55 protein-coding genes (2 of these 55 cut by a window edge) are annotated in these 56,426 nt (G+C 60.9%); 32 read left to right on the top strand and 23 right to left on the bottom strand.

Annotated features, from left to right (window positions below; genetic code table 11):
- Positions 1–1,276 carry the 5' portion of a heavy metal translocating P-type ATPase gene (locus ACN2XU_RS19280; RefSeq protein WP_092465195.1) on the bottom strand. It extends 1,079 nt beyond the left edge of the window, so only the first 1,276 of its 2,355 coding nucleotides appear in the window; it begins with the start codon at positions 1,274–1,276; its stop codon lies beyond the left edge, outside the window.
- A gap of 182 nt (positions 1,277–1,458) precedes the next feature.
- Between ACN2XU_RS19280 and ACN2XU_RS19275 the strand changes: the two genes are divergently transcribed.
- A complete protein-coding gene (locus ACN2XU_RS19275) occupies positions 1,459–1,743 on the top strand; it encodes a hypothetical protein (RefSeq protein WP_092465194.1) in 285 nt (94 codons plus the stop codon).
- A 48-nt stretch (positions 1,744–1,791) separates the two neighbouring features.
- Here the strand turns inward: ACN2XU_RS19275 and ACN2XU_RS19270 are convergent, their stop codons facing one another.
- The gene (locus ACN2XU_RS19270; protein ID WP_092465193.1) at positions 1,792–2,454 is read right to left on the bottom strand and encodes a L,D-transpeptidase; all 663 of its coding nucleotides are present in this window, start codon (positions 2,452–2,454) and stop codon (positions 1,792–1,794) included.
- A 103-nt stretch (positions 2,455–2,557) separates the two neighbouring features.
- On the opposite strand from ACN2XU_RS19270, the gene ACN2XU_RS19265 reads away from it, so the two are divergent.
- Positions 2,558–2,752, top strand: a complete 195-nt coding sequence (locus ACN2XU_RS19265) for a hypothetical protein (protein ID WP_123618725.1) — start codon at positions 2,558–2,560, stop codon at positions 2,750–2,752.
- 280 nt (positions 2,753–3,032) lie between these two features.
- On the opposite strand, the gene ACN2XU_RS19260 is transcribed toward ACN2XU_RS19265, so the two are convergent.
- Complete coding sequence (locus tag ACN2XU_RS19260; protein WP_092465192.1) at positions 3,033–4,112, bottom strand: hypothetical protein; 1,080 nt, start codon at positions 4,110–4,112, stop codon at positions 3,033–3,035.
- A gap of 226 nt (positions 4,113–4,338) precedes the next feature.
- Between ACN2XU_RS19260 and ACN2XU_RS19255 the strand changes: the two genes are divergently transcribed.
- The 4 genes from ACN2XU_RS19255 (at position 4,339) to repC (ending at position 9,050) form a co-directional block, all read left to right on the top strand.
- A complete protein-coding gene (locus ACN2XU_RS19255) occupies positions 4,339–5,247 on the top strand; it encodes a recombinase family protein (RefSeq protein WP_024099421.1) in 909 nt (302 codons plus the stop codon).
- A gap of 341 nt (positions 5,248–5,588) precedes the next feature.
- Positions 5,589–6,788, top strand: coding sequence for a plasmid partitioning protein RepA (gene repA / locus ACN2XU_RS19250; RefSeq protein ID WP_024099294.1), 1,200 nt, complete (start codon positions 5,589–5,591; stop codon positions 6,786–6,788).
- Positions 6,788–7,756 carry a plasmid partitioning protein RepB gene (gene repB, locus ACN2XU_RS19245; protein ID WP_024099295.1) on the top strand — a complete coding sequence of 323 codons (969 nt, stop codon included), beginning with the start codon at positions 6,788–6,790 and terminating at the stop codon, positions 7,754–7,756. Before repA ends, repB begins: the two co-directional genes overlap by 1 nt.
- Positions 7,757–7,994: 238 nt before the next feature.
- Positions 7,995–9,050, top strand: a complete 1,056-nt coding sequence (gene repC, locus ACN2XU_RS19240) for a plasmid replication protein RepC (protein ID WP_024099296.1) — start codon at positions 7,995–7,997, stop codon at positions 9,048–9,050.
- Positions 9,051–9,262: 212 nt separating this feature from the next.
- Here the strand turns inward: repC and ACN2XU_RS19235 are convergent, their stop codons facing one another.
- The gene (locus ACN2XU_RS19235) at positions 9,263–10,465 is read right to left on the bottom strand and encodes a Fic family protein (RefSeq protein WP_024099297.1); all 1,203 of its coding nucleotides are present in this window, start codon (positions 10,463–10,465) and stop codon (positions 9,263–9,265) included.
- A gap of 292 nt (positions 10,466–10,757) precedes the next feature.
- Between ACN2XU_RS19235 and ACN2XU_RS19230 the strand changes: the two genes are divergently transcribed.
- From ACN2XU_RS19230 to ACN2XU_RS19160, 15 genes are all read left to right on the top strand, one after another.
- The gene (locus ACN2XU_RS19230; RefSeq protein WP_024099298.1) at positions 10,758–11,228 is read left to right on the top strand and encodes a hypothetical protein; all 471 of its coding nucleotides are present in this window, start codon (positions 10,758–10,760) and stop codon (positions 11,226–11,228) included.
- 40 nt (positions 11,229–11,268) lie between these two features.
- Positions 11,269–12,210: an ArdC family protein gene (locus tag ACN2XU_RS19225; protein WP_096705139.1), complete on the top strand. Its 942-nt coding sequence runs from the start codon at positions 11,269–11,271 to the stop codon at positions 12,208–12,210.
- A gap of 23 nt (positions 12,211–12,233) precedes the next feature.
- Positions 12,234–12,443, top strand: a complete 210-nt coding sequence (locus tag ACN2XU_RS19220) for a DUF6330 family protein (protein ID WP_040182663.1) — start codon at positions 12,234–12,236, stop codon at positions 12,441–12,443.
- Positions 12,444–12,529: 86 nt separating this feature from the next.
- Positions 12,530–12,919 carry a DUF3768 domain-containing protein gene (locus tag ACN2XU_RS19215; RefSeq protein ID WP_024099302.1) on the top strand — a complete coding sequence of 130 codons (390 nt, stop codon included), beginning with the start codon at positions 12,530–12,532 and terminating at the stop codon, positions 12,917–12,919.
- 156 nt (positions 12,920–13,075) lie between these two features.
- Positions 13,076–15,058 carry a ParB/RepB/Spo0J family partition protein gene (locus ACN2XU_RS19210; protein WP_024099303.1) on the top strand — a complete coding sequence of 661 codons (1,983 nt, stop codon included), beginning with the start codon at positions 13,076–13,078 and terminating at the stop codon, positions 15,056–15,058.
- 72 nt (positions 15,059–15,130) lie between these two features.
- Positions 15,131–15,724, top strand: coding sequence for a hypothetical protein (locus ACN2XU_RS19205; RefSeq protein ID WP_024099304.1), 594 nt, complete (start codon positions 15,131–15,133; stop codon positions 15,722–15,724).
- On the top strand, positions 15,724–16,377 hold the full coding sequence (locus ACN2XU_RS19200; protein ID WP_419411992.1) for a DUF6927 domain-containing protein: 654 nt from the start codon (positions 15,724–15,726) through the stop codon (positions 16,375–16,377). The genes ACN2XU_RS19205 and ACN2XU_RS19200 overlap by 1 nt, the downstream gene beginning before the upstream one ends.
- Before the next feature lie 124 nt (positions 16,378–16,501).
- Positions 16,502–16,828 carry a type II toxin-antitoxin system PrlF family antitoxin gene (locus ACN2XU_RS19195; protein WP_005668772.1) on the top strand — a complete coding sequence of 109 codons (327 nt, stop codon included), beginning with the start codon at positions 16,502–16,504 and terminating at the stop codon, positions 16,826–16,828.
- Positions 16,825–17,343, top strand: a complete 519-nt coding sequence (locus ACN2XU_RS19190) for a type II toxin-antitoxin system YhaV family toxin (protein ID WP_024099306.1) — start codon at positions 16,825–16,827, stop codon at positions 17,341–17,343. Before ACN2XU_RS19195 ends, ACN2XU_RS19190 begins: the two co-directional genes overlap by 4 nt.
- 94 nt (positions 17,344–17,437) lie before the next feature.
- Positions 17,438–17,602 carry a hypothetical protein gene (locus ACN2XU_RS19185; RefSeq protein WP_009819683.1) on the top strand — a complete coding sequence of 55 codons (165 nt, stop codon included), beginning with the start codon at positions 17,438–17,440 and terminating at the stop codon, positions 17,600–17,602.
- Positions 17,592–17,744 (top strand): hypothetical protein, encoded by a 153-nt coding sequence (locus ACN2XU_RS19180; RefSeq protein ID WP_024099307.1) that lies wholly within the window; start codon positions 17,592–17,594, stop codon positions 17,742–17,744. The genes ACN2XU_RS19185 and ACN2XU_RS19180 overlap by 11 nt, the downstream gene beginning before the upstream one ends.
- A 102-nt stretch (positions 17,745–17,846) precedes the next feature.
- Positions 17,847–22,115, top strand: coding sequence for a strawberry notch-like NTP hydrolase domain-containing protein (locus ACN2XU_RS19175; RefSeq protein WP_419411991.1), 4,269 nt, complete (start codon positions 17,847–17,849; stop codon positions 22,113–22,115).
- Positions 22,116–22,133: 18 nt separating this feature from the next.
- Positions 22,134–22,439: a hypothetical protein gene (locus ACN2XU_RS19170; RefSeq protein ID WP_024099309.1), complete on the top strand. Its 306-nt coding sequence runs from the start codon at positions 22,134–22,136 to the stop codon at positions 22,437–22,439.
- A 124-nt stretch (positions 22,440–22,563) separates the two neighbouring features.
- Positions 22,564–23,292: a DUF736 family protein gene (locus ACN2XU_RS19165; protein ID WP_024099310.1), complete on the top strand. Its 729-nt coding sequence runs from the start codon at positions 22,564–22,566 to the stop codon at positions 23,290–23,292.
- Between the two features lie 285 nt (positions 23,293–23,577).
- Positions 23,578–23,985 (top strand): hypothetical protein, encoded by a 408-nt coding sequence (locus ACN2XU_RS19160; protein ID WP_040104417.1) that lies wholly within the window; start codon positions 23,578–23,580, stop codon positions 23,983–23,985.
- 159 nt (positions 23,986–24,144) lie between these two features.
- Here the strand turns inward: ACN2XU_RS19160 and ACN2XU_RS19155 are convergent, their stop codons facing one another.
- The 4 genes from ACN2XU_RS19155 to ACN2XU_RS19140 all read right to left on the bottom strand — a co-directional run bounded on the left by ACN2XU_RS19155 (position 24,145) and on the right by ACN2XU_RS19140 (position 32,864).
- Positions 24,145–27,549, bottom strand: coding sequence for an AAA family ATPase (locus ACN2XU_RS19155; protein WP_024099312.1), 3,405 nt, complete (start codon positions 27,547–27,549; stop codon positions 24,145–24,147).
- A complete protein-coding gene (locus ACN2XU_RS19150; protein WP_096873515.1) occupies positions 27,546–28,724 on the bottom strand; it encodes a metallophosphoesterase family protein in 1,179 nt (392 codons plus the stop codon). Before ACN2XU_RS19150 ends, ACN2XU_RS19155 begins: the two co-directional genes overlap by 4 nt.
- Positions 28,725–28,791: 67 nt before the next feature.
- Positions 28,792–30,636 (bottom strand): UvrD-helicase domain-containing protein, encoded by a 1,845-nt coding sequence (locus ACN2XU_RS19145; protein WP_419411990.1) that lies wholly within the window; start codon positions 30,634–30,636, stop codon positions 28,792–28,794.
- Positions 30,633–32,864, bottom strand: coding sequence for an ATP-dependent nuclease (locus tag ACN2XU_RS19140; protein WP_024099315.1), 2,232 nt, complete (start codon positions 32,862–32,864; stop codon positions 30,633–30,635). The genes ACN2XU_RS19145 and ACN2XU_RS19140 overlap by 4 nt, the downstream gene beginning before the upstream one ends.
- A 775-nt stretch (positions 32,865–33,639) precedes the next feature.
- Here ACN2XU_RS19140 and ACN2XU_RS19135 point away from each other — a divergent pair.
- The 5 genes from ACN2XU_RS19135 (at position 33,640) to ACN2XU_RS19115 (ending at position 40,803) form a co-directional block, all read left to right on the top strand.
- On the top strand, positions 33,640–34,569 hold the full coding sequence (locus ACN2XU_RS19135; RefSeq protein ID WP_419411989.1) for a DUF2493 domain-containing protein: 930 nt from the start codon (positions 33,640–33,642) through the stop codon (positions 34,567–34,569).
- A gap of 539 nt (positions 34,570–35,108) precedes the next feature.
- The gene (locus tag ACN2XU_RS19130; protein WP_007120662.1) at positions 35,109–35,315 is read left to right on the top strand and encodes a hypothetical protein; all 207 of its coding nucleotides are present in this window, start codon (positions 35,109–35,111) and stop codon (positions 35,313–35,315) included.
- A gap of 562 nt (positions 35,316–35,877) precedes the next feature.
- A complete protein-coding gene (locus ACN2XU_RS19125; protein WP_096708177.1) occupies positions 35,878–36,471 on the top strand; it encodes a helix-turn-helix domain-containing protein in 594 nt (197 codons plus the stop codon).
- Positions 36,458–38,791 (top strand): relaxase/mobilization nuclease domain-containing protein, encoded by a 2,334-nt coding sequence (locus ACN2XU_RS19120; protein ID WP_096873516.1) that lies wholly within the window; start codon positions 36,458–36,460, stop codon positions 38,789–38,791. The genes ACN2XU_RS19125 and ACN2XU_RS19120 overlap by 14 nt, the downstream gene beginning before the upstream one ends.
- An 8-nt stretch (positions 38,792–38,799) precedes the next feature.
- A complete protein-coding gene (locus ACN2XU_RS19115) occupies positions 38,800–40,803 on the top strand; it encodes a type IV secretory system conjugative DNA transfer family protein (RefSeq protein WP_096873517.1) in 2,004 nt (667 codons plus the stop codon).
- A gap of 92 nt (positions 40,804–40,895) precedes the next feature.
- On the opposite strand, the gene ACN2XU_RS19110 is transcribed toward ACN2XU_RS19115, so the two are convergent.
- Positions 40,896–41,330, bottom strand: coding sequence for a MerR family transcriptional regulator (locus ACN2XU_RS19110; RefSeq protein WP_024099322.1), 435 nt, complete (start codon positions 41,328–41,330; stop codon positions 40,896–40,898).
- Positions 41,331–41,403: 73 nt separating this feature from the next.
- Between ACN2XU_RS19110 and ACN2XU_RS19105 the strand changes: the two genes are divergently transcribed.
- Genes ACN2XU_RS19105 through ACN2XU_RS19080 form a run of 6 tightly spaced genes read left to right on the top strand, consistent with a single transcriptional unit; the run spans position 41,404 to position 45,521 of the window.
- Entirely contained in the window at positions 41,404–41,802 is a 399-nt protein-coding gene (locus ACN2XU_RS19105) for a mercuric transporter MerT family protein (protein ID WP_024099323.1), read from the top strand.
- A 14-nt stretch (positions 41,803–41,816) separates the two neighbouring features.
- Positions 41,817–42,113, top strand: a complete 297-nt coding sequence (locus tag ACN2XU_RS19100; RefSeq protein ID WP_024099324.1) for a heavy-metal-associated domain-containing protein — start codon at positions 41,817–41,819, stop codon at positions 42,111–42,113.
- A 32-nt stretch (positions 42,114–42,145) separates the two neighbouring features.
- On the top strand, positions 42,146–42,337 hold the full coding sequence (gene merF / locus ACN2XU_RS19095) for a mercury resistance system transport protein MerF (protein WP_081731463.1): 192 nt from the start codon (positions 42,146–42,148) through the stop codon (positions 42,335–42,337).
- Positions 42,338–42,349: 12 nt separating this feature from the next.
- On the top strand, positions 42,350–43,762 hold the full coding sequence (merA, locus tag ACN2XU_RS19090; protein WP_024099326.1) for a mercury(II) reductase: 1,413 nt from the start codon (positions 42,350–42,352) through the stop codon (positions 43,760–43,762).
- A 4-nt stretch (positions 43,763–43,766) separates the two neighbouring features.
- On the top strand, positions 43,767–44,129 hold the full coding sequence (locus ACN2XU_RS19085; protein ID WP_027238612.1) for a hypothetical protein: 363 nt from the start codon (positions 43,767–43,769) through the stop codon (positions 44,127–44,129).
- A 45-nt stretch (positions 44,130–44,174) separates the two neighbouring features.
- Positions 44,175–45,521, top strand: coding sequence for a dihydrolipoyl dehydrogenase family protein (locus ACN2XU_RS19080; RefSeq protein ID WP_024099328.1), 1,347 nt, complete (start codon positions 44,175–44,177; stop codon positions 45,519–45,521).
- 95 nt (positions 45,522–45,616) lie between these two features.
- Here the strand turns inward: ACN2XU_RS19080 and ACN2XU_RS19075 are convergent, their stop codons facing one another.
- The 14 genes in view from ACN2XU_RS19075 to ACN2XU_RS19010 are tightly spaced (at most 17 nt apart) and all read right to left on the bottom strand, a layout consistent with a single transcriptional unit that may run on beyond the window.
- Positions 45,617–46,693: a TrbL/VirB6 family protein gene (locus ACN2XU_RS19075; protein ID WP_024099329.1), complete on the bottom strand. Its 1,077-nt coding sequence runs from the start codon at positions 46,691–46,693 to the stop codon at positions 45,617–45,619.
- Positions 46,694–46,705: 12 nt separating this feature from the next.
- On the bottom strand, positions 46,706–47,119 hold the full coding sequence (locus ACN2XU_RS19070) for a hypothetical protein (RefSeq protein WP_024099330.1): 414 nt from the start codon (positions 47,117–47,119) through the stop codon (positions 46,706–46,708).
- Positions 47,116–47,310, bottom strand: coding sequence for a DUF4177 domain-containing protein (locus tag ACN2XU_RS19065; protein ID WP_024099331.1), 195 nt, complete (start codon positions 47,308–47,310; stop codon positions 47,116–47,118). The genes ACN2XU_RS19070 and ACN2XU_RS19065 overlap by 4 nt, the downstream gene beginning before the upstream one ends.
- Positions 47,307–48,293 (bottom strand): ATPase, T2SS/T4P/T4SS family, encoded by a 987-nt coding sequence (locus ACN2XU_RS19060; protein WP_024099332.1) that lies wholly within the window; start codon positions 48,291–48,293, stop codon positions 47,307–47,309. Before ACN2XU_RS19060 ends, ACN2XU_RS19065 begins: the two co-directional genes overlap by 4 nt.
- 4 nt (positions 48,294–48,297) lie before the next feature.
- Positions 48,298–49,677, bottom strand: coding sequence for a TraB/TrbI/VirB10 family type IV secretion system protein (locus ACN2XU_RS19055; protein WP_024099333.1), 1,380 nt, complete (start codon positions 49,675–49,677; stop codon positions 48,298–48,300).
- Positions 49,674–50,372, bottom strand: a complete 699-nt coding sequence (locus ACN2XU_RS19050; protein WP_024099334.1) for a TrbG/VirB9 family P-type conjugative transfer protein — start codon at positions 50,370–50,372, stop codon at positions 49,674–49,676. The genes ACN2XU_RS19055 and ACN2XU_RS19050 overlap by 4 nt, the downstream gene beginning before the upstream one ends.
- Before the next feature lie 2 nt (positions 50,373–50,374).
- Entirely contained in the window at positions 50,375–51,028 is a 654-nt protein-coding gene (locus ACN2XU_RS19045) for a VirB8 family type IV secretion system protein (protein ID WP_024099335.1), read from the bottom strand.
- Positions 51,029–51,045: 17 nt separating this feature from the next.
- Positions 51,046–51,855 (bottom strand): type IV secretion system protein, encoded by an 810-nt coding sequence (locus tag ACN2XU_RS19040; RefSeq protein ID WP_040104422.1) that lies wholly within the window; start codon positions 51,853–51,855, stop codon positions 51,046–51,048.
- Complete coding sequence (locus ACN2XU_RS19035) at positions 51,855–53,009, bottom strand: lytic transglycosylase domain-containing protein (protein WP_024099337.1); 1,155 nt, start codon at positions 53,007–53,009, stop codon at positions 51,855–51,857. Before ACN2XU_RS19035 ends, ACN2XU_RS19040 begins: the two co-directional genes overlap by 1 nt.
- Positions 52,999–53,166: a hypothetical protein gene (locus ACN2XU_RS19030; protein ID WP_024099338.1), complete on the bottom strand. Its 168-nt coding sequence runs from the start codon at positions 53,164–53,166 to the stop codon at positions 52,999–53,001. Before ACN2XU_RS19030 ends, ACN2XU_RS19035 begins: the two co-directional genes overlap by 11 nt.
- A complete protein-coding gene (locus ACN2XU_RS19025) occupies positions 53,163–55,538 on the bottom strand; it encodes a VirB4 family type IV secretion/conjugal transfer ATPase (protein ID WP_040182600.1) in 2,376 nt (791 codons plus the stop codon). The genes ACN2XU_RS19030 and ACN2XU_RS19025 overlap by 4 nt, the downstream gene beginning before the upstream one ends.
- Positions 55,528–55,806 carry a VirB3 family type IV secretion system protein gene (locus ACN2XU_RS19020; protein ID WP_027238604.1) on the bottom strand — a complete coding sequence of 93 codons (279 nt, stop codon included), beginning with the start codon at positions 55,804–55,806 and terminating at the stop codon, positions 55,528–55,530. The genes ACN2XU_RS19025 and ACN2XU_RS19020 overlap by 11 nt, the downstream gene beginning before the upstream one ends.
- On the bottom strand, positions 55,799–56,092 hold the full coding sequence (locus ACN2XU_RS19015; RefSeq protein WP_009503803.1) for a TrbC/VirB2 family protein: 294 nt from the start codon (positions 56,090–56,092) through the stop codon (positions 55,799–55,801). Before ACN2XU_RS19015 ends, ACN2XU_RS19020 begins: the two co-directional genes overlap by 8 nt.
- Positions 56,089–56,426 carry the 3' portion of a lytic transglycosylase domain-containing protein gene (locus ACN2XU_RS19010; protein WP_027238603.1) on the bottom strand. Its footprint extends 277 nt past the window's final position, so the window shows 338 of its 615 coding nt (coding positions 278–615); its start codon lies off the right edge, out of view; the stop codon is at positions 56,089–56,091. Before ACN2XU_RS19010 ends, ACN2XU_RS19015 begins: the two co-directional genes overlap by 4 nt.

The raw sequence follows: 56,426 nt of genomic DNA, 5'->3' as shown, positions 1-56,426 counted from the left end.
GCGCTGCGACGATGGAGACAGGGGTCGAGATGACCAGAGCGCATGGGCAAGCGATCACCAGCAGCACGAGGGCATTGTAGAACCAGTAATCCCAGGCTCCGCCGAAGATAAGCGGCGGCAGTAGCGCAATTGCGACGGCGAGAGCCATGACGATAGGCGTGTAGATGCGGGCGAACTTTGCCACCCACTGTTCCACCGGCGCGCGGCGGGCATGGGCGTCGCCGACCATGCGGATGATCTTGGCCAAGACGGTATCCGAGGCGACCTTCGTGGCGCGCACAGTTAGTGTACCTTCGCCGTTGATCGTGCCCGCATAGACCTCGTCTCCGGCCTCTTTGGGTATCAAGGCACTTTCGCCGGTGATCGGCGCCTGGTCGACCGCGCCCGCGCCACCCGTCACCTCGCCGTCGAGCGGGATACGGTCGCCACCGCGTACAATAAAGCTTGAGCCTACGGCGACTTGCACCGCCGGCATGTCGGTCTCGCTTCCGTCATCGTGGATCACGCGCGCCGTAGGTGGCGCAAGATCCAGGAGCGCCGACACAGCGTTCCGCGCGCGCCCAACGCTCCAGCTTTCGAGAAAGAGGGACAGCGAAAAGAAAAAAGCCACTGTCGCTGCCTCGAAGAATTCACCGAGCCCGATGGCTCCGGCGACTGCGACAACCATCAGCAGGTTCATGTCGGGCGACAGCCGACGTGCGGACGACCATGCCTTCGGTGCCACAAGCCAAACGCCGAATAGGATAGCAACTGCAAAAAGCCCTGCCTCGGCCAGCGGCATCGGCGCTTCGCCGTGCCCCGCGAAGAGGCCGAGCGCCCCCCCCATACCGGTCTCGACGATGTGCCAGAGAAAACCCGCCGCCCAGAAGCCGCCGCTGAGAGCCGTAAACAGCCGCTGTCGTGCAAGATGGGCCGCTTGGTCGACCGACGCGTTCTCGGCATTCCACGGCTTCGCCGTCATGCCGGTGCTCGCGACAAGTTCCGCAACTTCGTCGTCCGATACACTCTTTGCGCTGTCGAGAATGGTCATCCTCCCGTTGATTACATCGAACGCGAGATGCTCGGCCCCGCCGATCTGCGGGCCGATTACCTTATTCAAGATCGCGACCTCCTCGGCGCAATCGAGGCCAGACACCTGAAAACTGCGCCCGCCGGTTGGCGCGGGAGTCGTCGGTGCGATGTCGCCGCACTTTCCGGCGCTACCACAGCAACTGCCGCCGCTTGCCTGGGCGTCTTCGGCGTGATCGTGATCGTGGCGGTGGGTGTCGGACGGCATGAACGGACCTCTGGATTCGGGTGCTTTGTCATGACATAGCCCCTACAGTAGCTAGAGCTTCAAGAGAAAAGTTCGGTGGTATTTCCGTTTGTTTTCTTGCTAGACGGTCCGACGACAGCCTCAATCACGGCGTGAGGCATAAAAAGCCGATACGAAGAAAAACAGAAAAGAAAGGAAACTCGATGCAGGTTTTGATGCTGAAGCAAAAAATGATGGTTGCGGTGGCGCTTTTGCTCACGACAGGATGCGCCATCCAGCCGACAGGGCCGGACGACACGGCAGACCAGACGGGCAACGTTCCCGAAGCCGTGGTTGCGATGGCTGCTCCGGATCAGGATGTTGCAACCGCGCGCCTCGTGCCGGAAGACGGCTGCTATTGGTACGAACACAGCGGGCCGGTCGAAACGACGCTGCTGCCGTTGCGCACGGCGAACGGTAATCCGATCTGCGTGGCACGCGAAGCTTGAGGACGCGTCAGACGTTGCATCAACGCGCCTCAGACCTACGCACCACACTCAACTTCGCGCGGTGACACTGTCCTCCGCTGAGTACAAATGTGCCGTCGATTCGATCTCAACGTTGGGATAAAGTTCGTTAATGTGAGCCATGACCATCCGCACGCAACCCGAACTGGCTCGACCGCCGATACTTCTCGGATAGGGCGTGCCGTGTATTCGAAGATAAGTGTCGCGGCCTCCGACGTACAGATAGATGGCTCGTGATCCCAAAGCGTTTTCGGGGCCGGGTTCCATCCCGTCGGCCCATCGTGCGTTTTCCGGATCCCGCTCGATCATGTTCTGGGTCGGTGTCCAATGCGGCCACCTCACCTTGCGTTTGATCGTGTAGACCCCAGGCTCGTATAGGTTGCCCCGGGCAATGGCCACACCGTAGCGCATTGCGGTCCCGCTCTCCTCGATATGATAGAGATACCGCGCGACCGCATCGACATGGATGTCTCCTGGCACGAGCCCGGGTTTCGCAATCACGCGTTGGGGCAAAAAGCGCGGGTGTAGGCCCCAAGGGTTTGACGCGGCCGGATCGAATCCGGGCGGCGTGACTTGCGCGTCCCATTCAGCCTTCTGTGCCTCGGTGGGCCAGGTATCGGCCAACAGGGGGCTGGAAACAGACGCGGAGAATAGCGCCGTTGTTGTTTGAATGAAGTGTCGTCTTGTCAGCATGTCGTACCCTTTCGGTTCCCACCAGAATCTATGGCAAGAACGGTATCTGTTCACTTTGATTAGATAGGACTTCTAGTGGCTAGAGGTTCAAGGACATATTTTCGTGAAAACACACGATCCTTGTGATCCGCAATTTACCATCCGCTACTACGAAAAGATCGGCGCGCCGCCCAGCCTGACCCGGCCTGTTCCCGAGACCACGGTTGCTGCAGAGTCAGATCCTGTCGAAGCTGGCTATGGAGGAAGGCCATATCGCCCGCTTCGCCTGAGCAGCGAACGGCAGTGTGGTGAACTTTGACTTGCACGGTGACGGGGGCAGGCAAAGCAGCAACGACAAACAGGGCCGCGCAGTGTCCAAAATACCGGGCGTCTTGCTCGCCGCCTTCACCAGTCATCATAGATGGTGAAGGCACAACCGCACGGAAGCGCCGGCCACAGCGGCCTTGCGCACTGGCGAGGAGTATCTCCAAATTCGAGCACCTTGATTGCCAAGGTTCCGGCGGGCTTTGCCTCCTCCTACCGGAACTTTGGCCGACTGGCACGCACCCGTCAGGATACCGAGCGATGACGCTCATCTCTTAGGTCGTGGTGCGCCACATCCGGAACCGGCCCTGCCCGGTCACTTCGCAGATCAAACCCCGCGCTTCCATCCAGACGAGGTTGCGCTGGACGGCGGCGCGGCTGGCACCGGTCAGGGTCTCGGCCATTGGGGCGGAGACGAGGGGCCATTCGGCCAGCACGGCGCGCAATGCTGGTGGTGTCTTGCCAGAGAGCGGGGCCATCATGGTTTCCGCCCGCGCTGACCATGCCTGGATATCGTCGAGGTGCCGCATCGCGGTCAGGCATGCTGTTTCCATTCCCTCGAGCCAACGCTCCAAGCGCTCAGCTGGTGGGCCACTGGCGCGCAGCCCCCCTGCCCCGCGCATAGCCAGAGGCGCAAAGATGGCCCCTCCATTCGAATTCGGGCCTTCGCTGGCGGCAATGCGTGCGGCGGTAACCGCCGCTTCCATCCGGTCGCCCTGTTGCCCGAGGCCCGCAAGGCTCCAGAGGTGAAGCCCCATGCAGGCGCGTGTGATCGGGTGCAGGTCGACGGCTTGCGCCATCAGGTCAAGCCAACCGCCCGCGCGATCCGCAAAGGTTTCGGCTTCACCTGCTATGTTTTCGGGGTCACGGCGATCGAGGAAGGCGGACAGGTCCACCTCTGGGCCGGGACCGCCTGTTAGACGCCGCACTGCCCATCCGACACGCGCGAGCGCTGCAGTGTTGTCCTGCACGCCGGACAGGCGCATGGATATCCAGAGCGCCAGCCGATCCGGGCCAATACGGTCACCCACAAACCAGCTGAGGTCTGCCGCCTCCATCAGCGCGAGCCTGTGCCGCCAGCCTTTCGGGCCACGGCGCAGCCGGTCATCCAACGCGCCGATCCGACCAGCCACACGGGCGAGACGCGCGGCATTAACCGCCTCTGCCTTCCGCCAATCGTCGAGGACTGCGGTTTCACGCAGCTCTGCTCTCGGTCCGGGCAGCAGATAATCCGGCTCCACTTCCATCGGACCGGGCAGGAACCACAGGTCGTCCTCAGACGTCTCTTCAAGCCCCTCCGAATCCACTAGAGGATCGTCAAAACTATCATAATGTGTAGATACTTGAGGCTTCATATGTGCAAAATACGGCACTTTTGCATTTTACCCAAGTGTTTTGTCAGGGTGCGCCCACACACCTTATATAGCACGTGCGCGCGGTGGTCTGCGAGATCTCTCTGATCACGCTCAGCGTATGGAATCCAAGGGGTTTTTGATGAGCAGCACCACAGAGAGAGCGGTTGCATTCGTTTACAAACGGTCGTTTAGTAACGGTATATGAAATTGCAAACGGCCGATTTTCATGCCCCTGATAGGCTATGCGCGCGTATCCACAGAGGATCAGACCCCCCTGCCCCAGTCTGAGGCCCTGCAAACTGCGGGATGCGTCGAGATCTTCGAAGAGCACGCCTCAGGCGGCAATCGTGCCCGGCCGGTGCTTGCCCGCTTGCTGGAGCGCATTAGCAAGGGCGACACGCTGGTTGTCGTACGGATCGACCGGCTCGCACGGTCTCTGTCGCACCTTCTCGAGGTGATCGAACGGTTGGAGGCCAAGGGGGCGTTCTTTCGTTCCATTCAGGACCCGATCGACACCGGATCCCCGCAAGGCAAGTTCACGCTGCAGGTTCTGGGCGCCGCGGCCGAGTTCGAGCGGGCGCTGATCCGGGAACGTACCAAAGCAGGGCTGGCGAGCGCCCGTACCAAGGGCCGGGTCGGCGGGAACCCTGGACTGCGGGCCAAAGACCCTGCTGCTCTTCGCAAAGTACGGCTGGCGCGACAAGACGGCTACATGGAGCGTCTGAACGAGACGGCACAAGATTGGGTGCCCCATGTGCGCCGGTTGCGACCCGACTTGGCCTGGGAAGACGTGGTGCGCATCATCAACGGCCCCTTGCCCGAGGCGCGTCGCTGGACCCAAAGCCGTCTCTTGCGCGCTGTGAAGGCCTATGTCGGCGACGGCTTCCTGCCGGCCGAGGTGCTAGCCCGCGCCGGGCGCCGCGAAACCGACGACCGTCTGCCCGCCATCGTCGCCGGCATCAAGGGCGCGGACCCCGACATCACGCTTCAGGCGATCTGCACCCGGCTGGAAGCGATGCGCGAACGCACGCCTCGTGGCCGAACAAGATGGCAGCCGTCTTCGGTGAAAATGCTGTTGGAGCGGGCGGAACGACTTGGCCTCATGCCGTACGAATCGAGCCAAAATCAGATGTAGCTTCTGACCCGAATCCAAAAAATTTCACCGGGAGAAAACTCCGCAGGAGGCAGAAAGTGCCATTAGTTGCTTGGGGTTAGCTGCTAATATGCCAACTCAACAGAGTAGCGGCTCGATTTGGTTAGATCTGCATTTAATATATCTATATCAATGACTTGCTGAGTTTTTTACACGACAACACCTATAGGTGTTGTGGATAACTTTCACACTACATTTAGATTCTTCTTGCCGGACTCACTGGATCGTGGCATTCCCATTCTGACGGCAAAACGCGTCAGACACGCTGTACACCGTCAGAATGACTAAGAGCCTCAACAGAGGCCGAGAGTGGGCGGCAGGACATGGATGATCGTAACATTGGATACACGCAAGGCATAGGCTCTTCCGATATCGGAGCATTTGCCAACAATCTGGCTGAGTCTTTGGATCGCCAGATGAAGATCGCTTTCGAACCCGAAGAACGAAAGTCCCTACGTCGCTTCAGTTCCACCGAAGTCGCCGGCCTCCTGCGCGTAAGCACATCTAACCTGCGCAACCGGCACAAGGACGGCAGCTTCCCGGAAGTGCATACAGACAACCGCGGACACCGGTTCTACACAGCCCAAGAGATTGATGAGTTGCGCGATGTTCTTGGACGCACTGGAAAGAACGCAGAAAGCTACCGCCCAGGTCGACGTGATGGCGATCGTCTCCAGGTGATATCCGTCGTCAACTTCAAAGGCGGCTCATCAAAGACTACTACAACGATTCATCTTGCGCAAAGGTATGCCTTGCGCGGTTACCGCGTGCTGGTCCTAGACCTCGATCCGCAAGCAAGTTTGACCACGTTTTTCGGCTTTCGGCCCGAGCTTGAGTTCGCCGATGGCGGCACAATCTATGATGCTTTGAGATATGAGGACCAAGTTCCTCTCTCGAACGTCATCCAAAAGACCTACTTCCATAAGCTCGACATGGTGCCCGCCGGTTTGATGCTCTCGGAGTACGAAACCGAGACCGCAAACGCTCTCGCCCGTCGCGTACAGCCCATCTTTGCAGAGCGCCTCGCCTTGGCGCTTGAAGAGGTTGAGGCAAACTACGACATCGTCCTGATCGACTGCCCGCCTCAGCTTGGGTTTCTAACCCTGACTGCGCTGGCAGCGTCGACGGGGCTTTTGGTTACCGTGGTACCTGGCATGCTTGACATCGCATCCATGAGCCAATTCCTGAAGCTTGCTTCAGAAACGGTCAAGGCCGTGGAGGAAGCCATCGGTCGGCGTGTCACATGGGATTTTGTCAAGTTCCTGATTACCAGATATGAACCGTCGGACGGTCCGCAGACCCAAATGGCAGGCTACCTGAGATCAATTCTGGCAGGTCAGGTCATGACAGAGCCAATGCTGAAGTCTACGGCGATCTCCGACGCGGGGATGACCCAGCAGACCGTCTACGAAGTCGATCCAAGCCAATTCATCAGAAAGACAATTGATCGCGCCCTGACCAGCGTGAATGGCGTTGGCGATGAGCTAGAGCAGACGATCCAAATGGCATGGGGGCGTCGCTGATGGCCCGAAACATCTTCAACCAGCCTCCAAGGAATGAGACGGAGAGCGGAGCCCCCTCCCCTACCCCGCCAAAAGCGGCAAAGCTGCCGGGATCTGTTGGAGGATTGCGCGACTCTTTGCGCGAGATCACAGCAAACTCGATTCGCGATATCGAACCCGATCAGATTGACATGGATGGGCTGCGCGATCGGTTGGTGCTGGAAGATTCCAGTATCGATGAGTTGGCCGAGAGCATTCGCAAGCATGGCCAACAAGTGCCCATCATGGTCCGTCCATCAGCCCAACCGGACAGATACCGCATCATCTACGGCCGCCGCAGGCTTGCGGCGATCCGTAAGGTCGGTGGAACGGTCAAGGCAATTGTTCGAACCTTGGACGATGACGCATCTCTGATCGCTCAAGGCCAGGAGAACAACCTCAGGCTTGATCCGTCTTTTATAGAAAAGTCTCTTTTTATCAAAGAGATGCAAGAATCCGGGTACAAACCCGGTGTCATTCAAGATGCTCTAGGTCTGACCCGGCAAGGCGTATCCAACCACAGGGTCGTCATAGAACAACTGCCAGACGGTCTTGTTCAACTCATCGGGCCAGCACATGGGATCGGACGACGGCAGTGGGGTGATCTAGCTGCCTTGTCGGTGAAGGTAGATTTGGTGGACATCGCCAAAGAGGCGCTCGCCGCCCTGCCCGACGACACTCCTAGTTCCGAAAAGTTCCAAGCGGTCTATTCGGCTTGCTCGAGCAAAGCACGTAGCGACAAGAAGCCGCCCAATCGTGGGCTGACTTCGGTCATCAATGATGAGAACGGCAGTTCATTGGGCACGCTGACAATCGATGAGAAGGCGATCGCGCTCAAGGTCACCAAGAAGGACAATCCAGAATTCGGCCAATGGCTCGAAGAGCACGCGGAAGCTACGCTTTTGCAACTCTTCGTACAGTGGCGGAATGAGAGAGGCTCTGGGTCCTAACCCAGGCCACACAGAGCAACACGAGCAGAGGAGAAAAGCGAAGACCCGAAAGAAAAGAGCCCCCCAAAGTTTCCCCTGGAGAGCCCTCATCATCTGATTAGCATCTTTGATGTAGCAACCTCCAGCATACCGGTCAAGAGTCACCGATTCGGTGGACTGATATTTTTTGCCTTTTTCCGCGAAAATTCGAGGAAAGAGACGGGGAAGTTGTGGGCCGAACGGTCGTCGTGAACAAGCCATGGCATTTACAAAACTCTCGATCGAAGCCGCAGGTGCTGATGCAACCCGCGGCTCATTTCCCCCATCTGAAACCGACGTCTGGACCATCTTCAGAGCCCTGAGAGATGCACGCAGCGTGTTTGGTCTACGTCCTGGCCACATACAGACACTTCAAGCAATGCTCAGTTTTCTGAAACCTGGCCATGGCGAAACGGTTTTTGCGTCTAACGATTCACTTTGCCAGCGCGTTGGCGGAATCGACGAACGGACACTCCGGAGGCACATCAACCGCTTCGTTGAACTCGGATTCATCAAGCGCAATGACAGCTCGAACCGAAAGCGCTACCGCGTTCGCTCATCCGGCGGGGAGTGCATCAGTTATGGATTGTCTCTCACCCCCCTGCTCCAACGTGCGAGCGAGCTTATAGCCATCGCGCAAGAGATGGAGAATAACCGGCGAGATCGGATATTTGTCCGCAAACAGATCCTTACAAAGCTCGCCCATTTGGAAGAGCACGATCCTAGCAACGCATTCATCAACCACGCACGGAAAGCTCTACGCAGGAAGCTGAGCCTCCCCGAATACCACGCTCTGCTCGCCAATACAGATGCAGAATGCCAGAGTTTGTCTACCCCGGATGACCCGCCTGAAACTATGGAATTGCCCGCCAATGACGGACAAACTGTCCGGCATCAATCTAAGTCTGAAGAAGAAAAAAAAGATTTAGATAGCAACATAGGCCTTGAGGCCCTGAAACCAGACTTGCTGACCTCAGTCTGCGATCAGGCGACATCGTTCTCCACAGAGAGACTTAGAAACTGGTTGGACATTGAAAACCATGCTCGAACACTTGCACCCATGATGGGCATTCACCCAGAGACTTTCGAGAAAGCCAAGAATGCTGTAGGAGCTCAGAAAGCGTCATGCGCGATCTTCATCATGCTACAGCTTGGAAAACGCATCAGGGATTTTGCAGCGTATTTTCACAGTATCACCCTGGGTCAAAGGCAAAACCAATTTGATCCATTAGCTTTGATCAAGCGACTGTCCGAAAACAATGAGCGAACTGTCTAATGTCCACCGCGGTGGACTTCGAACGAGAATCGGCGCTTGTGGCAACCAAAACTGTCCAAACGCACATAGCGGCGCGTGGTGGTTCTTCAGTTTATCTCAGACCAGCAGATGTCCACCGCGGTGGACAAGTGACACATGAGCAAGCCTTGATGAAAATCTGGCCGCCCATGGAAGAAATCGGCGGCCAGGCATTACACCCTAAATGCCTAAAGTTATTGTGGGAGGTCACCGTCTCCAAAGAGGTTTGGAAAGAGCCGCTCTCGATAATCCAACGGAAACGCCAACCGAACCGGCGTCTTCGGCGAGGCGGACCTCAGGTATCCGGCGGCGGTCAGTTTACTCAGCGTGTTGCGAGCAGTACGCTCGGACGTCTTGAGCACAATCTGCGCATCGCCTCGTTCCAGTGCCCCATGCCGAAGAACCGCCGAGATTAGTTCCGGCGCTCGCTTGTCATCGATGGTATCTGCAACAAGACGACGATACCGTTGGTCTAGTCCGCCGAGATCGAACAATCTTGCTGAGAAGGTGATCTGGTCGAGCGTCACCTTTAGGAACCATTCACTAAACGTCTTCAGTGCCGCTTCTGACAGGTTCCCCCGTCCGTCGCGGTCTCCGCGGCGTGGACTGTCGGCCAGATCCATCATCCGTTTGTACTCGCCCCGATCGGTTAGCCCGCGGGCCAGCCCACGTGATACGGACCAGAGCCCTTGGCCACCAATCCCCGCTGTGAGGGCCATGGCATGAGACATCAGTCTGCTGACACGGCCGTTACCATCCGGGAAAGGGTGGATGTAGTTGAGCCGGTGATGCGCAGAGGCGATCGCGATGATCCGTCCGCTCGAAGACCGCGCCGCAATCTGAAATCGTTTGTCGAAATGGTCCATGAATGCCGCGACGCGCGACGATGAAGGAGGTAGGTGGCGCCCGACCGCAACTTCCCGATCATCATCCTGGCGCATGCGTCCCGGAACGATGGGCTCTTGTGTGCCGTCGGGATGTTCGATGACCCGAAACTCATCCGGCATCTCGTCGTAGAAGCTCTTATGGACCCAAGTCAGGAATTCGACGGATGTGGGGCGGGGCAGGGTGCCCTTGCGATGCATCTCGTCGATGGCCCGTTGAACGATGACGTGCGCCCGGGCCTCAAGGGCGAGGGGACGGGTTTCTTCCTCAAGCTCGGCGCCAGCCAGCGCCCTTTCGATGTCGCGGGGGCGCGTGTTGTGTCCTTCGATCAGGTTGGAGTAGTAGCAGTTCATCACACGGACGAGATCGGCAAGTTCGGCTGCGCTGTCAGGATGCAACCCTTGTCCCAGCCCGGTGGCTTCCCTCTGGATGTCGACCGAAAGGTCTGCCAGTTCTGTCGGAATATGCTCCTCGAAGAAGCAGGGTTCGATCCTGGCGGGTGTTTCCAGCATTTTGCCGATCTTCCATGTTTGCAAAGTAATTGAAAAATAAACACATTTTGTACTTTTAAGCAAGGTTTTGCCGATATGCGTTGCCGATCTTGGTTGCCGATCTAGAATTGCTGCATGAAATCAATGGCTTCGGCAGATGTGCCGGGCTTTTCGGTTTTGTTGTGTGCCCAAAGGGGCCGAAAAAAGAGAAAGTGTTCTTCGGGTTTTGTGACTGACGGATGAGGACCTTTGGGGTCCCTCAGATGGGTCCGGGCCGGATTCCGGTCTGTCTTTCCTGATGAAGGGCATTCCCATGCAAACAGGTGTCTTGCGCGTGCTCCGCGCAACCGCTGCCTCGTGGTGGCGGCATAGAGAGTTGCGCCGAACTGGCCAGACGTTGCTGGCACAGCGGCTCGAACGCCAGACCGTCCTGCGTGATCTCGGCTATCTGAAGCAGGCCGCGTCATTACCAAACGCGCATGTGATCTGCGGAGAGGGCGGGACATTCATCCATCTCGGCTGGACCACCGTTTCGACCTTCGCGCTGATCGAGCGCTTTCCCTTGGCCACTCTTGCGGTCGCACGAGGAACCCCGTTCATCGATATCCGACCCATCAGTGACGTCATCGCCTTCGCGAACTTGCCGTGCGTGGCGCGGGACGGATCGGTTGACCCTGAACCTTCGGGTTCCGGCAAGTCCGTCTCGCTGACCACCTACATCGACATGGTCGAAGGGCTCGGCGCGAGGATCCTCAACGATCCGCGGTCCCATCAGTCAGCCTGATCACCACTTACTCTCACCAAAACTCGAAAGGAGGCCAGCCATGGCCCGATCCCGCACGCCCAAATTCGATGCCTCCGAGGTCATCACAAACGAAATCATCCGCATCATCGAGCGCGGCGTCCTGCCGTGGCGCAAGCCATGGACCGCAGGTGGCAGCTCTCGTCCCCTGCGCGTGGGCGGAGAACCCTACCAGGGAGTGAACAACTTCCTGCTGACGATGCGGACCGTGATGGCGGGCCACAGCTCACCTTTCTGGATGACGCTGCCGCAAGCCAATGCCTTGGACGCAAAGGTCCGCAAGGGCGAAAAATCCTCTGTCGTCGTTTATTACGGTCAAAGCCGGAAAGATGCGGGCGCAGATGAGCATGACCGCAGCGACGGGGATGATCACTCCGAGGAAGCCCGCATCTTCCGCTTCCAGAAATCCTACCGCGTGTTCAATGCCTGCCAAATCGATGGCCTGCCCGACAGTTTCTTCCCCGACCCGGAGCCCGTGCCCGAGCATGCGCCGTCCGAGCCCATCCCGCACATGCAGACCTTCTTTGATGCGATCGACATCACAACCGTCTTCACGGGCACGGAGGCGTACTATTTGCCGCCCGTGGACAAGGTCTACATGCCGTCCATCACGCGGTTCCAGGACCCGCGCAATTTCTACGGGGTCTGGGCCCATGAGCTGGCCCATGCCACGAAAGCCCCGCATCGGCTGAACCGTGATTTCGGGTTCTCGAAGTTTGGCAACACGTCCTATGCGCGCGAGGAGATCGTCGCGGAATTGACCTCGGTGTTCCTGGGTCAGACGCTCGGCTTCACGGCGCATACGCTCGAGATGAATGCCGCCTACCTCCACAACTGGTTGCGCGTTCTTCGGTCGGACAAGGGTGCGATCTTCAAGCACGCCGCGGATGCGCAGCGCGCCTGTGACTATCTGATCGCACAATCTGAGGCGGGTAGGGCAGGGCGCAGTGCCGAGGCCGCCTGACCACACGGAGAACGGAGACTCGCATGTCACGCAAGGAACCCAAGACGCTGCGGGTGGCCTGCTTCGAAGACGGCCGCCGCAAGATCATCACCTTCAAACGCGGTGCCTATTGGTGGAGCCCGTCCGAGGGCGCTTACCCGCTCTCGGCGGCACTCGAGAGCATCAAGGAACAGGGCGGCTGGATCGAAACCATCCCCAACCCGAACTACAGAGCCAGAGGGCTGTTCGGGTAAGGCGCCTTCTGCTTCGGTCCTTCCGCCAAGCAGAAAAGTGAAAGCGGGCTTTGGGAAGGGTGTTTCAACTTCTCAAAGGAGATCCCATGTCCATGACCGTTCAATCCCAGCCAGACCGTCCGGATCCGACCGTGATCGCGGCGCAAAACGACGCGTTTCGCAAGCTCGCGTGCCTTGGAGTGGCGCCCGCGCAGCCCACCCAGGGCCGAATGCATGTCACCCGCTCGCTTATGGAGGCCGGTGACGGCTTCATGGCCGAGGCGGTGAAGGCCACCGGTGCGTTCGATACATTCGAGCCTGAGAATGATCCCGAGGGATGGCACGATTTTGGCGCGGTCGAGATCCGGGGCGAGACCGTGTTCTGGAAAATCGATCTCTATGAGGCAGATTCGGATTTCCGCTACGGGGCCGAGACCCCGGACAATCCTGCCACAACCATGCGCGTGCTGACCATCATGCTGGCGCGTGACTGGTAGGGTAGGAGGGCTTCCCAAAGTGTCGATCTGAAAACTCAAGGCCCACTGACCCCTCAAAGGGAAAGTGGGCCTTTTGTCTTGGTGATCCCTGAAGCCGGGGATTGGTCACGCGCGTGAGCGCGCGGGCCACACCTCACCCTCCTGGAAGGATATCCCATGACCACAAGCTTTGCTCCCCTTACCGTCGCCATCGGCGATCTGATCCCGCATCCCGCCAATGTGCGCAGCAACGCGCCGGAAACCTATGACCCCGAGAACATCGCGCATCTGAAGGCCAGCATCGCTGTGCTGGGCCTGCTCCAGCCGCTCTTGGTCCAGAAGCTTGACGGCAAATATGCTGTCCTCGCCGGTGGCCGACGCCATGCTGCGCTGAAGGAGCTGGTCGCCGACAAGGCCACCAAGGGGTTCATGGCGAAAACCAAGGTCGACTGTCGCCTTGTCCCAGACGACTGCGACGTCACCACGGCGCTGTCGCTCGCCGAGAACATCACCCAGGCACCGATGAATGCCATCGACGAGTTCGAGGCTTTCGCCCGGATGATGGAGGTCGACAGCCAGACGCCCGAGACGATCGCAAAGACCTTCGGCGCCACGGTGGCGGCCGTGAAAGGCCGGTTGCGTTATGGCCTTATCCACCCCGACATCCGCGCCGCAGCCCGGGGCAAGGTGATCACGCTCGACACGATGAAGGCCTTCGCCGAGCACCCGAGCCAGGAGGCGCAGCGCGAGGTCTTCGAGGCGCTCACGAAAGACGGCGGCTATCTGCAGGCCTACACCGTCCGTCAGGCCCTCAAATCCCGCGGCGTGCAGGTCAGCGATGATATTGGGGCCTTTGTGCGCGCGGACTACGAGGCGCGGGGCGGTGCTGTCGCGGCTGACCTTCTGGAAGAGCATTCCGTGCTTGAGGATGCAGCACTGGTCGAGACCATCCTGCTCGAGAAGCTCGGTGCCGCCGCCGAAGAGGCCCGTATGAGGCTGGGCTTTGCCTGGGCCGATGCGATGGTCCGCTATGATTACGCGACCATGGCGGACTATGGCCGCGTCTATCCCGGCCCGATTGAGCCGGATGAAGCGGCCCAGAAGCGCATCGATGAGATCACCGCAGAACTCGAGAAGCTGCAGCTCGAGATGGAGGATGAGGGGCTCGAGGACGGTGCCTACAATGCCCTTTACGAGCGCGTGGACGCCTTGGAAGAAGAAGTGCGCGATCTGCAGGAGGCCTACAGCGCCGAGGACCTCGCGCGGTCCGGGGTGATCGCGTCGTGGCAGGGTGGGCAGGTCACGCTCCATGTTGGCCTCGTCCGCCCCGAGGACACCGTGAAAGTGGAAGGCGCGCGCGGCTCGTCGGTCAACCCGACGGGGGAGGAGGCACCGGACGCCGGCGAAATCACCTATCCAGCCTCGCTGGCTGAGGACCTCAAGACCGAGCGGGCCATGGCCCTTGGCGCCGCGATGGCGCTGCATCCGGAAGCCACGCTCGATCTGACGCTCTTCAAGCTGGTCAGTGACGTTCTGGCCAGCGGAATGAGTGTCACGCAGGCGATCAAGATCGATGCCCGCAAGGAATACCGCAGCCATGCCAAGATGGACGAGATCGACGAGACCTCGCTCGAGCAGGTGGCGGCGGCGCATGATGCGCTTGATCTCTCCTGGCTCGATGACACCCGCGCGCCCGCCGATCAGTTCGCGGCGTTTCGCGCGCTGGAGGCAGGCGAGAAGGCCAAGCTCGTGGCCTATGCCACCGCCAGCACCACGCAGTCCTGCTTCGCGCGGGATCCTCGGCGCGACAGCCTGATGCATGCGTTCGAGATCGAGATCATGCCCGACATTCGCGCATATTGGACGCCGAATGCGGCGCTCTTCAACCGCTTCAAGAAGGCCTGGCTCCTGAAGATTCTCGGCGAGGATCTGGGTCTCGCCCAAGAGGCGGTGACGCTCGCCTCGTCGAGCAAGAAAGAGATCGTCGCCTTCTGCGACAAGCTCTTCGCCGAGCCTTTCGCCACACTCACGGACGCGCAGCGCGCTGCCGTGGCCACCTGGTGCCCGCCCATGATGCAGACCGCCGGTGTCGCCTGTGATGAGGCGGAGCCCGCTGCGGAAACCCCCGAGCCTGACAGCGAGGTCGCGCAAGCGGCCTGAGTCCTCACGCGACTCGCGCGAGGCATTCCCCGCGCGGGTCGACCCTCCCACACCCAACCGAAAGACATCCTCATGGCTATTCTCAAGTTCTCTGCGTCCGCTGTTGCGGAACAGATCGCCCATGCGCGCGCCTGCAAAACCTTCTTGCCCAACTGGAACGGGCCCGTGGACAGGCCCGCCCTGATCCTCATCGTCGGCAATGGTGTGCATCTGCGCTCAAACGGCATCGATGGCACGACCACCCGTATCGTCACCACCGAACAGGCCGATCCCTCCTTCGCTTTCGCCGACGGCATGAACCCGTTTCGGGACACCGACTGGATGGCGCAGCGCCGCATGGCGTTTCGCGATCTGACCGGCCAGTTCTATACCGACATCCTGGATGACGTGCAGGTGCTCATCGACCGGGGGCGGGGGGCGATCCGGCTCGCCACCGATGGCCACAGCATCCGCGTCTTCGTGCGCCGGGCCTCGGATTATCTCATCGGCGGGACCTACGAGGTGCCGTCAGGCCTCGGCGGCACCTTCCGGGTCATCCTCAAGGATGCCTGCGACACCTTCGCGATCGTACAGAACTGCGGCAATTGCGAGGATTTTGACGCCATGCAGCCCTACCGCGTGCCGCTCGATGCGCTGATGGAAATCGATGACCGGAGGGCGGCGTGATGGGTTGGCTCTTCTACACCGACGGCCGCGTCCAGACCTACGCGGATGAGAAAGCGGAGATTGCTCGGCTGTGCACCTTCGAGGGCGAAAGGCGCAAGACGGAACTGGTCAAAGCCTGCAAGGTGGGTTCGACTTGGTACGCGGCGGCAAAGGTCACATATATCGACGGCACCCCTGTCGAAGACACGACCTATGTCACCGATGCGGATGGCTCCATCACTTTCGCCGCCGTATTCCTTACCCGATATGATGACGGCTGCTGGGGCTACAAGGACATGGAGGAAAGCGCGGGACCGGTCGAATCCCGCGCGCCACTGAGCCTATTGGCCCTGCTGTCCGAGCTGAAAGACCCAGACAGCTATGCTCATGCCTGGCGCCAGCGCTGCCAGGACTGGGCTGCGATCCCGGACTACGAGGAAGGCGACAAGATCAAGCTCGCCACCCCTGTGACGCTCACCGATGGCAGTACCTGCCAGATTGTCACCGCGACCCACTACAGGCGCGGGCGGCAAAAGCGCCGCTGCTACCGCATCGAGGAAACTGGTGGGCTCGTACGCCTGTCGAAGGCCTCGCTTGCGGGCTCGGAGCTGCTCAGCTCCACGAAAGGTGCGGCTAGCCCGGTGCTGGCGGAGTTCCTGGCGGGGCGAAATTAGGTCCTGCGCCGGACGGTTCATCGACCTGCCCGGCGACAGCAGATGCTGCGGCTTGTCTTGACAAGGCAATGCAAATGCATTACCTATCGCGGGCAGCAAAGCCCCTTTTCTTCAGGAGACTGCCATGACAGCCCTCGCACAAGATGTCTCGAAACTCACGGATCGGTATCAGACGACCGTGCCGGCGGGTGTGCGCAAACAGCTCAAGCTGGGCAAGGGCGACCAGATTCGTTACTGCACCGAGCCGAGTGGCAGGGTCTATATCGAGCCCGTGCGCAGCGACGAGGAAGATCCCGTGCTCGGAGCCTTTCTCGATTTTGTCGAGGCCGATATCAAGGCGCATCCGGACCGCATTCGGGCTTTCGATGGGGCTTTGCATGACCGTCTTGCAGCACTGGTCGGAGACGTTGATGTCGATCTCGATGCGCCGCTATCGCTCGAGGATGAATGAGCGGCGATAGCGTGCCCGCCCAAGCGCCCCTTGTCGTGAATGGATGGTCGATTTATGCGCACCCACTCTTTCTGGACCAGCTCGAAGGGCTGGTCGAGGAGGTAGAGGCGCGTAAGGCTCGCGATCCCAAGACCTGGCACAAGAAAAACCCAACGAAACGGCTGGCCGCCATCTTCAAGCTGGTCACCGAGGCCATACCTGCAGATCCGGGTGCCGCCGCTTTCCGGCAAGGCGGCACACTAGGCGATCACCGCAAGCACTGGTTCCGGGCGAAATTCTTCCAGCAGTATCGGTTGTTCTACCGGTTCAACAGCGATGCGAAGGTCATCGTGGTGGCATGGGTGAACGACGACAAGACCCTGCGCGCCTATGGCAGCAAGACGGATGCCTATGCGACGTTCAAAGGGATGCTGGAAGATGGCAACCCACCTGACAATTTCGACGCGCTCTTGAAAGAAGCTGCAGCGGCAGGCAAGCGGTTCGAGAAATCCCTTGAAGCGGTGCCCGATCGGTAAGTGGGCCAGCTTGCTATGACCCTTTGGCAACATCATTTACGACGCCACGCTCGAAGATGTAGCATCGGCTGATAATGCGGTCGGAGAAAGCACAATGAATGAGACGGAAAAGGATAGGCAGCACCTCGGTCTAGAGGAGCAATGCGCGCCTGACCTGACGGGGCACCGTTTCCCAATTGCTGTGCGCGTTGCAGACATGCCCGATGACCTCGGCAAGCTGCTGGATATCGGGCTCGAGGAGCATTTCCGTGGCCGCTGAAGCGAATTCTTATGACACGTGGTTTTGCGCGCAGGTGCAGGCCACGCTGGAGGATGCACGCTCGGGAACATCTCAGGTTCAGGTGATGCAGGCCGCACAGGCATTGATTGATGCGAAGCGGCAGGTCGAACCCAAGTCCTGACCAAGCCTTGGAGGTCAGCGCGGTCTGACTACGTCACCCTGAAAAGCGAAAGCGGGCTTTTTGTCCTTTGGAACTCAGACCCTGATCCAAAGGAAAATCCCCATGTCCAAACCCAGAACGGCCAACCCGGCTCTCGCAATCTCCGAAGCCGATCTCGCCTCTGCCCTCGCGCAAATCGGCACGGAGGTCGATGACCAGCCCCTGCGCAGTTCAGCGCTCGCGCGTATCATGCGCGAGACGTTTCATGGCAGCGATGCCGGTGGCGCCTGGGACTGGCGCATGGCCTATGACATGATGCAGGCAGCGGCCATCCAGGTGCTTCTGCGTGGGGCCGGTGCCACAGCAGACATCGCCAACGCAAAACTCCTCGCCTCACGTCTCCTTACGGAAACCCGCCGGTCAGAGCAGCAGATCCGTCTGCAGCAGTTTTCCACGCCGCTGGCATTCGCGACCACGGCGGTGCGGGCCGCGGCGATCCGCAAGGGCGAGACCGTTCTGGAGCCCTCGGCGGGCACCGGTGCACTGGCCGCTTTTGCCGCCCGGGCCGGTGCCACGCTTTTGCTCAACGAGATCGACCCCTTTCGCCAGCGCCTCCTGCGCGCGGTTTTCGGCGGCGAGGTGACGGGCCATGACGGCGAGCATATCGATGATCTGCTGCAAACGCCGGTTCTACCCGACGTCGTGGTGATGAACCCGCCCTTCGCCTCCTCGGTCGATCGTTCCCGGGACAAACACATCGCCGCCAAGCATCTCATCGCGTCTGCGAAGCGTCTGGCACCCGGCGGGCGGCTGGTGGCGATCATGTCGCCAGGATTCACGCCCGAACGCGATGCCGCGCATTGGTCGCGGGCCTGCGGTCTTCTGACGCCGCGCTTGGCGCTGACGATGCCGGGGCAGGTCTACCGCAAGCTCGGCACCTCTGTCGAAACCCAGCTGATGGTCTTCGACAAGGTGCAGGACGATGGCGAACTCATCCGCGCCGCGGTTCAGGATCTGGAGGAAGCCTTGGCATATGTCGATGCCGTGGCCGCAACCCGGATCGAGATGCGCCCCGCCCAGCGGGCTGAAGCGATCCCTCAAGCGCGACCGACCGTTCGATCATCTGCCCCGCGCAAGACCGCCGCTTCGCCTGTCGCCGCCTCCAAACCACGGCCCAATACCGTCCGTCCGCTCAGCTTCACAAGCCTTCAGACCCCGCGCGACAACACGCCCATCTCTGACATCTATGCGCGCTACCGGCCGCAGCGGATCGAGATCGCGGGTGCGCAGGAACATCCCACGCCGCTCGTCGAGAGCATCGCCATGGCCTCTGTCGCGCCGCCGGTGCCCTCAGGCGCGGCCAGTGCGGAATTGCGCCTGCCCGCGAAGCTGATCGAGGAGGGTCACGTCTCCGAGGCGCAGCTGGAAACCATCATCATGGCACATGATGCCCATGGGCGTGATCTGCCGGGGCGGTTTATGATCGATGACGACCAAACCAAGCTGACGCGTGCTGATGATGACCCGGACGCATGGGCCTATCGCCTCGGCTATTTCCTCGGCGACGGCGACGGCACCGGTTGCGGTAAGGGACGCGAATGCGCGGGGCTGATCCTTTTGAACTGGCTTTCCGGGCGCAGGAAGGCGATCTGGGTCTCCAAATCCGCCACGCTTATCGAGGACGCGATCCGCGACTGGACCGATCTCGGCGGCTCGCCCGCCGACATCCAGCCGCTCTCCAAATGGAAACCGGACCAGCCGATCACCGTGACCTGTGGCATCCTCTTCGTCACCTACGCCACGCTGCGGTCTGCGGGCAAATGCGGCACCACGCGACTGAGCCAGATCCTCGACTGGATGGGCGCAGACTTTGACGGCGTTCTTGCCTTCGATGAGGCCCATGCCATGCAGAACGCGGCCGGGTCTGAGCAGGGCAGGGGGGTCAAACCCTCCCAGCAGGGCCTTGCGGGCCTGCGGCTGCAACTGGCAGCACCCCGCGCTCGCGTCTTCTACATCTCGGCCACGGGTGCCACGAGTGTGCACAACCTGGCCTATGCCGCGCGGCTGGGGCTCTGGGGGCAGGGCCCCGAATACCCCTTTCCGAGCCGCGAGAGTTTCGTCTCGGCGATGGAAGCCGGCGGTGTCGCCGCCATGGAGGTGGTCGCGCGCGATCTCAAGACGCTCGGCCTCTACACGGCGCGCGCCCTCAGCTTCGACGGCGTGGAGTATGACGTGCTCGAACACGCGCTCACTTCGGCCCAGATCGAGATCTACGACGCATACGCGGCTTCTTTTCGGACGATCCACCACAATCTCGAGGCCGCGCTGACCGCGACTGGCGTCAACGGTGCCTCGGGCGAGACCAATGCCTCGGCAGCACGCGCCTCGGCCAAGTCCCGCTTCGAGAGCACAAAGCAGCGTTTCTTCAATCATCTGCTGATGGGCATGAAGGCCCCGACCATCATCCACGCCATCGCGGACGATCTGGCGGCAGGCAAGGCTTGCGTCATCCAGGTGGTCTCGACGGGTGAGAGCCTGTTGAAGCGTCGGCTTGAGACGATGGACCCGGAGGATGAACTCGTCGAGGGTGCCTTGACGCCACGCGACTATGTTCTCGCCTACCTCGAACAGACTTTTCCGATCCATGCCCAAAAGCTCGTGGAGATCGACGGCAACATGGTGGCTGAGCCGCTTCGGGATGAAACTGGCGCGCTGGTCGTCTCGCGCGAGGCGCTCGCTCTGCGTGACGCGGCCATGATGGAGTTGATGACGCTGGCGCCGATCCCCTCGGCGCTGGATCAGATCCTCTGGGCCTTTGGCGACGAGGCCGTGGCAGAAGTCACGGGGCGGTCCATCCGGCCCCTCAAGGCCGAGGATGGTCATCTCTTCATCGAAAAGCGCGCCGCCAGCAGCAATTCATCCGAAACCCAAGCCTTCATGGACGGTGATAAGGATATCCTTATCTTCTCCGATGCGGGCGGTACGGGCCGGTCGTATCATGCGGCGCAAACGGCGAAGAACCAGAAACGGCGGCGGCACTACCTGCTGGAGCCCGGCTGGCGCGCCGATGCGGCCATCCAGGGGCTCGGCCGCACGCATCGCTCTGCCCAAGTCAGCGCGCCCTTCTTCCGGGTCTGCACCTCGGATGTGCATGGCGAAAAGCGTTTCACCTCGACTATAGCCAAACGCCTCGACCAGCTGGGGGCCCTGACGAAGGGTCAGCGCGAGACCGGCTCGCAAGGCATGTTCCGGGAGGAGGACAATCTCGAAAGCCCGATCGCGCGGGCCGCACTACGTGGGTATTTCGCCGATCTTGCCGCCGGGCGGGCCGAGGCGATGAGCTACGAGAGCTTCACCGACTGGACCGCCCTGCGGCTGATCGACAAGGACGGGGTGCTCCTTGAGGAGCTTCCCCCGATCCAGCGGTTTCTCAACCGGGTGCTTGCCCTTCCCATCCACATGCAGAACGCACTCTTTGCCGAGTTCATGCGCCGGATTGCCGATCAGACGGAACGGGCGCGCGCGGCGGGCACGCTCGATCTCGGCGTGGAAACCCTACGCGGCGACAAGATAGAACAGGTCTCCACCGAGGATCTCTGGACCTGCCCGAAATCCGGCGCCGTGACGCGGATTATCGGGCTGGAGGTCACCGACCCAGTGTATGTGCTGGACGCCGAAGAGGCCATGTCGCGCAATCCCGACAAGTTACCGATGGTCAATCGCGCCTCCGGTCGCGCGGCGCTCATCTCGGCGCGCCCCATGCAGATGTATGACGAGGATATCGTCACGCTCATGCGCAAGGCGGTGCGGCCCAATGGCTCCAGCTACCTCGAAGAGACGCGCTTCGAGTCCTCGGCTTGGGAAGAGATCGACAGGCCCGAGTTTGCACGGCTTTGGGATGCCGAGGCAGCGTCCTTGCCAAAAACCACCACAACCAAGCTCTACCTGCTGACCGGGCTGCTGTTGCCGATCTGGAAGGACATCCCGACCACGAATGAACGCATCTACCGCGTCACGCCGGACGGGGCGACCGCCATGATCGGGCGCACGCTGAGCGAGGAAGGGGCGGCCGCGCTGCGCGCCAGCTTCCTCGTCTCCAACCCGCAAACGCCACAGGAGATGCTGACCGCCGCCCTCGGCACCACCGCGCCTGTCGATCTGGGCCGGGGTCTCACCCTGACCCGTCGCCGGGTCGCAGGCGAGATGCGCCTTGAGCTGGGCGGTGCGGACAAGGGCATGATCGAAGGCCTCAAGGCGCTCGGCTGCTTCACGGAGATCATCGCCTTTCAGTTGCGGGTGTTTCTGCCGCATGGGGACGGGATCGACACGGGCCGCATTCTGACTCGGATCTTGGGGCATGCACCAGATGCCGCTTCAGTGGCAGCAGAATAGGCAATGGGGGGAAAGATCATGACACTCGGAGAGATCAAAACCGCCATCGATGCAGGCCAGACCGTGCACTGGGCCAATACCGGCTACGTTGTTCACAAGGACAGCCTCGGCCAATACCTGATCACGTTTGAGCCGAACGGCAGCACCATCGGGCTGACCGACCGGAGCGGGCAGCGGTTGAACGGGGAGGAAGCAGAGTTCTTCATCGCGGGATCGGAGGAGGTCGACGAGAATACCCAGGACAGCCATCCGAGGCCAGACGAACAGGGGAGGGGCGTCGTACCCGGCGGGAAGGTGGCACAGTCTTTCAGGCGTCAGCGCTGAACTGAAGGTTGGGAAGAAAGGAAAGCGAGCTTTCTGGTTTGTGATCCCTCAAGGGGTCGAGAAAGCAATCCCGGTTGCGTTGGCAAAAACGTCAGGCACCGGCCAATCCAAAAGGAACCATCCCATGTTCGCAGGAACCCTCACCCGCAATGTCGAGACCGCAGCCGCCGAGTACACCGGCATGATCCATTCGACGCGCTTTGACATCGCCATCCAGATCGAGGCACGGGCCAAGATGTCCGCTCGCAGCCCGGATTACGACGTGACGGCAGTCAACAAATCAGGCCGCAAGGTGCGTATCGGCACGGCCTGGAACGAGACCGGCAATACCAGCGGCAACCCCTACATCTCGATGCAGATCGATGTCGGCCTCGGCCCGTTCCGGGTCAACGCGGTGCAGACGAAAGAGGCGCGCGCGGCCCAGAGCGGCGAATTCGAGATCATCCCGCTGGTCTCGAACGGCCTGATGAAATCCGGCTCGATCTCGGGCGAGCTCACCGCCATGGACGCTGACAACGCCTTCACGGGCTACATCGCCAACATGATGTTCGATCTGGAGTTTATGCTGATCGAGAACAGCTACAAATCCGAGGAGACCCACCCCGATTACCGCATCGAGGTCAGCTCGCCCCGGGGTAAACCGATCCGCGTCGGCTCGGCGTGGATGGCCAAAAGCAGCCGCACGGGCAATGACTACCTGTCGCTGCTGATCAACACGCCTGATGGCGACTTGCGCGTCAACGCCGTGCAGAACGAAGAACAGCGCGGCGGAAAGACCTTCTCGATCATCCCGTTCATCGACAGCGGTGAGCAGCCGCAGGACGCGGGCGCGGGGCTCTCCTTGGTCGCCTAATCGGCGCGCGGGGGGGAGACGATCTGAACCGAAAGGGGAGCCGTGGGATCACGGTTCCCCTTTTTCCATGTCCGTTTGCGTGAAGGACGTCCCCCGCTTGCGATCAGGTGCAAATGTGATACAATAATATATTATCGATACATCGAGGGCGGGCACGTGGCGGCTAGATCAGGGACGGTTCCATGGTTTGACAACTTTGATGTTGAGGCAGAGGTTGCAGATCTCCTCGCCCATATCGAGCGCTGCACCGGATTCGCGCTACCCGCCCGAAAGCGTGAAGTCATCATGACCCATGCAAGGGCAAATCTCGACAGGACAAGGCAGGCACATCTGGAGGACAAGGCGGCGAGAAAGCCGGTGTCCACATCGCGGCGTGCGTATCTGACCGACCTGCAGGACACGATTTTCATGGCGATCCCGGAAGAGAACCTCGCGCGGATGCCGCTGAGCGAGCAGGTTCTCAACGACCCGTCATTTTACGCTGGCGCCATGCACAGCGCCGCTGCGATCAGCGAGGATGAGCTTTTCATGGCGCTGTCCTCTTCGCTGAAAGACATGAAAGTCCAAGACGCCCGCGCGTTCGTCTCGAAGCTTTGGCACGGCACGATTGACGACAACGCCCGCAAATACGCCGAAGCCCTGAAGCGCCCCGAGCGTGAAATCATGCCGCTGCGGCCTGGGAACACCCTGTAAAATCGAGGCCGCTCCCCTGGCTCAGGCTGTGATCGGATTTGCCGCCTTGGCCACCGGTCCCTTAGGCGTATCGCCGGTAGCGCGCGAAAGCGGTCCATATTTTTTGAAGAGCTGTTCCATAGTCATCAAACTTCAGGTGAAAGAGTGAACAGCGGGATGCTAATGCGGCATCTCCACGACGGAAACTCCTGGAATGTTCTTGCGTGCAAGCTCCAACAGGTGCGCATGGTGCGTGAAAATGATTGCCTGACCGCTCCGTCCGATCTCGGCACAGAGATTCAATGCGGCAGATGCACGGGTATCGTCGAAGGTTTCCATAATATCGTCGAGAACCATGGGCAGGGGGCCCGGATCACGCGCGAAGCTGCGGTAACCGGCCAGGCGCAGGGCAAAATATAATTGGCCCATGGTTCCAGTGGACATGTTTTCGACCTTCACGGGGCCGCCGCCGGGTTTGATGCCGACCAGCTTTTCGCCCTCGGATTCACTCCAGACAACGACTTTTTCCCATTCCTTAGATGTCATGGTGACAAAAGCTTCTTCCACGTCTTTCAGCATTGCGCTGCTTCGTTCGGCAGCCAGGCGCTTTAAGGCACCCCGCGCAGCCAATATCCCGAGCCTTGCGACAGCCGCATGCCTTGCACCGTTTCGTAACTCTTCGAGGATCGTGGCCTGTTCGGTGATCAGATCGCTGTTGTCAGCGGCATGAAAAGCTTCCTCGTAAAGGCGTTCTTTTTCATTCATTTCCTTCAAAGCGGCATCCCGTGCCGTTTGCGCATCGTCAAGTTTTTGCTGCAGTTCCGCTTCTCGCGTTACATCGGGCAATCGCGTCAGCTCTTCGTCAAAGAGCGTACGATCCACGCCGTCGCGCGCCTTATTGCGGCTCGTGTCCGCATTGGCCCGGTCTTCGCGCAACTCGTCGCGTTCAGCTAGAATCCCCACGCGCTCCGTCGGCGAAAGATCCTCACCACCTTGTCCTTCAAACAAGTTTTCCAGCTGGGTTTGCGCTTCGTCCCGGGCAACTATCGCACGCTTTCGGCCTTTGACCTCCTTGTCGAGAAGGTCTTCTTCTCGTTTTCTCACACGATCCGCCTCAGCGGTTTTGGTTACACGCGCACGAGCGCGGTTGATGATGGGAAGTGGATCGTCTTTCGGATTGTAAGGCTCCTCCAGGATCTCCGCCAATCGTGCGGCACTCCTTGCCAGGGTGGCAACGGCGCGTTCCAGGGCTTCAACACGTCCCGCCAGGCTTCTGTGATTACTGTGAACCTGTTGCAGCGTGCGCAGGTGCGGCAGCGCTGCTTTCACGCCCGTGGCCGAGCGATCAGGAAGAGGTCGCGCCGAGGTCAGCGTTTCCAGTCGGTTCAAGGCTGCCTTATGATCTGTCTCGGCTTGGGATACAGCTTTCTGGTAGTCGGCAATGCTACGTTCCCCGCGACGCCAGTTCTCCCATGTCTTACGGACACTTTCCTGAAGTGTGAGAGCCTTGCCAACCCGCTCAGGGAGGTCACTATCTTCACCTTCAAGGGCGACTAGGCGGGCTGCTGCCAGCAGTTCGTCAAAGGCTGCCTTGCGGCGCTTGGCGCGGTCCTCAAAGGCATTCTCCGCAATAGTGACCTCAGTTGCGATCTCAGCCGCCGCCGTCAGGCTGGTAAGTCTAGCAGCAAACGCAGCCGGCCCCGTATCGACGGGAAAGCCCAGGGCAGTCGCGAGTGAGCCGCCCCGCTTGGTCAAAGCTTCGTGTTTTCCGGTGAGTGCTTCGAGTTTGTCTTTTGCCGTGTCACGTGCGGCTTTTGCGGTGCTTTCCTGTGCGCGCGAGTTTGCAAGCTGTTTGCGCGCCTCCGTGCCCATCAGATAGCTCGTTCGGGCGCCATCATCTGCATGCATGGCCTCCTCAAAACGCTCCGCGGTTTTGTCGGAGAGACTGCCACGATGGGATTGCCAGGCTGTGTCACGCTGACGACGGGTTTCTTCCGTCGCTGCAGCGTCAATCGAATCCGGCGCGCTTTCGTCGGCTTCGCGTTTTGCGCGCGCGGCCTTGTAGTCCGCTTCGCGACCTTCCAAATCTTCTGTGGCGGAAACGATGTTGGCATTCAGGGTGTTCCATTCCCTGAGGATTTCATCGAGACTTTCACGTGCAGGCAGGCCGTTCTCGATAAGTGTCTGCCAAGAAGCAGGTAGACCCGAAACTGCTTTGGCTAGCCGGGCGAGTTCCGATGCGAGGTTATGTTCAAGACCTGACACGTCCGAAACTTTCTGCCATGCGTCAAACGCGATCTGCAGGTGAGACAAGTCCTTTGGTTCGGTTGGAGTATCCCCCAGCTGATCGCGTGCGGTCTTCAACACGTTTGAAGCCGCTCGCAGCTCGCCCTCGCTGGTTTGACAGGCCTGTACCGCATCCGCGAGTGTCTCCAGTTCTTCGGTCGTCAGGACCAAGGCCTCTACAGGCTCGTCACTTACCGCCAACGCTGTCAGAATCTGTTTTATCTGGCGGCCCGCGTCATCGCGCTCACCTGCGCGCTTTTCCAGATCCGATCTGGCCGTGTCCGCTCGGGAGGTGAGGGACGCCCCATCGATTCTGATTTGATCCAGCTCTGTGAGTTCCGCTTCGAGATGTCCGGCAGCCGGGTCAGCCTCATTTTCTGAAATGACCGCTTCATGGCGCGCAATTCTGTCATCGGCGCCTGCGATACTTTCTGCTTTCTCCGATAGGGTTGTCACGAGTGTGGCGACTTGCCCATCCGTGCCCTTCTTCAAATTCGGACCTTCCGGAAAATCGGCAGAAAATTCGTCGATTTTCCGAATTTCCTCCGATTTGTCATACCAGGTCTGCGCCGCCGCTCCTGCTGCCTGCCGTTTTCGGGCACGCGTGAGGTCGGTGTCCGCCTGTTCGAAAGCCTTTTGCGCGGTCTCTCTGTCTTTCCGAAGAGTGCGTTCCCGATCCGGCGTGAGACGTTCCGTTCGAAGTGCCTGATGGATCTCTTTCAAGTGGTCTTTGCCGGTTTTGAGCGCCGTACCTCGGCCGCTCTTCTTGTGAAACTTTTCGGCGCGGGCTGTCATGTCTTCCAGTGTCGTCGCCATACTGGTCAGGCCTGATACACCCGCATGCAGAAGCTGGCCCAGGTCGCCTTTTGCCTCGGCAATCCGTTCACCGCCTTTGCGGAGTCCTTCGTCGTTGAGTGAGAACCTTTCGACATAACCCTCCATGGAAAGGCCATGGAGCGCACTTGAAAGAATGGCTTCGTCGACCGGGCGGTCCTGATGATCAAGCAGGGACTGGGTGCGTTTGCCATTTCGGCGCAAAACTGTCACCCCGCGTCCGGGGATACCCAGCTCCGCTCCGACCAAAAGGTCATTGCGTTCAAACCTGAAAGCGTACGGGTGGGTTCCTGCTTTCATACCAAAGAGAAGTTCCAGAAACCCGTTAAAGGCCGTGGATTTTCCCGATTCATTCGGTCCATAGATTACGGTGACATCAGGTTTGCCCTCGGCTGGTGCCGGGAGCACGATCTCGGCGCCGTCAAAACGGCCATAGCGAATGAGATCAAGCCGGTTCAGTCTCATTCCGCGGCTCCTGAGTGCAGAGACAGCGTAACTTCAGTAACGGCCTCCTCCAAAAGGTCATCCAAGGCGTCTTCAGATAATTCGTCGGCAATTTCACGGGGCATTGCGTTTCTGAGTTCTTCGAGGATCTCTTTGGTGGCCAGCTGGAAGCCCGGTTCGGTGAGCTCGGCCCGCATCAGGCGCACTAGGTCATCCGCCTTTGCGTCGATCAGTTGTTTGGGGGCAACCACTTTGATTTTGTCGATAAACACGCGCTCGATGTCATCGAACAATTCGTTCGCAAGGGCCGTCAGTGTCTCAGCAGTATGGTGGCCTGTGGCCACCTGCAGACGCACCGCTATGCGGTGTTCTGGATGCTGCACCCCTTGGAGTGCACACCGAAGCGCGCTCAAAACTTCCTGAACATCTGAAGATTTACTGAGATCCAAAGCGCATTCGGTGAATCTCAGATGTCCAACCCGATGCCGTTCGATATTCGGAGTGTCATCATCAAGCTCGACAATCGCGACCGTACCGCCGGTAAGTTCTCCGAAGTGGCGTGGTTGCGGAATGCCCGGCATGACAGCGAGAACTGGGCCTGATGTGCGCTCAAAGGGGGCATGGATGTGGCCGAGGCACCAAAGGTCATAGCCATGTGCCAGCAGATCCTGCTCGGAGCAGGGAGCATAGGGATCGTGACCTGGCGAGCCATCCAGCGACGTATGCATCAGTCCGACGTTTTTCCGGCCAGCCACCGGCGCCGGGTAGTCGGGCAGGAAGCTTTTTGAGACATGCGCCGTGTCGAAAGACAGTCCGTGGAACCACACGCCACCGATTTCCACGCTGGGCTCGTTCTTGTGCAGCAAATGAATATTCGGACCCAGGTTACCGTGGGCTCGGTGATCGAGAAGGGCATCGTGGTTGCCACGGATCAGTACTGTGGGAACACCCGCGTCAGCGGCGCGTGCCAATTGCGAGATCAGAAATGCCCGGGACTTCAGGTCTGGTTGGTCATTATCAAAGATGTCGCCAGCGAGAACCAGTGCATCGACACTTTCCGAGATTGCCAGATCAACAATGCGAATGAACGTGTCCCGACTTGCCTGTTTCAGATGGTCACCCAGATCCGGATTGCGCATCGCGGTCGAGCGAATCGGCGACCCGAGATGAATGTCGGCTGAAACGAGGACACGCATAGATTTTAAATCTTCCTGAAAACGATCGATGTGAAAAAATGAATCTGCATAAGGATCTGTCCGGTACCTATAAAATTGAAACCTGGCTGTCCTGGAACAAACCGCGCTCAACCAGTTCTTTTTTGGCCGCTTCCGCGGCTTTCGAAAACATCAAAATCCTAAGGTTCACTTCCGCCCGTGAAAAACAGACATAAGCCAGCTTTTGAGTAAGTTCTTGCTGCCGGTCGGTCGGATTGCCCGCGACACCAGGGGTCAGAACTTTCGAAAAGCTGTAGGTATTCCAGGCTGCCTCGATATCGTCGATCATGACCAGCACGTTTTCATACTCTTCGCCTTTCGAGCCGTGCTGCGTACTGAAAGGAGAATTCTCATCCAGAAATTCGATGTACTTTTCGAGTTCGTCAGCCTTCAGCTTGAAGAATTCATCAGCCAGCCAATCTCCTTTTTCCCTTTGGTGATCCTCATTGCCGGAGTCATAAGCTTGGCGGGGAGCGCGAGCCAACTGACCTGCAAGGCGGTCCGAAATTGGATAAAGCGCGTTCGCGCTACAGTATTCCAGAATTTCTTTGACCGTATTGCCTTCCCATTTTTCTGTCAAAGCAGCGGCGTGTTTTGAGGCTTCCTCGAGCATCTGTTTGAGGGTTTTGCTCTTGTTCGCTCCAGTGTCGTCAAAAGCAGGGCTTATTCTTCGGAGTGTTTCAATCAGCTTCTTAGGATAGTTGTTGCGGGATGCATCGACCAAAGAAAAAATGCCGTCCACAAAGGGCTTGAGAAGATAGTGCGTGCCGTCTTCATAGTCGGATTGGGATCTGGACGACGAATAGTCACCTGTAAAGAGCTTGTGCAGTGTAACGAATCCGAGCCTCCGGGCGATCATCTGGCGTGCCAGAAAAAGGTTCTTTACAGGAGTAATATCGGTCCATCCCCATTGTTCAACGGCTTCCTCGAACTTCGCCGTTACCTCATCGAGTTGTTCAGAGGTATAGGTTTTCCGTGGACCGGCAGGGTCGGGAGCCTGCGCGATCGTAATCAAGACGCTGCCCTTAACGTCGGAGTTCTTCCCACCCGGAACCTGCTTCAGATCGGTTCTGAAGTTGTTGAGAAGGTCGATCACCGAGGTTGAGCTTCGAAAATTCTCTTCCTTCGGAATCTTTTCGGAGCCTTTTGGACCGGCAAAACCTCCGGCACGCTTATCGTAAATCTGCTGCATCGGATCGCCGAAATATCCGACGATTGGTAAACCTTCGTCCGCGCACACAGCATTGAGCGCCTCGACGACCTGCGGGAAGGTGTCTTGAGCTTCATCGACAAAGATGTAGGGGTATTTGAACCCGAGGCCTTTGCGCAAGAGTGGTTTGTTCGTGATTAGATAGGCCGCGACGTCAATAACATCATCATGGTTCAGGACACATTTGGAATAGTCGCTGATAACGGTTTCTTCGTAGCATATCGGCGGTTTATGCGCGTTTAGCGCAGCAAGTTGGGCAGTCAGGCGCTCAAGGTCTTTCCTCGCTTTTTGAGCGGCCTGAGACGTCCCCCCGTTGTCTTTCTCGCGGGCCTTTTCCATATGTTGCGGGACGATCGCATCACGAAGGGTCTCCCGAATAGCATCCTGGAAGCGCGCGATTTCCGCCCAAAGGAACCCGTGCAGAGTGGAAACGTAAAAGAGGTCATCGAAACCTAGACGCGACGAAATCACTCCAACGGCACGGTTTGTGTATGTGATACACACCACGCGCTGACCGTTTTTCCGAAGCTCGTTTCCACGGGACCTCTGGATTCCTTTCAGAGCTTCAACGAGCGATGTGGTTTTGCCTGAACCAGCGCCTGCGATAACCGAAAATGAAACGTCCTTGGCGATGCACTCAGCAATTTTCTTATCGGCCTCAGTTGGCTTGAGTTCTGCCGTCATTCGCCGGCTCCCAGGTTTTGGGAGAGACGTGTCTCCAGCCATTTTAGGCCTTCGTCGATGTAGTGGGGAACATTCCAGTCCCGGTTCTCTCCCGCATTCGCTTCTTCGTCCCCGCCTGCCGGTATTTCGAAGGCAAGGACATCCATAGCAAATTCTGTTTTTTTGAAAGTATCGCTTTTAATGCGTCGCCAGACGGCCTCTTGCAATTCGGCTCGACCATCCGGCAAGTCAATGCCGATACTGAGTCCATCGGCATGGAAGTGGTCGAGGTTTTCGAAGACAAAGGCTTCTTCAAGGGTTCGCCCGTGGAAGGTTTGAGCATTGTCCTGACGGTTAACTTCTACTGGCTTTTGATAGGCGACAAAACGCATCCCTTCAGCTTGCAGACAATCGTCAAAGGTGTTGCCGGAGAGTTCGGCGACTCTCGTCTCTCCAAAGAAATACCCCAGAGTCGCATTCGACGAAACGGCTCCCGGATGGGTAGCGACGCAACTCGCCCGGTTTCTCGCGGGATCAACGGAGTCGATATCGGTGATGACCAAATAGGGAATTTCGAGGAATTCCAACAATCCGGCGAAGCGCATCCCATAAGCGCCACCTACCTCCAGAATGGTCAGATACTTTTTGTTCAGATTCTGCGCCGATATGTCAATCATGCGCGGCAAAAGCAGTTTTTCCGCAGACCCCTCAACGAGTATGGCAGCATCGGAGAAGAACAAGTCGCAATGCGTAAGTCTCAGATATTTTTTGAGAAAGGAAAGTGATTCCTCTGGTTCAATCATATCGCCGCCCAATTCAAGTGGCTCAGGTTGAAATTGGCGAAGGCTGTGCACGGTCGTTCCCTGATAGGTCACTCCATCCTGTTCACCGTTGATATGGCACCGACGGAAGTAGCGGATTTTTGAGAAATCCACGGTATCCAGGATGTGCGACGAGTGGGTCGTGATTGTGAGCTGGGGCTTGCTTTCGCCTTCTGGTGCGTCAGCGGTGAGCACGTCCCACATCTGGCGAATGAATGTTTGTTGGACCTGAGCGTGCAAATGCACTTCCGGTTCTTCGATAAAGATCATCTGGCACAGCGGACGGTTGTCTTCGGTCGCGAGCCATTGCCGATAAAAATGATCGACCTGAATGGCCATGAACACCAGGTTCTTGAAACCCAGTCCGTTATAGGCCTCGGGTAGCTCATGGCTGGTGCTGGCATCGACGTAGAAGAGTTCGGTGTTACCGCGTAACGCAACCTCCGAACTGAGTGTCGAAACGACCTTCATCGCGCGGTCGTTGTCGGAGGGAAGGCCAAGACCTCCGATCATTGTCATCAGGGGTCTGAAGCGTTCGTCGTAGTGCCTAGTCAGATTTTCATTATTCTGTTCAATGATCGCTACAGCTTCTTCGGCCAGTTCCGCCTGCTCCAGGTTTCTCCGGTAATACGTCGCAAAGGCGTCTGACAGTCTGTTGCTCCTCGCGGCATTCTCGTCGTCAATATTTCGCTGGGCATCAACGAAATCGACGCGCAGCAGAGAATGGACAATCTTCTTGCCTTCTTGCGCGGAGAGTGCCGTTGCCACGAATTCCTCTTCCAGCTTTTCCAGCGAGGACACCTTGATGCCAAAATACTTTTTCAAGTTGCCTTCCATTCCAAGGAAGAAGCTCAAAGGGCGCTTGCGGGTACCGTCTTCCTTTGTCGGGAAAGCTGCATCGTAATGCTTCCAGAGTTCTGCTGCGTCATCCGCAGCGAACGAGCAGCGCATCCCGATTTCCGAGAAATCAGCGGAAAGGCTCGTTGCCAGGGCAAAGACCCGACCGAACGCAATTGAGTCCGGATCGATGTGAAACCAGAGATCAAGTTCTATTTGAGGTAGGCTGGATTCGTTCCTTGGAGCGTATGCGTCGATAGAGGCAATTGCGAGAATGGAGAAGTCATGAATCTTGAATTCCCGGTTCCCGAGAAAGCTTCGAATGGCAGCCGTCGCAGAAGTCTTGCCGCTGTTGTTCGGGCCAACAAAAACAGTTTCCTTGCTTTCGAAATCAACGGACACATCATTCAGGCGCCGAAAATTTCGAATGGATATACTACCTAGACGCATCCAGTCCCCCTGTAAGCTGCGAAGATGATAGCAATCATTGGTTGTGTTCGGGAAGGTAAATTCGTCGCCGGTTGACACAAAACTGATGCTCGCAACGGCGCGAATGTCACCAAGCTGACAAAAGCAAGACAACTGCGTCACCCATCCAAACCCACCTTATGAGGCAGGGCTTGTCTACCGTGAAAGGGGCAGTCCAATGCGTCGCTCCCTAGGTGTAGAATTTCGGGAGGACCGAACCATGGCAACGAGGGATGTCCCCTTATTTGCATTCATTGCCATGAAGCCGCCAGTCCGTTCCCGGCCCATCACGTGGAGTGCTTCGAAAAGTAATCCGTGTATTCTGCAGCGTAGTCGCCTGCACATCAACCTTGGCTTATGCCTTGCGGCCTCCCCAGCTCGGCTTCGCGTGTCGCAGGGGAGAACGGCCCTTCGGTCCGTCGCGCATTCGGCCATGCGGCCTCACCGCGGCGTCGCACCCGGCGTCCCGGTTTGCCCGCCTCGCGAGCACGTCTCTCCCTGGCCGCTCCGCCGGATTGCGCTCTGGTCTGTTTTGCGGGGCAAAACGATCCCGCCGCTGCATCCGTCTCCCGCGTCCGGTCGGGCCGTTTGCCTGCTCGTGTCGGGCAAACCTACCGTCAAAACACACACACATGAGCGTGGAAGCATATCCTCCGGATGGCCCCCAAATCAGCCCGCGTCAAGGATCGCAAAACTTTTCGGCGAGGACGGGGCCTGTGGCTTGGGGCGGTCCCGTGCGTGAGGGCGCGCATGTGTCAGTTGCTGCACGCGGAAAACTTTTGCGCCCGGCAAGCCGGCGGCTGCGCCGTCCCTGACCCGGGCAGATTCGGAAACCAGACATTCGGCCATGCCCCCACACTCACGTGGTGGCCTTGCAACCGAACACTGGAGACCAGACATGGCTTACGACACTGCGAACACCTACGAGACCATCGAGCTTTTCGGACTGACCGAGAAGGACGCCCACCTGCCGATCCCGGAAGATCACATCCTGAGCGACCACATCATCCGCGAGAGCTTCGAGGCTTTGCTCGGTCAGCTGCGCGGGACCGGGCTTGAAGCAGAGATCGAACCGCTGGCCCATGGGCTCGCCACGATCCTGCAGCGCCGCAAGGTGGCGCTTGGCAAGGAGGTCGACCACACCGCCGACAAGATCGGCGCGCTGGCAAAATCCCACGACGGATCGGAGATCGCCGAGACCGCGCTCGACGAGGCGCAGGCGCGCTTTCTGCAGCTGCGCGAGATTGTCAGCGCTATCGAGGTGATGAGCGAGGCGGCGGCGGAATGCTACGAGATCGAGACGGGCCACGCCTTCATCCCGGCAGCCGGGTCGCGCGCAAGCGTCCGGGCGCAGGAGACCGGGGCGGTCTTCGAGGCACGGCAGCTCCTGGAGCAGCACGACCGTGAAACCGCCGAGAAGTCGAAAGTCGCGGGGGTGCCCCTGATCGTCTCAGGCGCCACCGACTGGACCGATGTCGATGTGATCTTCAACACGCTCGACAAGGTTCGCGAACGGATCAAGCAGAACCGCAACCAGGAGATCTTCCTCTGCCACAAGGGCGGCAAGCACGGGGCAGAGATGATTGCGGCCCGGTGGGCCCGAGCACGCGGGATAGCACAGGCGCGCTTCGATCCGCGCTGGTCCGCGCATGGGCGGGCGGCACCGTTCAAGTGCAACGACGAAATGCTGGACGACAAGTTCGCGGCGACGGGGGTTGTACTCTTCGGCGGCAACGGAGTCGCGCTGAACCTCGGGCAGAAGGCGGAAGCGAAAGGTCTGACGGTCATGCGGGTTGCGGACCCGGCGAAGAAGGCGTCGCAGAATTGAAGAGAGGGGGTCGCGCTTGGCGCGGCCCTTTCGTCATGTCTCATGGTGCGTGCGGTCGGTCACGCGTGATCGGCAGCTCGTGGCGTCCAGTACCGTTATCCCTCTACCCGGTCCGTCAGAGTGCGGCCCATCCGCATCGGTACGGGCTGGGGATGGTGCGCACCTCACGCACATCGTTCGCAGCACAAGACGCAAGGGGTCGAGCCGTCGCACTTTAGGCTGAAGCCCTGCACGTCCCTCGGGGCGTGTTTCGGAACATCGAACCCACGCGGGCGGGCTCCGTGAGCACCCCGGCCAGGAGCGGCGGGACGAGGACGCAGATGACGGCGTCGGCGTGATGTAAGGGGTCATCCGGATCACTCCTTTTTGCTCATCGATGTGGATCGCACGGGGTCGGCCCGTCCGTGCCCTCAGCTCACGCTTCGGCAAGCACAAATACGGCTTCCACGGCAAAGCCGCGGACCCTCCGCATTTGCGCTTGCGACCGAGCCTCTTGCCCCCGTGCCGGGTGATCCCCATCGCAACAAGGAGTAACCCAAATGACCAACCACTACGTCGCAACCGTCCCCGTCAAGTTCACCGATACCGATGGCCAGGAGCGCACCCGCTTTCAGCGCGTGGGCGCTATGTTCCGCAACACCCGCAACGGGGACGGCTCGGAGTTCTTCAGCCTCAAGCTCGACTTCCCGGTCGCGGTCTCGGAGCTGGTGATGTTCCCGCCGAGCGCGAAAGATCCCCAGGACTGAATCCTCTGACGAGGATGGGCCGCCCCAGGACGATCTTGGGGCGGCCCGATCCCTGTTCCAGGGATGCCGGTTCCGGCGCGGGTGATCGCCGGCAGCGACCTCGCCTTGGTGCCGGTCCCTGCGCGTTCAACGGACGCACTCCCCCCGGAATGATCAGGCCGCGACAGACCGGCCAGTCAGCCTCAAGGGGGCCATCCGCAAAAACCTATCGGCCAGGGCCTCCCGGTTTTTGCGGCAGAGATTTGGCAAGCCAAATCTGGCCCTCCTTGACCCTGCCTGTCCGCCCTGTCGGTGGGGTTTGCGCCCGCCCGCGGTTCCGTCCGAACACTTGGCGTTCGGCCAGACCCTCGGGCGGGGCTGGCGGACGGGACCCCTAGGACAGGTGGGTCGCCCGGTGGTGAGGGCGGCAGAGCCGCGTCCCTGCGGGCCGCGGCGTGAAGCGGACACCAAGGCTGCCTGAGCCTGAATGCGACGTAAGTATATAATTGACAGCTTGGTATATTATCGTAAGGTAGGGGCAGCCTTGGTGGAAGGTGGCAGGAAATAGGGGGTCTTTCTTCGCATGTCGCGCTCAAAACGTCTCACAGATGCGGACCGCATGGAGATCGTTCGCGAAGCTGCGGAAGGCGTTTCCACTTCAGTGCTGGCAGAACGGTTTGGCGTGTCGGTGCGGGCGATCCAGTACACGCTCAAAGCCGATGCCGAGCGCCAGACGGATGCCGCAATTCCGGTCTCAGCGGTCAGTGTGAAGGTCACGGCTGCGGAGCTTGCGGCGCTCGACGAGGTGCTGGCCGAGGCCGGAATCGAAAGCCGGGCCGAAGGGCTGCGGCGGCTCATTCAGGCGGCAGGCGGGGTGTTCGTTCCGGACGCGCAGATGGCAGCCGAGATGGCGCGTTACCGCGCTTCACTGCACGAGGTCGGCAATGGGGTCGCGCAGATTGCCAAGCAGATGACGCAGGCCAACCGGCGGGGGCAGGGGGCCGTGGGGGGCACGAGTGCCGAGTTCACCGAATTGCGCCTCGCGCAGATGCGCGGGCTGGCGCGGTTCATTCTGGATTCCGCGGACGAGATCGATCTGCTTCTGCGCCGCCGTCGAGACGCGATGCAGCTGCAGGCCACGGCCGCGCTGAGGGAGTTTGCCCATGCGGCTGAATGATGCTGTCGACGCCGTCACGGGCGAGGTCTTCCGAGACGGCTGGAGCCGGATCCGGGGCTCGATGCAGGGGCTGCATGTCGCCAAGCAGACCCAGCTTGTGCGCGCGGCAGCAGGGCACCGGCCGGCGGTCTTCAAGGCGATCCGGGGCGGGGGCACGCATACCAAATCGCAGCTCGCAAACCAGCTCGATTACCTCACCACCAAGTCCACCCATATCGTCGACAGTAGCGGGTTTCTGGATGGCAAGGCGAAGCTCGAGGCGGGTGACATCAAGGACCTCACAGAGCGCTTTGCCAAGCGGTGGGATGCGGGCTTCAAGCCGAAGCTCGGGCAGACAACACATATGCTCATGTCCTTCCCGATCGGCACGCGTGGAGAGGATGTGCGCGACATCGCGACCGATGTGGCCGAGCGGTTCTTCCAGACCGACGCGGGGCATTTCGATTACATCATCGCGGTGCATGAGGACCGAGATCACCCCCATGCGCATCTGGTGCTGAACCGCCGCTCGCAGGAAGGTGAGTTCTTCTTTCTGGGGCGCAACCATCGCTTCAACTATGACGACTTCCGCCTCGCCATGGTCGAGGAGGCCGAGAAGTACGGTGTGCGGCTGGAAGCCACGCGGCGGGTGGATCGCGGGGTTGTGCATTACCCAGCCCGGACCAGCGAGGTTTATGCGGCGAAAGAAGAGGGTCGCGCGCCCCGCGAGCGCGAGCGTGTGGGGACAGACCTGACCCGGACGCTGGCGGAGATCGCCAACACCAGAACCGTCTACCATTCGCTGGCCACAGAGGCCTCCCGGGAGGCCCGCGAAGACATCGCCGCGGCGCTCTTCCGCGCGGGCGAGGTGTTGGCCCATGGCGGGCAGGTGGACCGAACAGGAGATGTGTATATGGCCGAGGATCAAAGCTTCGAGGATCTCAGAAGCCTCTATGCGGAAAAGCTCGCGCGGGTGCAGGGCATGATCGCCGAGAAGTCTGACGCGGAACGTCCCGTGCTGGAAAAACGCCTCATCGAGATCCAGGCGCAGGTCCAGCACATGCAGCCCTTGGGGCTGCGCTCGGGCTCGCTATCAGAGGCCCCCTCGGAGGGGGGGATCTATTCTGAAGCCAATATCGACGCCAGCCAGCGCGAGCGACTGGCCGAGCCCGACTTGAGATCGCGCATTGACGTAGCACTACGGGGCACGGGGATCAGCACATCGGAAGTGGTGGCCCGGATCGAGACGGGCGCCTCAAATGCAGCGCTTGAGCATCAATGGATCGCCAATGATCTCTCCAAGGTGGCCGAGGCGCGCGATCTGAACCTCGAACGCCGCGCCGATCTGGAACAGGCCCGCGACATTCTCAACGATGTGCACGTCGAACTTGGCACGATGCTGGAACAGGAGAAGGTGCTGCGCCGGGATGGTGTCATGGAAGCGGAACCGATCAGCGAGCGGTTCCATTATCACCGGGACGCGGTCCGGGCGATGGAAGGGACAATCCGTCAGGAGATGCGCGCAGAGGGCCTGACAGCGCAGCAGGTGGAGGACCGGGACTGGGAAGTGGTCTCGCGGGCGGAGCGTCGGATCGAGACGGAGCAGCGCGCGTATCTCGAGGCACACCCGGACTTGCTCGCACGTCCCGGCGATGTGATCGACCGGTCTGAGCCTTACAGGGAGACCATCACCGATGCGGCCCGCGCCAGCGAGATCACCCGCGAGGTCGACCGCATCATGGAGGGACGCGACCTCCGCGTGCCGGTTGCAGATGCTGTCACGGATGACTTGCGCGCGCGCTATCCGGACATGCCGTCCCACCTCGCCCGCGGGCTTGGCGCGACCTATGCGGCCGTCGTCGAGAGCCGGGACACGGAGGTCATCAATCAGGTCCGCCGCGAAAACGAGTTGCGCGACAGGCTCGGGTCTGGCACGCGCGACGACATCCTCGCAACCCGCGATGAAACTGCGCCGCGGTCTGACAATGCCGACCGCCTCGCAGACGAGATTGCGCGTGTTCTGGACCATGAGCGGGCGGGGGAGTTGTCCGCGCCCTTCGAGAGCGAGGCGGAGCGGGACGCCTTCCGCGACGAGATCGCGCGGGTGCTTGATAACCGTCAACTTGAGCGGCTCACATCTGGCGATGCCGATGCGCTGGAAAAGGTTCTCGAGGACCGTCTCGACCGGCTCTATGTCGCCAAGGTCTACCTGCAATCGGATGCAGCGACGGCCAACACGGAGGCCTTGCGCCAGGTGGTCGATGATCTTGCCGACACCGAATATGAAAAGCACCGCCCGACAGACGTGGATGGCGAGACCGAGCGGGGCCAAGTCCATTGAGCGCCTCCATGGGAAAAGCGCGGATCGCCACAGGCGTCCTGCTGGTGACGCTGGTGACCGGGGCCATGGGCTATACCATCGCCTCGGCGGTGCTGACCTACCAGGATCTCGGCTTCGGGGCCGAGATCGACTTTGCATATATCGCGCAGAACTATCTGGCGATCCTGGACCGCCGCCCGGAGGATGCGCAACTTATTCACCTGATCATCGGCAGCTTCGCTGCCGCCGGCCTGATGCTGAGCCTCGCCCTCTCGGGGTCCGCCCTGACACGCTTTGGCCAGACCCATTGGCAGACCGCGCGCGAGATGAAGGCCAATGGGTTCTTCGGGGCGCCCGGCACCGGGTTCATCCTCGGCAAGCTGGGGCCGCCGGGCTCCCGCGCCAATTACATCTGCTCGAAGGTTTTCCCGCATGCGCTGATCGTGGCCCCCACCGGTCGCGGCAAGACTACGGGCTTCGTCATTCCGAACCTGCTGACCTGGCAAGGCTCCGCCGTGACGCTCGATGTGAAGGGCGAGTGTTTCGAGGCAACGGCCCGGCACCGCGCAGGCCAAGGCGACAAGGTCTATCGCTTTGCCCCCACCGATTGGGAGGGCAAGCGCACCCATCGCTACAACCCGCTCCTGCGCATCCATCAACTGAAAGATCCCGCGCGCCAGCAGATGGAACTGCAGCTCCTGGCGACGCTGTTCCTGCAGAGCGACAATGACCGGGTGCAGGGCCTCCTCAAGGGCGGGATCGATCTCTTCGTGGCGGCAGGGCTCTTGGCCTTCCAGCGCAAGCGCCCCACCTTGGGCGAAATCTATCGGATCGCCGCCTCGGGCGGGAACAAGCAGAAGGAATACTTCGCGCGCGGCCACGAGGTCGACAACAGGGCCGCCAAGCTGATCTTCACCCGGCTGGCCTCGACCAATAATGACACGCTGACCTCTTACGTCTCGCTCCTGATGACCTCGGGGCTCGATCAATGGCAGAACCCGGCCATCGATGAGGCGACGGCAGTCTCGGACTTTGATTTCCGCACGATCCGCAAGAAGCCTTTTTCGGTCTATCTCGTGGTCCAGCCGCTGATGGTGAAACCCCTCGCGCCGCTGATCCGGCTCTTCTTCTCCGATCTCCTCTCGGCGATGCAGGAAAAGGACCCCGGGCCGGATGAGCAGTGGCCAGTGATGATCATGCTCGACGAGTTCAATCGCTTGGGCAAGATGCCCATCGTGGTCGAGAGCATCGAGACCCTGCGCACCTATCGCGGGCATTTGGCTGTGGTCACGCAAACCATCCCCGCCCTCGATGAAATCTACGGCGAGAACACCCGCCGCGCCCTGCAGGGCAACGCGGGCGTGAAGCTCTACCTGACGCCTTCTGATGAGAAGACCGTCGAAGAGCTGAGCAAGGCGGTTGGCAAGACCACGAAGACCGTCATCACGCGCTCCCAGTCCATCGGCAAGAACCCCTTTGAAGGACGCAGCCAGTCCACCCGGACCGAAGAAAGCTCTCTCCTGCCCGAGGATGAGGCGCGCCGCCTGCCGCTCGACGAGATCGTCATGGTGATCGATGCCCAGATGCCGGTCCGCGCGAAGCGGATCCAATATTTTGACGATCGGCTGTTCAAGGCGATCCACGCGGCGCAGACGGGGGAGTTGCCGTTTCCGAAGCCGGGGGGAGGGGGGCCGCAGGGCACGCTGCCGCTGAGTGTGCGCGCCATGCCGATGACGCCGCCTTCGGACGGAGCAGGCGGACCCGACGCCGACGTTGAGGCCGCACGCCACGCTGCTGATGGCCAATCGTCAGGGCAAACCGATGTCACCCCAAAGAAGACTGCGCCTGTCGTTCAAGCCGTAATCGCCGAGGAACAGCGACAGATGGAAATGGATTTTGGGGGCCAGGTTGCGGATGCCGAGACAGTGGGCGTGGATGATGAGGCGCAGATGCGCTCTGCTGTCGATGGATTGGATGAAATGGAAGAGATGCTGCGAGAGGAGGAGGGTGGCAAAAAGCCAATTCACCGGTAGGGCGGTGGGCATGGTCTGACGGTCATAGAGGGCGGACAACGGCCATTCGCTGCAATTCGCGTGTATGACAGCTATTCCACCGAGCTTTCTGATTACTCTGACTTGGTCTGTCCCGCACTAAGGACGTCGAGCAGGGGGCAATCTGGTGTGTCCGAGCCGGTGCAGCGTGCGATTGTCTGAGCGAGCACGGTCTCGATCACTTGGAGATCGCGGATCTTGTCGCGCACTACCTCGAGATGGTGGCGCCCCATCCGCTCGACCTCGGCACAAGTGTGGCTGCCGCGATCGACGAGAGATAGCAGCCCGCGGATCTCTTCCATAGTAAAGCCAAGGTCCCGCGCGCGCATCACGAAGTTCAGCCGCTCCACATGTGCCGTGCTGTAGCGGCGATGGCCCGATGCGGTGCGTGGCGGATCAGGCACCAGGCCGACATTTTCGTAATAACGGATCGTCTCGAGGTTGCAGCCGGTCAGCCTGGCCAGATCGGAGCGTTTGAGCTCGCTCGCGGGGGCGTGATCAGCCGACATGAAATTTCTCCTTGATCCTGTAGCTGCTACAGACCCTATCTTGTCAGTCATCGAACGACAACAGGGTGACACGATGACGATCGAGACGAACGATACCGAACGTTGGGAGGGCGACAGCCCCGACAGGACCGGATGGACCGCCACTGGCGCCGGGGTGCTCGGGGCGCTGGCGATGACCTCCTGCTGCATCCTGCCGCTGGTCCTGGTTAGCCTTGGCGTCACCGGGGTCTTCATCGGCCAACTTACAGCGCTCTACTCCTACAAGTGGATAACCCTCTCCTTCGCCTTGGCGGCGCTCGGCTATGGATTCTGGAAGGCTTACCGACCTGTGTCTGCCGAGGACTGTGGCACCGGGGTCTGCGCGCGCCCGGTGGATCGCGGCCTGATGCGCGGACTGCTTTGGGGTGCGCTGGCCGTGGTGCTGCTGGCCTTGGTCTTTCCCTATGTCGCGCCGCGCATCCTAACCTTCTGATATCGGAGCCCATCATGAGACAAGTGTTACTCGCTGCCATCCTCTGGATCTCGCCGACCGCGATCTTTGCAGCCGAAGCCGAGACCCGCCTGCACGTCACTGGTCTGACCTGCCCCTCGTGCAGCTATATCGTCGCCACTGCGCTCAAGCGCGTGGAGACTGTGGAGATCGCGGAATTCCTCGAGGGCGAGGCCGAGGATGGCGTTTACGTCCTGCACTATGACGATCTCGCCACCGACCCGGACCAGCTGATCGCCGCCGTCACCGGAGTGGGCTATGGAGCAACAGTGGCCCAGGAAGACGTCTCGTGAGCGAGCGCGAGACAAACCCCAAGGACGACCGCATGCTGAAATACGGGCTGATCGGCACCGTCCTGGTGGCGCTGTGCTGCTTCACCCCGGTCCTTGTGGTCCTGCTGGGCGCGGTCGGGCTCTCGGCCATGCTGGGCTGGCTCGACTTCGTGCTCCTGCCGGCGCTGGCAGTGTTCATCGGCATCACCATTTTTGCGCTCTGGCGGCGCCAACGCACGAATTGAAGAGAGAATGATATGAAAGATTGCTGCACTCCCAAGGGCGGTTACGATCTCGCTGTGATCGGCGCTGGTTCGGCCGGATTTTCGGCCGCCATTACCGCCGCCGAAGCCGGGGCTCGAGTCGCGCTGATCGGCGATGGGACGATTGGCGGGACCTGCGTGAACGTGGGCTGCGTGCCCTCCAAGGCCCTGATCCGCGCCGTGGAGGGCCTTCACCACGCCCGCGCCGCCAATCGGTTTGACGGCATCAGTGCCGAAGCCAGCGTGACTGATTGGACTGCGACGGTTGCGCAAAAGCAGGCGCTCGTTGAGGAGTTGCGCGCGGCAAAATACGCCGACGTGCTGCCTCGGCACGAGAACGTGGACTACATCGAAGGTCGCGCCCGGTTCGACGGCAAAGGCAGTCTTACCGTAGACGACGCGGCGTTCCCGGCAGCGAAGATCGTTATCGCCACCGGATCGCGTCCCCACGCGCCCGCGATCCCCGGCATTCAGGATATCGGCGCCCTCGACAGCACGTCGGCGCTGGAACTCACCGTTCTACCCGCCTCAATGCTGGTCCTCGGTGCGGGCTATATCGGCGTGGAGTTTGCGCAGCTCTTCGCCCGTGCCGGTGTCGCGGTGACGCTGGTCAGCCGCCGCGGTGTGCTGCCCGAGGCCGAACCCGAGATTTCCGAAGCACTGGAGGGCTACCTCGCTTCCGAGGGTATTCGCTTGGCGCGGGTCGCCGGCTACGAGAGCGTGGTGCGCGACGGCGACGGCCTACGTTTGACCGGTAACGGGGGTGAGAACTTCATCGCCGAGCGACTGGTGCTTGCCACCGGGCGGGTGCCGAACAGTGATGGCTTGAACCTCGGCGCGGCCGGGATCGTGACCGGCGCGCGCGGCGGCATCGTGGTGGACGCGCAGATGCGCACCACCAACTCGAACGTCTGGGCCGCTGGCGATGTCACAGGGCGCAACCAGTTCGTCTATATGGCGGCCTACGGCGCCAAGCTCGCCGCCCGGAACGCGGTGGCGGGAGAGGCACGCAGCTACGACAACAGCACGATGCCCTGGGTCGTGTTCTCCGATCCGCAGGTGGCGGGCGTGGGACTGAGCGAGGCACAGGCCCGCGCCGCTGGACACGAGGTCCTCACCTCGGTCCTGCCGCTCGACGCAGTCCCCCGCGCGCTTGCCGCCCGCGACACGCGCGGTCTGATCAAGCTGGTGGCCGAGGCAGGCAGCAAACGCCTGCTGGGGGCGCAGATCCTCGCCCCCGAGGGCGCAGACAGCATCCAGACCGCAGCGATGGCGCTGAAAGCCGGGCTCACCTACGAGGAGTTGGGCGATACCATCATGCCCTATCTCACGACAGTGGAAGGGCTGAAGCTTGCGGCCCAGACCTTCGAGAAGGACGTGGCCGCTCTCAGTTGCTGCGCTGGGTGAAGGCATGAGCGGAAAATCGAAGCGCGACCTCCTCGGTTCGACTCTCGGCGCCGCTCTTGCCTGGTGGTTGCCGATAGGTGCCATGGTGCTGGCGATTCCACTGCCCGATGGACCCAAGATGGGGATCTGGTTGCTGGCATTGGTGTGGATGGGAAGTGCCTGCCTGTTCAATGCCCGGCGCTGTGGCCGGGTCCATTGCCGCTACACCGGGCCCTTCCTGCTGGCGATGACGCTTCCTGTGCTGGGCCATGGCACGGGGCTGGTGCCGCTCGGAGAGGACGGCTGGCGTTGGCTCGGCATTGCGACGGGTGGAGGCACTATGGCGATCTGGGGGCTGAGTGAACGATTGATGGGTCGCTATCGTTGAACGCGTAAGCGGCCCCAGACTGACAAGCATGAACGAGGAGCACATATGACCGAGACACTCGACCTGATCGTCATCGGCGCCGGCATGGCCGGGATCAACGCCGCGAAAAAATGCAGCCAGGCGGGTTGGTCCGTCGCCATCGTCGACGAGCTGCCTTATGGCGGCACCTGCGCACTCCGGGGCTGCGACCCGAAGAAGATGCTGCGCGCCGGCGCCGAGGCGGTGGAGGCCGTGCGGCTGCTCGAAGGCAAGGGCGTCGCAGGAGAGACCAGGATCGATTGGCCCACGCTGATGAAGCACAAGGAGAGCTTCACCGACCCGGTGCCCGAGAGCATGGAAAGTGCGCTGACAGAGGCCGGGGTGAAAACGCTACATGGCCGCGCGCGCTTCACCGCCGAGGACCGGATCGAGATCGACGGCTACGGCGAGATCGCCTTTCGCCGCGCACTGATTGCTACGGGCGCAAAGCCGAGGCCGCTGAAATTTCCCGGTGCCGAGCGACTGATCGACAGCACCGATTTCCTGAACCTCGCCGAACTGCCGCGCCGGATCGCCTTTGTCGGTGGCGGCTACATCTCCTTCGAATTCGCCCATATCGCCGCGCTGGCGGGAGCTGAGGTGACAATCCTCGACCGCGGCGCACGCCAGTTGAAGATGTTTGACCCCGAACTCGTAAAGATGTTGCTCGAACGGAGCCGCGAAGCCGGGATTAAGATCGCGGCCGAGGCCGAAATGGAACGGATCGAGGACGCGAATGGGGCGCGCCGGGTGCTCTACCGCAGGGCCGGTCAGAGCCATTCCATCGAAGCCGATCTCGTCGTTCACGGTGCAGGTAGGGTGCCTGCCATCGACCATCTTGACCTTGCGGCTGCCGATATCGAAACCGAGCACGGTGGCGTGAAGGTCATGCCTTGGCTGCAATCTCCGTCGAACCCACGCATCTATGCGGCCGGAGACGCTGCCGCCTCGCCAGGAAAGCCGCTGACCCCGGTAGCTGTGTTCGAAGGTAAGATCGCCGCCTCCAACATGCTGAAGGGCAAGCGGACTGAACCCGACTACACTGGAGTGCCGAGCGTGGTGTTCACCATACCCGAGCTGGCGCGGGTCGGGTTGCTCGAGGAAGAGGCGCGAGAGGTGGGTGATGTGGAGGTGAGCTTCACCGACACCTCGGGCTGGTTCTCGCAGAAGCGCATCGGTGAAACACATGCCGGTGCGAAGATTATCACCGGCAAGGATGGCAAGATCCTCGGAGCCCACATGTTCGGCCCGGAGTATGCCGAGCTGATCAACGTCTTCTCGCTGGCGATCAAGCTGGGGCTGACGGCGGCGCAGGTGAAAGCGATGCCTGCCGCTTACCCGACAGGGGCTTCTGACTTGGGGTCAATGTTCTGATGGTGCAACGGCTTTCCGTTGCGCACTCCTTCATGTTAGTAACACCCCGGAACCGGACCTTCGCGACTCGATATGTGAAGGTCCGCTACGGGCCGTCACCGTCGGCCAAGTCGACCCAGTCTCGCCAGCTGCGCCAGCATTTTTGACCCCGAGTCTGCGGATCCTGCGCCTCCTGCGGAACCCGTCTGCCCCATGCCCTGCCTCACGGGCATCTGCTGCACGCCGAAGAACTGCCGCGCCCTGAGGGCTGCGTATTCTGCGCCACTTGCGCCTCCGATCAGGTAGCGATTGTAGGCCTGCTGGCTTCCCATGGCGGCGCGGGCAAAGCTGTAGCCGCCGCCGAGACCACCGGAGAGGGCGGGCATCATAATGTTTCCGGAGATCGCGCGGACGATGAAGGGCGTGGCAATGATGAAGCCCTTGGCCATGAGCACCATCATGAAGAAGGGAATGAGCGCGCCGATGTTTGAGGCTCCCTCCGGGTCGCCGAGTTCGCCGATGAGGGCAGAGGAGACACCCGTGATTGTCGCGAACACACCGGCCACGACTATGGGGTAGAGCGCGAAGGAGACCAGCGCCGACAGCCAGCGCGCGAAATAGTCCTTGGTGACCTCGAAGAGGGTCAGGAAAATCATCACCGGTGCGATCCCGATCAGAAGTGCGATCATCAGGCGGGATGCCACGAGGATGAAGGCGGCCAGCCCGCCGAGGATCGAGAGCAAGAGGACCCCGACAATGTCGAGCATGGCCCCTGCCATCCAGTTCAGCTCGGACCCAGCGGCGTTGAGATAGTCCCCTAGTTCCGCGATTAGCCGGTCAAACTCTTCTGCGAAAGTGCCAGAAGGGCCGGGAGTTCCACCACCAACGGAAGCAACCAGCGCACCCGCAATGCTGTCGATCCCGGCCAGGATGGCGGAGGAGAGGGCGTTGAACTGCACCCAGTTGGTTGCAAATATCCCGATGAGCCCGATCTTGACCGCGAGCCAGAATGCCGTGCGTCCGTCCATCGCCTTGTACTGGTAGACCATGTTCAGGAAAACGAGAACCACCACCAGCGTTGTTCCCAGCACCAGAAGCGTGCCAACCGTTGCCGCAACCGATCCGAACTGGGTTTCTGCGGCGGTGTCGAGATAGCCCTGGGAGGTTTCAACGAAGTAGGTGACGACACTCATCGCGGGGCTGCCTTACCAATTACCTGCGGCGTCGCAGATGGCCTTGGCGGCAGTTCGGGCGGCGTTGGCGCGGCGGTTGTAGGCGTCGGAGGCTTCGAGCATTTCCCATCGTTCGTCGCTCGCGTAGCTCTCCCGAAACACCGCTTCGGCAGCGTCCCAGGACGGGAACCGGATTTCGCAGGCGCAGCTGACGGTCTCGACAATCCGCTCGAGGTTCTGGGCGCGGTAGATGTCCTGAACCAGAACTCGCTGATAAGATTGGCGCAGGGGGATCTCCTGCATCCACACGGGTTCAGCGGGCCGGTCTGGACAGACGTCGAAACTGCGCTCGAGGGTCGGCACGAGATTGCGCTCAGCGAAGCCGGGTGCCGACGTCAGGCCCAGGACCAGCGCAGTCAGTACGAGGGTACAGCTCGCCTGCCTCATGCCGTGGATCCGGTGGCTGTGGTTTCACGCTTCAGGAAGACCGTGTGTCCCACATTGGCGAATTCCGAGGAGCTGATCGACACCACCTCCCAGCCTTTCGCACCTTTGGCATTCAGGCTGGCCTGCATGTCGGCAAGGCTGGCTTTGCGGGTCATGGGAAAGGACAGAATATCGTATTCAAATGTCTTCATTGGGAAATTCCAATCTCAGTTGCGCCGGGGAGGTAGAATTCTGTGATGCCGCGTTTGCCGTCATGGCGGCCGGCCTGGATGATCACGTCGATGGAGTTCTCGATGTACTGGATCATGTCGGCATAGGTCATCGGGATTTCGGTCTTCAGCGCCGCGATCGCGAGCCGCTGCACGGCCAATTGCGGGGTTTCGGCATGCAGCGTGGTCATCGAGCCTCCATGGCCGGTGTTGATGGCTTCCAGAAAGGTCATGGCCTCCTTGCCGCGCACCTCGCCCAGGATGATCCGGTCGGGGCGCATGCGCAGCGTGGCGGTGAGAAGCACATCGGCGGTCTGGAATTCCGCATCGCGATTGGCGATCAGGGTCACAGCATTGGGCTGCGTCGGTAGAAGCTCGGCGGCTTCTTCGATGGTGACGATGCGTTCCTCAGACGGGACATGGGAGAGGATCTTTCGCGCAGCGACGGTCTTGCCGGTCGAGGTGCCGCCCGAGACGATCATGTTGAGCTTGTTCTCGACACAGAAGGCGAGGGCGTCATCGATCAAACCGGAGGCCACGACCTCGCGCAGCTCGCGCGTTTTCTCGAGGCGCAGTTCTTCGAGCTTGCGTTCCTTACCGAAGAGAAAGTCGAGTTCGATGCCCTTGAGCGGCAGGCTGGAAAAGAACCGCAGGCTGATCGACGAGGCCGAGAGCACGGCGGGCGGGGTGATGACCTGTGCGCGGATCGGGCGCCCCTTGTAGGTGATCGAGACCGAGACGATGGGGCGGTCCTTGCTCATCGTGGTATTGGCCGAGGAGGCGATCTGGTTGCCGAGGTCCCTGACCTGAACGCCCGTCAGCCTTTGATCCAGCGCGCGCATGAAGTGATCGCCCTGGAATTCGCCCCAACAGGTCCCGTCGGGGTTGATACAGATCTCGATGACATCGTCGCGGGCGGCGGCGTCGATCCGGTCAAGGGATGTCTCGAGATAGCTGAGCGACATCGGGCTAGAAGATCTCCAGATCGCGGTCGACCATGACGGTGACGCGCGCGCCTTGGTCGACATAGATGACGGGGCCGATGGAGAGGTAATCGCCAATGACGCTGTCCGTGGCATCTGCCAGATCATCGCCAACGTCTTCGAGAACGTCGGCGGCAGTCTCATCCTGGACCTCGGAGGCGGCGGCACTTGGCGCGGCCGAAATCAGCGAGATCAGGGCGGCCGACCCGAAACGCTCGGCAAAACGCGTGTCCACGAAACCCGTGACGCCGGAGCGGCCAAGTTCATCGCCCCCGAAGGAGCTGATCTGGACGGTTTGGCCCGCGGGCAGGATGATCCGGTCCCAAGCGATCGTGACGCGGCGCTGCGCAATATCGACGCCAGCGCGGTAGCGCCCGACGAGACGGGATCCGCGGGGGATCAAGAGGCGCGCGCCATCGACGCTGTAGACATCCTCGGACACCACGGCACGGGTCTGGCCGGGCAGTGAGCTGTCGAGGGCGGTTTCCATGACGGCCTGGATCATGGTGCCCTGGATGATGGTGTTGGAAGGATTGGCGATCACCTCGGCCTGCGTCACGGTGGAGGGCAGCGCACCGTTCAGCACGAAATCCGTCACCTCGCCGAAGGTGCGTTCGGTCAGAGCCGTTTCATTCGCTCCTGAGGCACCGCCAAACGCGATGGTGGGCGAGGCGATGCGCCGCTCCTGGAAGGCGCGTTCCTCCGCGGCCCGGCGCTCCAGCTCGGCCATGCGCCGGGCTTCTTCCTCGCGGCGCAGTCGCTCTTGCTCGCGTGCGCGCAGCTCATCTTCCGTGGGGCCCGCTGGTGCGGGTTGCGGTCGGCTGGCCTCGAGTTGGGCCAATTCCAGATCCATGCGGAGTTGTTCAAGACTTCGATCCCGCGCCGTCAGTTCGTCCTGAAATCGTTGCTGTGCTGCTTCCGAGGCGGCTTGTAGCGCCGCGATCTGAGCAGTCAGCGCGTCAATTGCCTCTGCGGCGGCGGTGTCTTCCTCGACAACTGGTTCAGGGGCGTTGCGCAACTCCTCGATCTGGGCCTGCAGGGCGGTGATCTGCGCCAGAAGCTCCGCGTTGGGCTCGACGGGGTCTGGTCCGACGAACACAACCTCGGGCTCGGGCGGGGGCAAGGTCTCGATAGCGCCAAAGCCGTCCCCTTCGTTTTGGAAGACGTCCGGGGTGGCCGTCGGTAAGGCTTCCTCTTCGTCGGGCTGTGAGAGGAGATAAAGCAGGGCACCACCCACGCCGATGACGAGGATCACGATCAGCGCGAGAAGGGGCGACCGGCGCTGCGCCGCCGTGGGGGCGCGGGCACTGCCTTTCTCAAGGGCGGCGAGGCGTTTTTCCAGCTCGGTGTTCCCGGTATCGCTCATGAGGTGGCCTCCGCGGGCGCGATCGCCTCGATGCAGACCACCTCTTCGCCAAGTCGCAGGATCCATTGGCGGTTCACGCCGCTGACGCGGATCACGCCGTCTTCAGGGGTTTGCGTGTTGACCGTGCGTTCACGGCCGCCCGCGTAGCGGAAGATCGCTGGCACAGGTGCGTTTCTCGGAAACGCGAAATACGTGAACGTCCCGTCATCCCAGATGCGCGTTGGCGTGAACTCGGTCCGCGCGCTGGCGCCGTAATTGTAGTTTGGTGCTTGGGCGGCGATGGCCCGGGTCGGGCGCGCAGCGTCATCAGGATAGCGGAACTGCACCACGTAGAAGGTTGGGCTGCGGACCTCCTCGACGTTGAAGTAGTAGCTCCGGCGGTTCGTATAGACTGTCACATTGGTATGCACCCCGCGCGCGACGGGCTTGATCGCGAAGGCCTGACCGCCCGGGACGCCGTCGATCTCGAAGCCCTCGGTGTCGCCCGCGATGATCGAGCGGATGCTTTCGCCGATCCCGAACTCGATGGTGGTCACATGGGTGAGTGACACGCTGAGACGGTAGACCTGACCCTCCTGGTAGGTGGCCAAGCGCACCCGGCTGTCGTTGGGACCGCCACGCGGGATGGCTTCGGCGGCGACCAACCCCGGCAACAAAACGATAAGGACAACAAATGCAATTCGTACGGGAAACAAGATCAGTTCTCCAATCTGTCGGAGCGGATGGAATATTCGAGGACGGTGAAGCCGAATGGATTGGTCCAGACCTCATCGATGGAGCGGCGGGTCTCCGGGCGGAACTCGAAGAGAAGCGTCGCAGTGAAGAGGCCGGTCTGGGTGCCGTTAATGGACGTCAGGCGCTTGCGCAGGCGGACCGTCGCGCGGTTGGTTCCGATCCGGTTGATGCTGAGGATTTCCACGTCGAGCCGAGCATTGGGGCCATAGACGGTCGGCGGATAGTTTTCATTTGCGCTGTTCCAGATCTGGCGCAGCCCGCTCTCGGCAGCTCCGTCCGAGCGGCGCAGGACGCTGCGGATGCGCAGATCGTTGTCGAGCTGGTTATAGACCTCCCGGTCGGCCACATAGCGGAACACCTCCGCCTCGATGATCGCCTGGTTGGCGGTCACCGAGGAGGCGCCCACCGAGGCTTCGGGGAGTGCAAAGCCGGTGGCGGGATCATAGGGGACAACGACGGGGGGCGGATCGACATCGAGGATCGCGACTGCTGCTGCGCTCAGACAGCCGATGATGCCGAAGACAAGACCTGCCAGACCAAGGCGTTGCCAGAGCCGTTCGCGGCGCAAGGCACCGTAGACCAGTTCTTCCTCGATGATTTCTTGTTCAGTCGCCACCCGTCATGCCCTCGCGATCACTCGGCCCGGAGGTCCGGTAACGTGAAATCCATGAAGCGCTGCTCTTCGGCGATGGTGGCGGCATCGATCACGCCGCCTGTGCCATCGCCTACGGTCTGGATGGCTTCGAGTTGCCACATGGCGACCAGCGCAATGGCGAGCTCCGCGGTCACGCGCGTGTTGAGATCGATGCTTTGCTTGAGCTCTTCCATGTCGTCGATGAGCCCGACAAGGCGGTCTACCCGCTCGAGCGACTGGCCGGCATCTTCATAGCTGTTCTGGGCGGCGGCTGAGACGAGTGCGCCGGTTGTTGCCTGCGTGGCCACACGGTTGGCCCCGGGATTGCCGCTGGTGGCCATTTCCGAGAGCGTGTCTTCATCGAAGCCGAGATCGGCCAGCACCCGGTCCATCTGGGTTTCGATCTCGCCTGCACCGGAGCCCGACAGACCTGAGAAGTCACCCGTCTTGATGGCCTCGATGGTGGCGAGGATGTCTCCGAACTCCTGGTCGAGCAGTCCGTTCAACTCGTCTTCCATTTCCGTGCGGATGATTTCTGGAAGCTCGGCAAGTCGGGTGAGCGCTTCATAGGTTCTTTGCAGCTCCGCGAGTTGATCCGTGAGAAGGCCGAGCTGTTCGCGGAGCTGCGTCAGCTGCTCGTTTTGCAGGATCTCGTCTTCGATCATCTGCCGGAGCTGCTGGATGTTTTGCGCGATGTTCTGGGTGTCGACGACGGGCACGCCCTGCGCCGCGGCAGGGGAGAGGGCTCCCAGATGCAGGCCAATCCCAAGCGTTGCGGCCAAGGCCGCTCTCAGAAACTTCCGTCCCATCATTCAATCTCCCTGATCGTAAAATCCATGAACGCGCCTTCGGCCATGCGGGCGCTGGCCTGGGCCAGCTCCTCGGCAGAGAGGACTCGGGTGCGGGCCGCCTGAAGCCGGATGCGTGCAGCGACGAGGCGCACGAGTTCGGCGCGGGCATAGGTGTTGAGCGCGATGCTTTCTTGCACGTCTTCCGTCTCGGAAATCCGCTCGACGATGTCCGCAATACGGAAGGCGGCTTGCCTGATCGCGGCGGGTGAGTTGTTACCATAGAAGGCCGCGCCGTGCCCGGTGATTGAGAGGTTGGCATTGGCCAGAAGCGCGGGGTCGATCGTGCCAAGCGCTTCGATCCCGCCGATACGGCTCAGGTAGAGATTGTAGCGTTCGGGAATGACCTGAACGTAATGCTGGGTTTCGGCAAAGGGCGGCACGCCGCCATACTCGAACACCCGGCCGGGTCCGGCGTTATAGGCCGCGAGCGCGTTGATGATGTTGCCATCGAATGTGTTGAGCTGGGTCGCGAGATAGCGCGCGCCGCCATGCACCTGCAGGTAAGGGCTGTCATAGTAATCCGGGTTGATGCCGAGATCGCTGGCGGTGCCGGGCATGATCTGGGTGAGGCCATAGGCGCCGACGGGAGACCGTGCCCCAATGGTGAAACGGCTTTCCTGCCAGATGAGCGCTTGCAGCAACGCGCGCCATTGGACGGGTGAGAGACCAGCGCGGCCGACACCCGCAAAGTCGCTGGTTTCCTGGGCGACGCGGATGATGAGCTGCTCGATGTTCTCGGCGGCGTCGCCGAACATCTGCGCACCGCCGGGATTGGGGTCGATGTCGGCATTGCCATAGACCGCCTCGACTGACCGGGCCGGATACCCGCTGCCGCTTTCCAGCCCCGAGACCATAGCCGGCAAGCCCTGACCGCCGAAGCTGGTCTGGGCATCGAGGATGCGTTGCAGGGTTGCCAGCTGTTCGCGCTCGATCTCCGCGATGAGTTCGCGCACGGCGAGCTTGTCGGCCTGAACGGCCAAGTCAGCCTCGCGATCACCGGTCTCGACGATGTCACGCGAGGTCAGCCCACTGTCATTGGTCGGCACACCTTGAGACAAGGCGAGACCAGGCAGCAGGCAAAACGCGAGGATATGAGGCAGGCTAGACTTCAATGTCGCCCTCCGGCGCATCTAGAGGCGTGAAGGTGCAATCAGGCGCGACAGGGGCTGTCGAGGCCAGGAAGGTGAAGCAGTTTGCCTGCGGTTCGCGATACTGCGCACAGGAAGCGAGCAGGCCGAGTGCTGTCAGGGACAAGAGAATACGGATCATGAAAGCCTCCAGAAGTCCGGGCGGGTGCGATAATCGGCGCCAACGTGCGCTTCGCCCTTTTCCATGCCGCCAAGGATGGTGAGATTGGGTCCAAGCGCGCTCAGATCGGCATCGACGACGATCGAGCCCTGATCGTCACGGATGAGCGCCAAGCGGCTGTTGCTGCCCGTGTTGAGAAGGACGTCGAGCTCCTTCTCCGTGAGGTTCAGCATGGCGTAGTCCGCAGGCTGCGCGCGGATATTGGGCAGCAGGATCTGCGTCGGCACGGCCTCGACGATGGTCTTGCCGGTCCGGGTGCGCTCGAGCTGGCTTGCGTATTGCGTCATCATCACCGCGACGGTGTTCTGCTTGCGCGCAGTCACGAGCCAGTTCGACAACCGTTCGGCGAAATATGCGTTGTCGAGCGCCTTCCAGGCCTCGTCGATCACGATGATTGTGGGGCGACGATCCTCGATCTCGCGCTCGACCCGGCGGAAAAGATAGGATAGGACCGCCATGCGTTCTTTCTCGGCCTCGCTGTCGAGAATGCCGGTGAGATCGAACCCGACCACTTCGCCTTCGAGCGAGAACGTATCTTCCAGCGTCTGGCCGAAGATCCACCCATAGCGGCCGTCTTCGGTCCACTCAAACAGGCGCTGGTGCAGATCGCCGCCATCATCGGTGGACACAAAAAGCGATGCGAAATCCCGCCAGTTCCGCAGGGCCGGATTGGAGGCCTGCGCGTTCTGGCGCACCACTTCCTGGATGCGGTTGGTCTGTGCCGGGGTCAGGGGCTTGTCGGCGCGGTAGAGCAGCGTGGTGAGCCAGTCCGAGAGCCAGGCGGTGCCGCGTGCATCGGTTTCGGTCCAGAGCGGGTTGAGACCCGTAGGCTGACCGGCGTTCAGGGACGCGTAACGCCCGCCATTGGCGCGGACCGCCATCTCCATACCATTACGGTAATCGAAGACGAAGATCCGTGCGCCTGCGCGACGGGCCTGGGTCATCAGGAAGGCCGACAACACCGATTTACCCGACCCGGGCCGTCCCATGATCAGGGTATGCCCGCTGGTCGGTTCTTTGTCGGGCGAACCTTGCTCGTGATAGGAAAACCGGTAGGCGCTCTGCTCCGGCGTGGGCAAATAGGTGACGACCCGGCCCCATGGGGTTTTCGCGGCGGGTTTGCCGAGCTGTGTCCGGTGAAAGGCCGCAAAATCCGCGAAGTTGCGATTGGTGACGGCGCTGGCACGGACGCGCTTGGGCTGGTTGCCGGGATGCTGGCTCAAGTAATGCGCCTTGGCCGCGACCCGCTCGCCGATCATCTTCACGCCTTCGGTTGCGGCGGCGTTCATGATCTCGGCGCTGAGGGTTTGCAGTTCTTCGAGCGTGTCGCAAAAGAGCGTCACGACCATGTGATGCTCGCCGAAGCTTTGGCGCTTGGCCTCGAGATCATCGGCGGCGATGTCGAGGGCTTCCAGGAGCGAGAGGGCCGCGTCCTGGCTGGCCTGCATCTGGCGCTTTTGCCGCTTGATGCGGCCCGCCATGAGGTTCGAATTGATCGGCGTGAAGGAGTGCGTCACGATCATGTCGACCGGCAGGTTCAGCATGTCGAACATGGTGCAGGAGGTGGCCTCAGCATATTCCCCGATGGTGAAACTCTTGCCGTAGCGATGGCCCACGACGCCTTCGGAAAGCTCGAAATGGTCTCCGTGAAACGTTACGCGGGTATTGGCGACGTTGAAGGACAAAAAGCCGTAGGTGTTGGCCGGGTAGAGCGGCAGCTCGGTGCCCGTGTTCAGCGCGCCCAAGAATCCCACCAACTCTCCCGATCCGGCTGAGAGCATGCGCGGCTTGAGCTCTGCGAGGCCGGACAGGAAGACGTTCACGGCCTCACCGAGGCGCTGCAGGCGTTTGCGGGTCTCCTCCTTCAGTCGGTCCGGCGCGCTGCGGCTGAGGAACGGCAGGAGGCTTTTCGGGGGCGGGCGGTGAATGACGGTGAGCGTCAGTGTTTTGTCGCGGAGCCCGCTGGTCTCGAGTTTCGCGCGCCAGCGCCGGTCAACCTCGCCTGCGAAGCTGTCCTCACGGATCGGGTCGAGATCAGGTTTGATGGCCTTGGAGACCTTGTGGACGTAATAGCTGAATTCCGGCCCGAGCTGCGCGACGATGCGGGCAAAGAGCGCCGTCACCTTGTCGAGATAGGCATCGTCCGTCGTGTAGCTGTTGATCCCCTCGAGCCGGATGCAGCGGAAGAGTTCGTTCACCCGGGTCCGCACGGTCTGGTCGTCGACGAGGCTCACATAGGGCAGCATATGCGCGAGGCGGGTCTCGCGCGCATACCAGTCCGGCGTCATCGTGCGGGCATCGAGCGCAGCATCACGGGCGTCATCACGGGGCATAGCTGTCCCCGCCATGGATGGACCTGTTGCGCGTGGGCGGTGTCTCCTGCAGGGCCGTCATCATCACGTCGATGAAACGCGGGTCCCAATCGGCGGCCTTCCACAGCACCGGATAGAGAAGGGTGGCCACGCCCAGCACCGCGATGTGCTGGACCCAGACGAACAAGAGCACCGAGCCAAAGAGCCAGACCATCGCGTACATGATGGGCAGGCCCAGAAGCTTCGGCGGGCGCACGAGGCCGAGAAAGAGAGGCGAGCGCTCAGCCACCGGCAAAGACCGCGGCAACGATGGTGGGGGCAGCCGCGACACCGGCGATGCCCACGAGGACCCAAAGCGCTTGGCGCAGGTCGATGATGTTGAAGAACCAGCTCAAGAAAACGCCGAGAACGGCAAGCGTCGCGATGACAACGCCAAGTGGGCCGGTCAGCGCATCCACGATGCCCTGTAACAGGCTCTGGATCGGGGAGAGATCAATGCTCTGGGCGAGGGCGGGTTCGGCAATCAGCAGGAATAGCGCCAGCGAGGCGACAAAGAGGTTTGAAATCTGTTTCATGAATTTGATCCTTCCAATCGGGCCGCGACGGCCATGACGCGGGCCACGTGGTTCTGGGTTTCTCGGTAGGGGGGAACGCCGCCATACTGGCGGACCGCATCGGGTCCGGCGTTGTAGGCAGCCAGCGCCAGGTGCGGATCGCCGAACGTCTCCAGCATTATCGCGAGGTAGCGGGCGGAGCCGTCGAGGTTCTGCAGCGGATCACGCGGGTCGACGCCCAGATCACGCGCCGTCGCTGGCATCAATTGACCAAGGCCAATGGCACCTGCACTTGAAATCGCATCCTGCCGGTAGGCGCTCTCAACCTCGATATTGGCCCGATAGAGAGCCAGCC

The sequence above is a fragment of the Pacificoceanicola niger genome (assembly GCF_048553275.1).
Lineage (GTDB): Bacteria > Pseudomonadota > Alphaproteobacteria > Rhodobacterales > Rhodobacteraceae > Pacificoceanicola.
Note: the sequence above shows the minus strand (reverse complement) of the source record. Positions and strands in the feature narration are given on the sequence as shown.

Excerpts from the sequence above, each read along its gene's own strand:
- merF (WP_081731463.1), top strand. The coding sequence starts at position 42,146 with ATGCTGAAATACGGGCTGATCGGCACCGTCCTGGTGGCGCTGTGCTGC.
- ACN2XU_RS19150 (WP_096873515.1), bottom strand. The coding sequence starts at position 28,724 with ATGCGTGTCCTCGTTTCAGCCGACATTCATCTCGGGTCGCCGATTCGC.
- ACN2XU_RS19070 (WP_024099330.1), bottom strand. The coding sequence starts at position 47,119 with ATGAGGCAGGCGAGCTGTACCCTCGTACTGACTGCGCTGGTCCTGGGC.
- ACN2XU_RS19030 (WP_024099338.1), bottom strand. The coding sequence starts at position 53,166 with ATGATCCGTATTCTCTTGTCCCTGACAGCACTCGGCCTGCTCGCTTCC.
- ACN2XU_RS19025 (WP_040182600.1), bottom strand. The coding sequence starts at position 55,538 with ATGCCCCGTGATGACGCCCGTGATGCTGCGCTCGATGCCCGCACGATG.
- ACN2XU_RS19215 (WP_024099302.1), top strand. The coding sequence starts at position 12,530 with ATGTCCATGACCGTTCAATCCCAGCCAGACCGTCCGGATCCGACCGTG.
- ACN2XU_RS19125 (WP_096708177.1), top strand. The coding sequence starts at position 35,878 with ATGTCGCGCTCAAAACGTCTCACAGATGCGGACCGCATGGAGATCGTT.
- ACN2XU_RS19130 (WP_007120662.1), top strand. The coding sequence starts at position 35,109 with ATGACCAACCACTACGTCGCAACCGTCCCCGTCAAGTTCACCGATACC.
- ACN2XU_RS19115 (WP_096873517.1), top strand. The coding sequence starts at position 38,800 with ATGGGAAAAGCGCGGATCGCCACAGGCGTCCTGCTGGTGACGCTGGTG.
- repB (WP_024099295.1), top strand. The coding sequence starts at position 6,788 with ATGGCCCGAAACATCTTCAACCAGCCTCCAAGGAATGAGACGGAGAGC.
- ACN2XU_RS19230 (WP_024099298.1), top strand. The coding sequence starts at position 10,758 with ATGCAAACAGGTGTCTTGCGCGTGCTCCGCGCAACCGCTGCCTCGTGG.
- ACN2XU_RS19040 (WP_040104422.1), bottom strand. The coding sequence starts at position 51,855 with ATGGGACGGAAGTTTCTGAGAGCGGCCTTGGCCGCAACGCTTGGGATT.
- ACN2XU_RS19200 (WP_419411992.1), top strand. The coding sequence starts at position 15,724 with ATGGGTTGGCTCTTCTACACCGACGGCCGCGTCCAGACCTACGCGGAT.
- ACN2XU_RS19220 (WP_040182663.1), top strand. The coding sequence starts at position 12,234 with ATGTCACGCAAGGAACCCAAGACGCTGCGGGTGGCCTGCTTCGAAGAC.
- ACN2XU_RS19075 (WP_024099329.1), bottom strand. The coding sequence starts at position 46,693 with ATGAGTGTCGTCACCTACTTCGTTGAAACCTCCCAGGGCTATCTCGAC.
- ACN2XU_RS19060 (WP_024099332.1), bottom strand. The coding sequence starts at position 48,293 with ATGTCGCTCAGCTATCTCGAGACATCCCTTGACCGGATCGACGCCGCC.
- ACN2XU_RS19105 (WP_024099323.1), top strand. The coding sequence starts at position 41,404 with ATGACGATCGAGACGAACGATACCGAACGTTGGGAGGGCGACAGCCCC.
- repA (WP_024099294.1), top strand. The coding sequence starts at position 5,589 with ATGGATGATCGTAACATTGGATACACGCAAGGCATAGGCTCTTCCGAT.
- ACN2XU_RS19085 (WP_027238612.1), top strand. The coding sequence starts at position 43,767 with ATGAGCGGAAAATCGAAGCGCGACCTCCTCGGTTCGACTCTCGGCGCC.
- repC (WP_024099296.1), top strand. The coding sequence starts at position 7,995 with ATGGCATTTACAAAACTCTCGATCGAAGCCGCAGGTGCTGATGCAACC.
- ACN2XU_RS19160 (WP_040104417.1), top strand. The coding sequence starts at position 23,578 with ATGACCCATGCAAGGGCAAATCTCGACAGGACAAGGCAGGCACATCTG.
- ACN2XU_RS19175 (WP_419411991.1), top strand. The coding sequence starts at position 17,847 with ATGTCCAAACCCAGAACGGCCAACCCGGCTCTCGCAATCTCCGAAGCC.
- ACN2XU_RS19135 (WP_419411989.1), top strand. The coding sequence starts at position 33,640 with ATGGCTTACGACACTGCGAACACCTACGAGACCATCGAGCTTTTCGGA.
- ACN2XU_RS19270 (WP_092465193.1), bottom strand. The coding sequence starts at position 2,454 with ATGCTGACAAGACGACACTTCATTCAAACAACAACGGCGCTATTCTCC.
- ACN2XU_RS19155 (WP_024099312.1), bottom strand. The coding sequence starts at position 27,549 with ATGAGACTGAACCGGCTTGATCTCATTCGCTATGGCCGTTTTGACGGC.
- ACN2XU_RS19275 (WP_092465194.1), top strand. The coding sequence starts at position 1,459 with ATGCAGGTTTTGATGCTGAAGCAAAAAATGATGGTTGCGGTGGCGCTT.
- ACN2XU_RS19100 (WP_024099324.1), top strand. The coding sequence starts at position 41,817 with ATGAGACAAGTGTTACTCGCTGCCATCCTCTGGATCTCGCCGACCGCG.
- ACN2XU_RS19260 (WP_092465192.1), bottom strand. The coding sequence starts at position 4,112 with ATGAAGCCTCAAGTATCTACACATTATGATAGTTTTGACGATCCTCTA.
- ACN2XU_RS19235 (WP_024099297.1), bottom strand. The coding sequence starts at position 10,465 with ATGCTGGAAACACCCGCCAGGATCGAACCCTGCTTCTTCGAGGAGCAT.
- ACN2XU_RS19145 (WP_419411990.1), bottom strand. The coding sequence starts at position 30,636 with ATGACGGCAGAACTCAAGCCAACTGAGGCCGATAAGAAAATTGCTGAG.
- ACN2XU_RS19205 (WP_024099304.1), top strand. The coding sequence starts at position 15,131 with ATGGCTATTCTCAAGTTCTCTGCGTCCGCTGTTGCGGAACAGATCGCC.
- ACN2XU_RS19165 (WP_024099310.1), top strand. The coding sequence starts at position 22,564 with ATGTTCGCAGGAACCCTCACCCGCAATGTCGAGACCGCAGCCGCCGAG.
- ACN2XU_RS19185 (WP_009819683.1), top strand. The coding sequence starts at position 17,438 with ATGAATGAGACGGAAAAGGATAGGCAGCACCTCGGTCTAGAGGAGCAA.
- ACN2XU_RS19080 (WP_024099328.1), top strand. The coding sequence starts at position 44,175 with ATGACCGAGACACTCGACCTGATCGTCATCGGCGCCGGCATGGCCGGG.
- ACN2XU_RS19225 (WP_096705139.1), top strand. The coding sequence starts at position 11,269 with ATGGCCCGATCCCGCACGCCCAAATTCGATGCCTCCGAGGTCATCACA.
- ACN2XU_RS19015 (WP_009503803.1), bottom strand. The coding sequence starts at position 56,092 with ATGAAACAGATTTCAAACCTCTTTGTCGCCTCGCTGGCGCTATTCCTG.
- ACN2XU_RS19170 (WP_024099309.1), top strand. The coding sequence starts at position 22,134 with ATGACACTCGGAGAGATCAAAACCGCCATCGATGCAGGCCAGACCGTG.
- ACN2XU_RS19255 (WP_024099421.1), top strand. The coding sequence starts at position 4,339 with ATGCCCCTGATAGGCTATGCGCGCGTATCCACAGAGGATCAGACCCCC.
- merA (WP_024099326.1), top strand. The coding sequence starts at position 42,350 with ATGAAAGATTGCTGCACTCCCAAGGGCGGTTACGATCTCGCTGTGATC.
- ACN2XU_RS19195 (WP_005668772.1), top strand. The coding sequence starts at position 16,502 with ATGACAGCCCTCGCACAAGATGTCTCGAAACTCACGGATCGGTATCAG.
- ACN2XU_RS19190 (WP_024099306.1), top strand. The coding sequence starts at position 16,825 with ATGAGCGGCGATAGCGTGCCCGCCCAAGCGCCCCTTGTCGTGAATGGA.
- ACN2XU_RS19120 (WP_096873516.1), top strand. The coding sequence starts at position 36,458 with ATGCGGCTGAATGATGCTGTCGACGCCGTCACGGGCGAGGTCTTCCGA.
- ACN2XU_RS19055 (WP_024099333.1), bottom strand. The coding sequence starts at position 49,677 with ATGAGCGATACCGGGAACACCGAGCTGGAAAAACGCCTCGCCGCCCTT.
- ACN2XU_RS19065 (WP_024099331.1), bottom strand. The coding sequence starts at position 47,310 with ATGAAGACATTTGAATACGATATTCTGTCCTTTCCCATGACCCGCAAA.
- ACN2XU_RS19210 (WP_024099303.1), top strand. The coding sequence starts at position 13,076 with ATGACCACAAGCTTTGCTCCCCTTACCGTCGCCATCGGCGATCTGATC.
- ACN2XU_RS19110 (WP_024099322.1), bottom strand. The coding sequence starts at position 41,330 with ATGTCGGCTGATCACGCCCCCGCGAGCGAGCTCAAACGCTCCGATCTG.